This window comes from Nonomuraea sp. NPDC049624 (assembly GCF_040675255.1).
Classification (GTDB): Bacteria; Actinomycetota; Actinomycetes; order Streptosporangiales; family Streptosporangiaceae; genus Nonomuraea.
Window position 1 is genome coordinate 725187 of record NZ_JBFAOR010000005.1, and the last position, 56235, is coordinate 781421.

Genomic DNA, 56235 nt, shown 5'->3' on the forward strand with positions numbered 1-56235 from the left:
GCACGACCTCGACCAGCCCGTCGGACTGCAGCCTGCGCACGGCCTCGCGCAGCGGGATCGTGCTGACGCCGGTCTCCCGGGCGAGCTGGTCCATGACCAGCCGGTAGCCGGGGCCGTACGTGCCGTCGAGGATGCGGGCCCGCAGCAGGTCGTAGCTGATCTCGGCCTTGGAGCCCTTGGGCCGCTTGGCCTGGGCCGGTTTTCTCGTGCTGCTCACCATCACCTCTGCAGGACCTTCATGATGGCGTCGCGGAAGCCCGCGCCCGCCGGCGCTTCGACGCGACCGCCCGGAGCCCTCACCGGCTCCGCCCCCGGAGTCACCTCGACGATACGCTGGACGCCCGCTGTCATCCCCTCATCTTGCCCGACCACGAGCACGCGCGGCGCCTGGTCCCCCGCGCGGACGGCCCGTCCGCGCGGGGCGCCGGAGGAGCGGGGGACGGCCCACCGGGAGATCAGCCCCGCCATCCAGAACCTCCGTCTGTCCTATTTCACATATGATTTTAGATCTTATCGTACGCGGGCACGGGGAAGTCCACGACCACCTGTCCGGTTCCCGTCGAGCCGAAGTACGGGCACAACTGCTCCCCCCGCTCCTTGTACGACCGCCACCCCAGCAGCCCGAACAACATCGCCGTGTCCGCCATCGCGCCCTCCCCCGCGCAGCGCACGTTGTAGTCGGGCAACATGTCCAGGAACTCGCCGATGCGTCCTTCGGCCCACATGTCCAGCACGGCCATGTCGATCTTCCGGTTGAGCGGGCTGCTGACCTCGTTGAGCAGCGACTCGGCGGTCTCGTTGGAGGGGAAGGCGTGCGAGAGCGAGCCGCTGGCCAGGAAGGCGACCCGGCGGTCACTCTGCCGGATGCCGCGCAGCAGCGCCTCGCCGATGCGCCGGTTCTCGTCGATCGAGGAGTAGATGTTGCAGCCGATCGGCAGCACCCGCACGGCGGAGTCCTCGTTCATGAAGTGCATCGGCACCAGCGTCGCGTACTCCAGGCCCAGGTCGCGGTAGGTGTGCACGAGCGCCTTCTGCCCACCGGCGGCGATCTCGGCGCGGATCAGCTCGGCCAGCTCGGGGTCGCCCGGATAGTCGTACTCCAGGTCGTGGATGAAGTGCGGCAGCTCGTGGCTGGCGTAGGAGCCGCGGTGGCGCTCCTTGCCGTTGAGGTGGAAGCCGATGCTGTTCATCCAGTGGGTGTCGGCGATCAGGTACGTGTCCACCCCCAGCTCCCGCGCCCGCCTGCCCACCTCGGTGAGCGCCAGCTCGGCGGGCCGCCGGATGCCGAAGTGCCTGCCCGGCTGGATCGACAGCCAGATCGACGGCACATGCGTGATCTTGGCTGCCAGGACGAGCTCTCCCATCACACCCTCCCCAGGTGCGTCCAGACGCCCTTGACCTCGGTGTAGGCGTCGATGGCGTACGGGCCCATCTCCCTCCCCCACCCGCTGGCCTTGTAGCCGCCCCACGTGGTGGCGGCGTCGGGCACATGGATCATGTTGATGAACACGGCTCCCGCCCGGATCCGGGCGGCCAGGCGGTGGGCGGTCGACAGGTCGTTGGTCCAGATGGAGGCGGCCAGGCCGTACTCCAGTCCGTTGGCGCGGCCGGCGATCTCGTCGGGGTCGTCGTAGGCCAGCACCGGGATGACGGGCCCGAACACCTCCTCGCGCGCCACGGCCATGGCGTCGGTCACCTCGGCGAACACGGTCGGGCGGTAGAAGAAGCCGGGGCCCTCGGCGCGCCTGCCGCCGGTGACGAGTTGCGCGCCATCGTACAGCGCGCTGCGGACGTGGGCGTCCACGGCCATCAGGTGGTCCTCGCTGATCAGCGGGCCGAGGTCGGTGGCCGGGTCGAGGCCGGGTCCGACCTTGAGCGCGTCGGCCGCGGCGGCCATCTTCGAGGTGAACTCGTCGACGCGCTTGCGGTCGACGTAGAAGCGCGAGTACGCGGCGCAGACCTGGCCGCTGTTGAACAGCGCGCCCTGGACGTTGCCCGCCACCGCGGCGTCGATGTCGGCGTCGGCCGCGATGATGCTCGGGGTCTTGCCGCCGAGCTCCAGCGTCAGGCGCTTGAGGTTGTCCGCACTGGCGTGCACGAGCGAGCGGCCGACCGCCGTCGAGCCGGTGAAGGAGATCTTGTCCACGCCCGCGTGCCCGGCCAGCGCCGCGCCGGTCTCCGGGCCGCCGGTCAGCAGGTTGACCACGCCGGGCGGGAACCCGGCCAGCGCCATCAGCTCCACCAGCCGGACCGTGGTCAGCGGGGTCTGCTCGGCGGGCTTGACGATCACCGTGTTGCCGCAGGCGAGGGCGGGGGCGAGCTTCCAGGCGGCGATCATCAGCGGGAAGTTCCACGGAGTGATGAGCGCGCACACGCCGACCGGCTCGCGCCGGGTGTAGTGCAGGGTGTCGGGGTACGAGACGGGCAACACCGAGCCCTCGATTTTCGTACACCATCCCGCGAAATATCGGAAATGTTCGGCGGTGCCGGGGACGGTCACGTTCCGCGCCACCGCCAGCGGCTGGCCGTTGTCCCTGGTCTCCAGCTCGGCCAGCTCGTCGGCGTGCTCCTCCACCAGGTCGGCCACCTTCCACAGCAGCCTCGCGCGGGCGGCGGCGGGCATCTCGGCCCAGGCCGGGTCGTCCAGCGCGGCCCTGGCCGCCGCCACCGCGCGGTCCACGTCGGCGGGGCCGGCCTCGGCGCACTCGGTGATCACGGTGGCCTCGGCCGGGTCCAGCGTGGCGAACGTCGCGCCGTCCGCGGCCGGGCCCCAGGCGCCGCCGATGTACAGGCCGGTCATGAGCCGATCTCCTCTCGCACCATGTCCGCGCACCGCTCGCCGATCATGATGGCGGGCGCGTTCGTGTTCCCTGACGTGACGGCGGGCATCACCGAGGCGTCGGCGACGCGCAGCCCGTCGATGCCGTGGACTCTGAGCCGCTGGTCCACGACGGTTCCCATGGCGCAGGTCCCGACCTGATGGTGGTAGGTCACCAAGGTCCTCTCTATGTGCTCGGACAGTTCGCGGTCACCGGGATACAGCTCCGCGCCCGCCCATTCCCGCAGGGCGGCGGCGTGGGCCAGCTCCCGGCACAGCTCGACGGCCGCGCGCATGCACGCGCGGTCGGCGGCCGCCTCCAGGTAGGCGGGGTCGATGTGCAGCGGCGCGTCGGGGTCGGCCGAGGTCAGCGCCAGGTGCCCCCTGCTCTCCGGCCGGACGATCCCGGCCATGAGCGTGAAGGCGTCCGGCGGGCCGGTCATGCCCTCGTCGTACAGGGGGATGTGGAAGAACAGCGGCTGCACGTCGGGGCCGGGCAGCCCGGGGCGGCTGCGCCAGAAGAGCTGGCTGTGCATCGGCTGCAGGCCGGGCATCGCGGGCGGCACGGGCCGCCGGGCGGCCACGATCACCGGGACGAGCGCGTGGTCGTGCAGGTTGCGTCCGACGCCGGGCAGGTCCTCCACCGCCTTGATGCCGTGCCGGCGCAGCTCGGCCGCGTCGCCGAGGCCGCTCAGCAGGAGCAGGCGCGGCGACTCGACGGTCCCGGCGCTGACCACGACCTGGGCGGCGGCCCCGACCTGGTGCAGGCGGCCGTTCTGGCGGTACTCCACGCCCACGCAGCGCCGTCCGCGCAGGAGCAGCCGGCGGGCGCGCGCCCCGGTGCGGATCTCCAGGACGGGCCGGTCGCAGCGCGGGCGCAGGTAGGCGTCGGCCGTGCTGTGCCTGCGGCCGTGCCGGATGGTGAGCTGGCAGAACCCGGCGCCGTCGGGGCGCTCGCCGTTGCAGTCGGGGTTGAACGGCAGGCCCTGCTCCACGGCGGCCGCCACGATCGCCGCGTTGACCTGGTGCGGCGCGTAGTCGGCGATCACCCGTACCGGCCCGCCGACGCCGTGGTGGTCACTGGGCCCGCGGTCGAAGTCCTCCAGCCGCTTGAAGTACGGCAACACCTCGGGGTACGACCAGCCGGGCCCCCAGGCGTCGTAGTCGGCCGGCGCGCCCCTGACGAAGATCATGCCGTTGAGCGAGGACGAGCCGCCCAGCACCTTCCCGCGCGGCCAGTGCGGACGCCGCCCGCCCAGCCGCCGCTGCGGCGCCACCCGGTAGTCGTAGTCCTCGGGGCCGCCCCACAGCCGGAACACCCCGCCGGGGTCGTGGATGTCGGGGTTGACGTCGGGGCCGCCCGCCTCCAGCAGCAGCACGCGCAGCGCCGCGTCGTCGGCCAGCCGGCGGGCCACCGCGGCGCCGGCCGAGCCCGCGCCGACCACGACGACGTCAAAGGTCTCCATCGCCCGCTCCCAGATAGGCCGACCGCAGCCGGCCGCGCAGCTCGTCCGGCGTGCCGTGCAGGACGACCCGGCCCCGGTCCAGCACGTGCACGCGGGTGGCCAGCTCCAGGGCGAGCCGGGTGTACTGCTCGATGAGCAGCACCCCGGCGCCGGCCTCGGCGAGCGCGGCCAGGGCGGGGACGAGCCTGGACACCACGGCGGGGGCCAGGCCGAAGGACAGCTCGTCCACCAGCAGGTACCGCGGCCCGCCGGTGACGGCCTGGGCCAGGGCGAGCATCTGCTGCTGGCCGCCGGACAACGTGCCGGCCCGCCGGTCGCGCAGCCCGGCCAGCTCGGGGAAGGCGGCCAGGGCCGGTCCCGGGTCGGGGCCGGCCACCCGCAGGTTGTCGGCCACGCTCAGCGAGCGCAGCACCCGGTGCCCCTCGGGCACGGCGGCCACGCCCAGCGCCCGGACCCGTTCGGGGCGCAGCCCGGTCAGCTCGTCGCCGTCGGCGGTGACGGTGCCCGCCTCGACCGGCAGCAGCCCGGCCACGGCGAGCACGAGCGTGCTCTTGCCCGCGCCGTTCGCGCCGAGCAGCGCGGTGATCCGGCCGGGCGGCACGTCGAGCGTCACGTCGTGCAGCACCTCGCGCCCGCCTCTGCGCACGCGCAGGCCGCGCACCTCCAGGCTCACGGCGCCTCCCCCAGGTAGGCGGCGCGCACCCGCTCGTCGGCCAGCACCGCCGCGGTCGGGCCGGCCGCGACCAGCCGGCCGAAGTCCAGCACGGCCGTGGTGGCGCAGACCTCGCCGACCAGGGCCACGTCGTGCTCGATGAGCACCACGAGCGCCCCGAACCGGTCCGGCACGGCCGTCACGACCTCGGCCAGCGACCGCGACTCGGCCTCCGACAGCCCGGCGGCCGGCTCGTCGAGCAGCACGATCCTGGGCGTGCCGACCAGGGCGCGGGCCAGTTCGAGCCGCCGCCGTTCCGGCAGCGTCAGCTCGGCCGCCGGGCGTCCGGGGTCGCTCAGGCCGCAGAACGCGAGCAGGCCCTCGTCCGGGCCGCCCAGGTGGTCGGCGGCCAGGCGCAGGTTGCCGGCCACGCTCAGCTCGGCGACCACCTGCTCCTGCTGGAACGTGCGGCGCAGCCCCCACCGGGCCCGCCGGTGCGGCGCGAGCGCCAGCAGGTCGGCGCCGCCGGCCGTGACCCGCCCGGAGACCGGCCGGACGAAGCCGGACAACACGTTGAACAGGGTGGTCTTGCCCGCGCCGTTGGGCCCGATGAGCCCGCACAGGCCGGAGTCGAAGGTCAGGGTGACGCCGTCCAGCGGGCGCACGCCGCCGAAGCGCACCCGCAGGTCCTCGATCTCCAGCCTCATGCGCGCCGCCGCAGGTCCTCTAGCTGCCCGCCGATGCCGCGCGGCGCGGTGACCAGGGCGTGCACGGTGCCCGCGCCGAAGACGACGAGCATGAGGTTGCCGTCGAGCCCGGCGGCGTCGAGGGCGGCGGGCACGACCTGGCCGACCACGCCGGACAGCACCACGCCGGTCAGCCCGTACGCGCCGCCGACCAGGACGACGGCGAACAGCAGCACCGAGTCCGAGGCCCGGAACGAGATCGGGTCCAGCCGCCCGGTGTTGGCGGCCAGCAGCGCCCCCGCGGTCCCGGTGACGAACGCCGCCAGCGCGAACGCCCACACCTTGTACCTGGTCAGGGCCACGCCGACGGCCAGCGCGCCGGCCTCGCCGCTCCTGATCGACGCCCACGCCCGGCCCGGCCGCCCGCGCTGGTGCAGCACGACGAGGACGAGCGCGAGCACCGCGCACAGCACGGCGAACCGGAAGAACCCGGCGTCGGAGGCCGCCATCGAGGGCCGCGGCATGGCCTGCTGCGTCCCGCTGCCCGCCACCCGCCCGAGGAACCCGGGGCCGCCGTCGGGGAACCCGGTCGCCGAGAACGCCACCTGGAACGCCCCGCCGGCCATGAGCGTCACCAGGGCCAGGTCCACGCCGGACAGGCGCAGCGCGGGCAGCCCGTACACGATGCCGACCAGGCAGGTGACCGCCCCTGCCGCCAGCACGACCAGCGGGAACGGCCACCCGGTGGCGAAGGCCAGCCGCAGCGCCACCCAGCCGCCGACGCCGAGCAGCGCCACCTGGCCGAGCGAGACCAGTCCGAGCCGGGCGTACAGCAGGGCGATGCCCGCGGCGGGGATGACGAAGATGACCGCGGAGGTGAGCACCCGCACCCAGTAGCCGTCCACGGCCAGGGGCACGAGCACCGCCAGCGTCGCCGCCCCGGCGGCCAGCCCGAGCACCACGCGCAGCACCGAGCGCGCGTCGCCGGGCGGCAGTGGCCGGGTCCGCGCCGGCAGCGCGTCGGCGGGGCGCACCTCGACCGTGCCGCCGCGCCTGGCCCGCGCCCCGGTGCGCTGCAGCCACAGGATCGCCGCGACGGCCACCGCGAACGGCGCCACCGACCGGTACGGCGCGGTCTGGTCCCACGCCCCGCCCAGGGCCTCGGCCAGCCCGATCGCCAGCCCGGCCGCCAGCGTGACCGGCAGCGACCGGAAGCGGCCGACCACGCCCGCCGCCAGCGAGGCGATCACCAGGAAGGTCAGGGTGCCCGCCTCCAGCCGGGTCAGCGAGCCGAGCACCAGCCCGGTCAGCCCGGCCACCGCGCCGCCCGCGGCCCAGGTGACGGTCTCGACCCGCCGGATGGGCACGCCGAGCAGCGCGCTGATCTCGCGGTCGTCGGCCAGCGCGCGCATGGCGGTGCCGAAGCCGGTCCGGCGCAGCAGCACGGCGGTCCCGGCGGTCAGCGCCACGGCCAGGGCCAGCGCGAGCGTCTGGGTGAGCGTGACGCGCGCGCCGCCCACGTCGAACCCGGCCGTGTCGGTCGGCAGGGTGAGCGTGCGCGGGTCGTCGCTCCACGTCCAGTAGCACAGGCCGAGCAGCACGAGCGCGAGGCCGAGCGTGCACACCGCCTTGACCAGCGGGTCGCGGGCGGCGACGAGCGGGCCGACCAGGCCGCCGTACAGGCCGGACAGCAGCGCCGACAGCAGCGGCGCGGCCGCCAGCGCGGGCACGACCGGCCAGCCGTCCTGCAGGAGCTGCCAGGACAGCAGCGCACCGATCGCGCCGAGCGCGCCGTAGGCCAGGTTGAGCACGCCCGTGGCCCGGTAGAGCACGACGATGCCCACGCCCGACAGCGCGTAGACGGCGCCGAGCGCGAGCCCGCTGATGACGAACGGCAACATCAGCCGGTCAGCCCCGACTGCTTCTCCTCCCGCAGGAGCGGCGCAAGGTCGGGGTCCTGGGTCGGCGTGCAGTCCTTGATCTTCGACCAGCCGCCGCCCTTCATCGTGACGTAGCGGGTGTCGTGGTTGGCGTTGTGGCGGGCGGCGCGGCCGAAGTACCAGGGGGCGCAGAGCAGGTCGCTGCGGAAGCCCTTGACCTGCGACAGTGCCCGGCTCACCGAGGCGCGGTCGATCGTCCCGCCGGTCCTGGTCAGGGTGTCGACGAAGATCTTGGCGGCCAGGAAGCCGCCCTGGGAGAAGGAGTCGCGGGGGGCCTTGTCGTCGGCGTACTCGTCCATGACGCGGCGCCAGAGCTTGTTGTCGGGGGTGCCGGCGTCGAGCATGGTGAACTCGGAGTTGGACACGAAGCCCTCCCAGTAGCTGCCGACCTGGCCGGGGAAGGTGGTGTCGTAGCAGGGCGTCAGGCAGACGAAGGTGACCTTGTCCTTGAGGCCCTGCGCCTGGGCCGCCTTGAGGATGGCGGCGTCGTCGGGGGCGGGGTCCTGGAGGATGATCGCGTCCGGGCGGCCCCGCATGGCTTCGAGGAGCACGGCGGTGGCGTCCTTGACGCCGGGGTCGTGCAGCACGTCGCCGGCCGAGGTCAGGCCCTTGGTCCTGAGGTAGGCGCGCACGCCGTCCTGGGTCCAGTCGCCGACGCCCGGCACCCGGTTGCTGATCTGGGCGACCCTTCTGGCGCCCTTGACCTCGACCGCGTACTGGGCGGCGGCCACGGCGCTGACCCTAGGGCCCGCGTTGACCGGGGCGATGCGCGGCGACTCGAAGCACGCCCGCGGCACGCCGACCGCGAGCACGTCGAACAGCCCGTTCTGCTCCCAGATCGGGCCGGAGACGCCGCAGGCGACGAAGCTGGAGCCGCCGACCAGGGCGACCAGGTCCCGGTCGCCGGCCAGCTTGGTGGCCAGGGCCGAGGCCTTCTGCGGGTTGAGGCCGTCGTCCTCGACCAGGTACTCGACCGGACGGCCGCCGATGCCGCCGCCGGCGTTGACGCAGTCGAAGTACGCCTTGGCCGCCTTGGTGGCCGAGCTGAAGTCGATGCCGCCGCTCGCGGTGACGATCGCGCCGACGGTGATCGGGGTCCCGGTGGCGGGCTCGCCCGTGCCGCAGGCCGTCCTGGCGGCGCCGCCGTCCTGGCTCGTCCCGCAGGCGGAGACCACCAGAGCGATCGCGGCGAACCACACCAGGCGTCGTGGACATCGCATACGCACCCCTCCTCGAAGCGCCGTGCGTCCAGCCCCGATGGACAAATCATGTACGACATCAGATATTTCTGTCCATAGGTTCCCCATGTATCATCGACGATGTCCTATACGATTTCGCGGGGTTGCGAGGGGCCTACCGCTGGGCCTTCGACCTGGGAAACCATCGTGGCGGGGCGGAGGAGGAGTGCCATGAGGTGGCGGTCCGGCCGCACGTCCGACAGGGGATCGATCGCACCCGTGGCCGGGGGGCCGCCGTCCCAGTGCAAGGAGATCGCCCGTTGAACCTGGAGCACTACATCGACGGGGCCCACGTGCCCAGCGTGTCCGGCCAGACGTTCACCTCGCTGGAACCCGCGACCAACCGCCCCGCGCTGACCGTCGCCTCCGGGGACGCCGAGGACGTCGACCTGGCCGTGCGCGCCGCGCTCAGGGCGTTCACCGACGGTCCGTGGCCGCGGATGCCGGGCGAGGAGCGGGCGGCGGTGCTGCGCGGCGTCGCGGCGGCCATCGAGGCGCGCGACGAGCGCATCGCCGAGCTGGAGTGCGGCGACACCGGGCTGCCCATCACCCAGGCCAGGGGCCAGGCCCGGCGGGCGGCGCACAACTTCCGCTTCTTCGCCGACGTCATCAGCAGCCTGGGCGAGGACGTCTACCGCGTCGGCTCGGCCCAGCTCAACTACGTCGTGCGCAAGCCGGTCGGCGTGGCCGGGCTGATCACGCCGTGGAACACGCCGTTCATGCTGGAGACCTGGAAACTGGCCCCGGCGCTGGCGGCCGGCTGCCCGGTGGTGCTCAAGCCGGCCGAGTGGTCGCCGCTCTCGGCCAGCCTGCTGCCGGAGATCATGGAGGAGGCCGGGCTGCCCGAGGGCGTGTTCAACCTCGTCCACGGCATCGGCGAGCAGGCCGGGGCGGCGCTGGTGGCCCACCCCGACGTGCCGGTGATCTCCTTCACCGGCGAGACCGCCACCGGCCAGACGATCATGCGCGACGCCGCCACCGGCCTCAAGACGTTGTCGATGGAGCTGGGCGGCAAGTCCCCGCTGCTCGTCTTCGACGACGCCGACCTGGACCGGGCGCTCGACGCGGCCGTGTTCGGCGTCTTCTCGCTCAACGGCGAGCGCTGCACGGCCAGCTCGCGGATCCTCGTCCAGGACACCGTCTACGAGGAGTTCGTGGGCCGGCTCGCCGAGCGCGCCGCGCGGGTGCGGGTCGGGCCGCCGCACGACCTGGCGACCGAGCTGGGCGCGCTCATCCACCCCGAGCACTACGAGCGGGTCATGTCGTACGTGCGGGCCGGCGTCGAGGAGGGCGCCCGCCTGGTGGCCGGCGGCGGCCGTCCGGACGGCCTGCCCGAGGGCAACTTCCTGGCCGCCACGGTCTTCGCCGACGTGACGCCCGCGATGCGCATCTTCCAGGAGGAGATCTTCGGCCCGGTCGTCTGCGTCACCCCCTTCTCCACCGAGACGGAGGCCCTGGAGCTGGCCAACGCCACCCGGTACGGCCTGGCCGCCTACGTGTGGACCAGCGACCTGCGCCGCGCCCACCGCCTGGCCCAGTCCGTCGAGGCCGGCATGCTCTGGATCAACTCCCAGAACATCCGCGACCTGCGCACGCCCTTCGGCGGCGTGAAGGCCAGCGGCCTCGGCAGGGAGGGCGGCCGGTACAGCATCGACGTCTACACCGAGGCGCACATCGTGCACGTCGCCACCGAGGACCTGCCGATCCCCCGCTTCGGCCTCGGCTGAACCCGCCGGCCGCGTCCATCACTGTGCGCCCGGGCGTAACGTCCGGGCCACCTCGGCGGTCTACCGTGCCCGCATGACGACGCGCAGGTTGTTCGCGAGCGTGCTGGCCGCCGTCCTGGCCGGCGGTACGGTCGCTGTCGTGCTGACCCAGACGCCATCCGCCACGGCCGAGCGCCGCGGCCAGGCCCCCGTCGTGATCGGTCACCGGGGCGCCAGCGCCCACCGGCCCGAGCACACGCTGCTGTCCTACGAGGCGGCCATCGCCATGGGCGCCGACTACATCGAGCCCGACCTCGTCTCCACCAAGGACCACGTGCTGGTCGCCCGGCACGAGAACGAGATCTCCGGCACCACCGACGTGGCCGCCCACCCCGAGTTCGCCGACCGGCGCGCCACCAGGACCGTGGACGGCCGGCCGGTCACCGGCTGGTTCACCGAGGACTTCACGCTGGCCGAGCTGAAGACGCTGCGGGCCCGGGAACGCGTGCCCGACCTGCGGCCGGACAACACCGCCTTCGACGGGCTGGCCGAGATCCCGACGTTCGAGGAGGTCGTCCAGCTGGCGCAGCGGCACGGCGTCGGGGTCTATCCCGAGACCAAGCACCCGACGTACTTCGACTCGATCGGCCTGTCGCTGGAGGAGCCGCTGCTGGAGGTGCTGAACCGGTACCACGTGCGCAAGGCGTACATCCAGTCCTTCGAGACGGCGAACCTGCGCGAGCTGCGCGGACGGACGCGGCTGCCGCTCATCCAGCTCATCACCTCGGGCGGCGCGCCCTACGACTGGGTCGCCGCCGGCAGCACCCGCACCTACGACGACATGGTGACCCCCGACGGGCTGCGCGAGGTGGCCCGGTACGCCGCCGGGATCGGCGTGGACACCCGCCGGGTGGTCCCGGTGGACGCCTCGGGCGCGACGCTGCCCCCGACCACGCTGGTCCAGGACGCCCACCGCAGGCGGCTGGAGGTGCACGTGTGGACGATCCGCAACGAGAACTCCCAGCTTCCCGCCGACCACCGCAGGGGGAACCCGGCCAGCCCGGCCTACCCGCGAGCCACCGGCGACGTGGCCGGCTGGCTGGGCAGGCTCGTCGAGCTGGGCATCGACGGCGCGTTCTGCGACGACCCGGCGATGGGCCGAGCGGTGATCAGCGGGCGCCCCTCCTGACGCGGGCGCGCACACTGACCCGGCGCGCACACGAAGCGGCGGGCCCCCGTGCCGGGGACCCGCCGCGCGTGCGCCGCCCGGGACGCGTCAGGTACGGCGCCAGCGGGACTCGCCGAAGCAGTAGCCCGCGAACAGCAGCAGCCCGAGTGCCACCACCGCGAGCAGCCACGGCCCCACCGGCGTGTCGGCGAAGCGCCGCAGGGTGGCGTCGATGCCGCCCGCCTTGTCGGGGTCGAAGGTGACGGCCGCGTAGCCGACGAAGACGCCGGCGCCGCCGGTGATCACGCCGCGGGCGATGTAGCCGGCCTGGCCGAGCCGTTCCATCACCTTGCGGGCCTTGGGCGACATGCGGCCGAGGTCGAGCTCGCGCTCGAACTTCTTGGTGACGCCCTCGTGGATCCAGTAGATGCCGAGGGCGACGATGCCGAGCCCGATCAGGCCGACGATGACCTGGCCGCCGGGCAGGTCGAGCAGCTTGCTGGTCAGGTTCTGCGACTGCTTGTCGTCGGACTTGGCCTGACCGGCCAGCAGCACGCTCAGCAAAGTCACGCAGATCAGGACGTACACGCCGGTGCGGAAGGCCGACTGCGCGCGGTCACTCGCCTTGCGGTGACTGAACAGCGCCTCCGACGCCTGCCACAACGCCAGCCCGGCGAAGCCCACCGTCATGATCCACAGCAGCACCTGCCCGAAGGGCAGGCCGGCGATGGTGGTGATGGCTCCCGACTTGTCGGCCTGGCGCGAGCCGTCGCCGAAGGCGATCTGCAACGCCAGCACTCCGATCAGCGCGTACAGCACGCCGCGGCAGGCCAGCCCGATGCGGGCCAGCGTGTTCATCGCCGGGCTGTCCGCTGCTCTGCGGGCCGCGTTCTTGGCCTCACGGCCCGCGTCCATGGCGTCGCGGCCCGCGCTCTGTGCGGTGCTCACCGTTCCTCCTGGGGGTTTGCGAAGAACTCCCCTTTGCCCGGGAAACGGCCTTCTAGGCGTGGACGATCAGTCGAAGGCGAGGGTGGGCAGGTCGACGGCGGTGGCGCCGCCGTCGGCCACGACCACGCTGCCGGTCATGACGGCGCTGTCCGGCGAGGCGAGGAACAGGCAGATCGCGGCGATCTCGTCGGCCGTCGCCGGGCGGCGCAGCGGCACGTCCTTGGTGACCAGCTCGTACGCCGCGTCGCGGGTGATGCCGTCCCGGGCGACCAGCACGTCCATCTCCTCGTCGGCCATCGGCGTGCGCACCCAGCCGGGGCACAGGCAGTTGGCCCGGACGCCCTGGGGCCCGTAGTCGCGGGCGATCGAGCGGGTCAGGCCGATGAGCGCGTGTTTCGTCGTGACATATCCAGACACGGCGGGGCCGGCGGCCAGGCCCGCGATCGACGACACGACCACGATCGCCCCCTTCGACCGCACCAGCGCCGGCAGCGCCTCCCGGCAGGTCACGAAGCAGGTGTTGAGGTTGGCGTCGAGGCTGAGCCGCCAGGACGCGTCGTCGGTCTCGCCGACAGGCCCGCCCCCGTGGCCGCCCGCGTTGGCCACCACCACGTCGAGCCCGCCGAAGCGGCCCAGGCACGCCTCGACCGCCGCCCGCGCCTGGTCGGTGTCGGACATGTCCGCGCAGGCCACGGCCGCCGCGTCGCCGAGGTCCGCGGCCACCTCGGCCAGCGGCCCGGGACGGCGGCCGGTCAGCATGACCGAGGCGCCCTCGGCGGCGAACCTGCGGGCGGTCGCCGCGCCGATGCCGGTGCCCGCCCCGGTGATCAGCGCGACCTTTCCCTCGAGCCTCATCGCCTACTCCTTTACAACGGGAAGCTATATGATTTCATAGACGAATTCGTGGAGGAAGGAGCGGCCATGACCGATCGCCCTGCCGGTTGGAAGAACATGGACGATTTCGCGCCCGGGATCGCCACGAACCGCCTTCCGGCCACGTACGCGCTCGCGGGCACCGAGGTGGACCTCACCTTCGACGACGGCAGCAAGACGTCCCTGGCCTTCGCCGGTCGTTACAAGCTGCACGCCGACGGCGGCCCCGCCGAGCCGTACGAGGCCGTGGCCATGCGCGAGGACCTGTTCTACGTGGGCCGCGCGCACGCCGAGCGGCCCCGCGAGTACACGGTCACCGTCCTGCACACCAGCACGGGCCGGGCGCTGCGCGTGGTCTCGGTCATCGCGCCCGAGCCGGTCCCGGGGCAGCCGCGGGTGTCGCAGACGTTCACGCCCGGCGTGATCGAGGGCCGGGAGGTCACCGGCGAGCCGCCCGCGCCGACCCGCGAGCTGATCGGCCGGCGGGCCCTGTACCGCTACAGCCCCGAGCACCTCTACGAGCACGTCTACCTCAGCTCCGAGCGTTACGCCTGGCAGTGCCTGGCCGGCGCGCAGCGCGGCCACGGCGACGTCGACCTGGCCGCCACCTGGAAGATCGCCGACGGCCTGTACGTGTTCACCTTCCGCGAGTTCCGCATCCCGGTCGCGGCCACCTGGCTCTACGACTGGACGGCCCTGCGCACGGTCGGCACCTTCTTCGGCCTGTCGGGCGAGGGCGAGATCCACCACTCCCCCGGCGGCGCGCACATCGAGCCGCTGGGTCAGGTCACCTATCCGGCCGGTGAGGAACCGGTCTGAGGAGAAACACAGATGAGCGACAATCTCGACGCCGTACGCGCCTCCTACGCGGCCTCCGCGGCCGGCGACGTGAACGGCATCGTGTCCCTGCTAGGCCCGCAGGCCCGGTGGACGGAGATGGCCGGCTTCCCGTACGCGGGCACGTACGTGGGGCCGCAGCAGGTGCTGTCGGAGGTGTTCGCCAAGCTGGGCAGCGAGTGGGACGGCTACCAGGCCGAGCCGGAGGAGTTCGTGGACGGCGGCGACGTGGTCGTCGTGATCGGCCACTACAGCGGCACCTACCGCGCCACCGGCAAGTCGATGAGGGTGCGCTTCACCCACGTCTGGCACCTGGAGGACGGCGTGGCCACCCGGTTCGAGCAGTTCACCGACACGGCCCTGGTCCGGGAGGCGCTCGTCCCATGATCCCGTCGCGCGGCCGGATGAGGGCCGGCCGCGCGACGTCCTCAGCCGGTCAGCTCGCCCACGCGCCGCATGACCTCGCGGCAGAACGCGCCCACGCCGTCCGGGTCGTCGATGAACTGCGACGGCTTGATGCAGAACGTGGTGTACCCCTCGGCCATCCGGGCCGGGATGTGCTCCAGGGCGGGCCCGAGCGGCGCGCAGGAGACGGCGTCGGGGAAGACGGCCCGCGTGCCGCCGGCCAGCTCCAGCTCGCCGATGTCACGACCGGCCGCCTTCATGCCGTCGGCCAGGGCCTTGATGTCCTCGGCGGGCGGGTAGCCGAGCGGGTTGAACCCGCTGCCCCAGCGGGTCATCCGGCGCAGCAGCCGGTCGCTCATCCGCGCGCCGCCGAACCACAGCGCGGGCCCGCTCTCCCGGTAGGCCTTCGGCTCGAAGTACACCTCGTCGAACCGGTAGTGCCGGCCGTGGTAGGTGACCGGCGAGTCCCGCCAGAGCAGCTCCCAGATCTCCAGGTGCTCGTCGAGGAGCTCGCCGCGCCGTTCGAAGGGCACGCCGAGCGCGGCGTACTCGTCGCGGCTCCAGCTCACGGTGGGCAGCACGACGAGCCGGCCCTGCGACAGCAGGTCGAGCGTGCCGAGCTCGCGGGCCAGCGCCAGCGGGTGGCGCAGCGGGGCGAGCACCGCGGCGGCGGCCAGGCGCAGCCGGGTGGTGACCGAGGCGACGGCCGCCAGCAGGCCCAGCGAGTACGGCCACGGCGTGAACGGGTCCTGGTTGCCGGGCAGCGCGTACTCGCGGGGGTTGGCCATGCGGCCCCGGGCGCCGGCGTCGGGGCCGAGCACGAGGTGTTCGCTGATCATGACCGAGTCGAACCCGGCGTCCTCGGCCTCGCGTGCCCACCGGACCAGCACCGGCAGGTCGCGGGCCGAGGTCATCGTCCAGTTCTCGGACAGCACGAGTTGCATGCGCGGTTGCTTCATCTTGCATTCATACCCGAACGATCTTCATCAAGCTAGCTCTTGAACCCAATCGTTTGGCACCTTACGATCCCTCCAAAATCCGCAGAGAGGTCGCCCATGATCCCCATGAGGGCACTCGCCGTCCCGCTCGCCGTCCTGCTGCTGGCCGCCGGGTGCGGCCTGTCCGACGACCCGCCGGCCGCCTCGTCCGGCGGCGCCGGCGACGTCATCAAGGTGGGCGGCGTCAGCTCGCTGAGCGGCGCGGTCACCTTCCCCGACTCCTCGGCCGCCGCCAAGGCCGTCTTCGACCGGGTCAACGAGCAGGGCGGCGTCAACGGCCACAAGATCGAGTACGTCAGCGCCGACGACAAGGGCGACCCGGCCGCCGCCGCCCAGGCCGCCCGGGACGTCGTCACCAACCAGGGCGTGGTGGCGCTGGTCGGCTCGGCCAGCCTGCTCGACTGCGCCGTGAACGCCCCCTTCTACCAGCAGTCGCGGATCGTCTCCGTCCAGGGCACCGGCGTCGACCCGACCTGCTTCGACTCCCCGGCGATCTCCCCGGTGAACACCGGCCCGTACCTCAACATGGCGATCAACCTCTACTACGCCTCCGAGGTGCTCAAACGGGACAAGGTCTGCATGTTCCTGGCGATCCTCGGCAACACCAACGACGCCTACGGCGGGGCCGTGAAGAGCTGGACCGCGCTCACCGGCAAGAAGCTCGCCCTGGACGACCGCACGGTCAAGCCGGACTCCGACCCGACGCCGTTCGTGCTGCGGGCCCGGCGGGAGGGCTGCCAGGCGGTCCTGTACAACGGCACCGAGCCGATGGCGATCTCTTGGATGAAGGTCGTCAAGCAGCAGGGCGTCAGCGGGATCGACTGGCTGATGACCACCGCCCCCTACACCGAGGCCGTCGCCAAGGCCCTGGGCGCCGACGGCGACGGCATGTACGCCAACGCCGAGTTCGAGCCGTTCACCGAGGCCGACTCGCCCGCGCTGAAGGACTGGCGCACGCTCATGACCTCCAGGAACGTGCCGCTGACCTCCTTCGGGCAGGGCGGCTACCTGGCGGCCACCTACTTCGTGGACACGCTGAAGACGATCAAGGGCCCGATCACCCGGCAGTCGGTGACGGCGGCCTTCCAGGCGCTCAAGCCCGTCCAGACCCCGATGACCGGCACCCCGTACGAGTTCGGGCAGGCCCCCAGGCACTTCTCCAACCGGGCCGGCAAGATCGTCCAGCTCAGGGGCGGGGCGTGGCACGTGGTCACCCGCGAGTGGGTGCGCTACCCGGGGACGCTCGGCTGATGTTCCAGGGCCTGGTCTCGGGGCTGGCCGCGGGCGGCACGTTCGCCGCCCTCGGCCTCCTGCTCACCGCCATGTACCGGCTGACCGCGACGGTGAACCTGGCCGTCGCGGCGACCGGCGTGGCCGGGGTGTACGTGATGGCCGCGCTCGCCGGGACGGGGTGGCCGTACTGGGCGGCGGCCCTGGCCGGGGTGGCGGCGGGGGCGCTGGTGTCGGCCGGGTGCGGGTTCGTGATGACGCGGTGGTTCGCCGAGAGCGGGCCGCAGACCCGTACCGCGGTGTCGATCGCGCAGCTCATCGGGATCATCGCGCTGGCCTACATCGCCTTCGGCGACGAGCCCCGGGTGCTGCCGAACCCGGCCGCGGGCCGCGTCGCCACGCTGGCCGGCGTCGTGGTGACGCAGGGCGCGGTCGTGCTGCTCGCCCTGGCCGTGGTGATCGGCGCGGGCACCTGGCTGCTGCTCACCCGGACGCCGCTGGGCCTGCGCCTGCGCGCCATGGCCGAGCGTCCGGTGACCACGGAGCTGCTGGGCATCGGCACCAGGGCGCTCACCGTGACCGTGTGGGCCCTGGCCGGCGCGCTGTCGTCGCTGGTGCTGCTGGTGGTGGCGCCCGTGCGGTCGAGCGACATCCTGTCGCTGAGCATGCTCATCGTGCCCGCCTGCGCGGCGGCGCTGCTCGGCGGGCTGCGGCGGCTGGCCGGGGCGCTGGCCGGCGGCCTGGCGCTCGGGCTGCTCGAAGGGGTGCTCGCGGGGTCGGCGGTGGTGCAGCAGTACCGGGACGTGGTGCCGTTCGCGGCCATCCTGCTGATCCTCGTGTGGAGCCGGCGGCGGGAGGTGTGGGATGCGTCCCGCTGACCGGCCGGTGCTGCGGTGGGCGCTCGCCGGCGTCCTGATGGCGGCGGCGGCCTACGGGCTGGCCGCCGGGCTGCCGGCGTACTGGGTGTTCCTGGCGATGTCGGCGGTCATCTCCGGGGTGCTGCTGCAGAGCCTCGGCGTGGTGGCCGGGCAGGCCGGGATGGTGTCGCTGTGCCAGATGGCCTTCGCCGCCATCGGCGCCTGGACCACCGCCCAGCTCAACGTCTGGGGCGTCCCCGGCGGCCTGTACGTCTGGCTGCCCCTCGCGGGCCTGGCCGCCGTGCCGTTCGGGCTGCTCATCGGCCTGCCGGCGCTGCGGCTGCGCGGCGTGCACCTGGCGATCGTCACGCTGGGCTTCGCCGCGACCGTGGACGTCGTGATGGCCGCCAACTCCTTCCCCGGCGTGAGCCGGGGCGTGGTGGTGGGCCGTCCGGCGGGGCTGGCCTCCGACCGCCAGTTCTTCCTGTTCTGCTGCGGCGTCTTCGCGCTGGTGGCGGTGGCGCTGGCGGTGCTGCGGCGGACCCGGCTCGGCGCGTCGTGGCGGGCGCTGAAGGAGTCCGAACGGGCCACGGCGGCGGCCGGGACCAGCGTGCCGGGGGCCAAGCTGAGCGCCTTCGCGGTCAGCGCCTTCATCGCGGGCCTGTCGGGGGCGCTGCTGGCCGGGCAGCTCGCCATGGTGGTCTCGCGCAACTTCGACCCGGGCCAGTCGCTGGTCGCCTACGCGGTGGCCGTGATGGCGGGCGCCCACCACGCGGAGGGCGCGCTCATCGGCGGCGCGCTGGGCGTGCTGGTGAGCGAGCTGCTGCGGCGGTTCGGCGTGCCGCAGCAGTGGGCGAACGTCGTCTTCGCGGTGGGCGCGGTGCAGGCGATGACGCAGGGCTCGGGCATCAGCGACGGCCTGCGCGCCGCCCTGCGCGCCCGCCGTGCCCGCCGCGCCCGCGGGTCCGGCGCCGCGCCGGCCGTGCCCGCCGCGGCGGCTGACCCCGAGCTGCCCGCGCCCGGTCCGGACGGACGGCCGCCGGCGTTGCGGATCGAGGGCGTCAGCGTGCGGTACGGCCAGGTCGTGGCCGTGGACGGCGTCGCACTCACCGTGCTCGCCGGCGAGGTGCACGGGCTGGTCGGCCCGAACGGCGCGGGCAAGTCGTCCCTGGTCGACGCGATCAGCGGGTTCGTGCCCGCCGGCGGCGGCCTGGTCGAGGTCGGCGGCGTGGCCGTCGCCGGGGCCCGGGGCGGCACGGCGGTCCACCGGCGCGCCAGGGCCGGGTTGCGCCGCACGTTCCAGCAGGACCGGGTGCCGGTGGGCCTGTCGGTGCGCGAGTACCTGCGCTTCGCCGCGCGCCGCCCACTGAGCGACGCCGAGCTGGCGGAGTGCCTGGCCGGGCTGGTGGCGGCGGCGCCCGGCGACCCGATCGCCGCGCTCGACGTGGGCAGCAGGCGGCTGCTGGAGGTGGCAGGGACGCTGCTGGCCCGTCCCGCGGTCGCGGTGCTGGACGAGCCCGCCGCCGGCCTCGGCCACGCCGAGAGCGAACGGCTGGGCGCCTGGCTGCGCCGGGTCCCCGCCCGGTACGGCGCCGCCGTCCTGCTCATCGAGCACGACCTGGACCTGGTCAGGGCGGCGTGCACGGCCGTGACCGTGCTGGACTTCGGCCGCGTCATCGCCCAGGGCCCGCCCGCCGAGGTGTTCGCCGAGCCCGGCGTCCTGCGGGCCTACCTGGGCCAGGAGCCCGCCGCGTGAGCGGGCGGACGGGAGGCGACCCCATGGACCTCGTGCTGCGGGACGTGACCGTGGCCAGGGGCGGCCAGCCGGTCGTCAGGAATGTGACGCTGACCGCCGCGCGCGGGCAGGTCACCGTCCTGCTCGGCCCGAACGGCGCGGGCAAGACCACGCTGCTCGAAGCGGTCTCGGGCGTGCTGCCCGCCGCCGGGGGCGAGATCGTGCTCGGCCGGACCACGCTGACCGGCCGGCCGCGCACCCACCGGGCCCGGCACGGCCTGGCGCACGTGGAGCAGGGCCGGGCCGTGTTCGCCACGCTCACCGCGCGCGAGAACCTGGCCCTGGCCGGCGACCCCGGGCGGGCGCTGGAGCTGTTCCCCGAGCTGGAGCGGCGGCTGGACGTGCGGGCCGGGCTGCTGTCCGGCGGCGAGCAGCAGATGCTGGTCCTGGCCAGGGCCATCGGGACCGGCCCGGTGGCGCTGCTGCTCGACGAGATGTCGCTCGGCCTGGCCCCGGGCGTCGTGCGCCGGCTGCTGCCGGTGATCCGGCGGCTGGCCGACGAGGGCTGCGCGGTGCTGCTGGTCGAGCAGTTCGCGCACGCGGCCCTGGCCCTGGCCGACAGCGCGTACGTGCTGGTCCACGGCGCGATCACCTACGGCGGCGACCCGGCGCCGCTGCGCGAGTCGGATGCCGCGCTCAGGCGCGCCTATTTGGGAGCTGATTCATGACGAACGCCGATCTTCTGCTGGTCAACGGGCGGGTGCTCACCATGGACCCGGCGCGGCCGTACGCGACCGGCGTGGCGGTGCGCGACGGCGTGATCGTGCACGTCGGCGACGCCGCCGGGTGGAGCGCGGCCGAGGTGGTGGACCTGCGGGGCCGCGTCCTGCTGCCCGGGATCAACGACTCCCACCTGCACGCCTGCGGCTACGGCCTGACCCGCCCGCCGTTCTGCGTGGACGTGGCGGTGGGGTCGATCGCCGAGGTGCGGGAGCGGGTCGCCGCCGCGGTGCGCGCCGCCGGCCCCGGCGAGTGGGTGCGCGGGATCGGCTGGAACCCCGGCCGGCTGGCCGAGGGCCGGTCGCCGTCCAGGACGGACCTGGACGACGTCGCCCCCCACCATCCCGTCCTCCTCCAGGACTTCTCCGGCCACACCACGTGGGCGAACTCCGCCGCGCTGCGCTTGGCCGGGCTGCCCGACGACGGCGACGGCCTGCTGCACCACGGGGACCAGGGCCTGGTCCAGCGCCTGGTGCCGCCGCCGCCCGGCGGGCTGAGGCGGGTGCTGCGCGAGGTGGTGGCCGAGCTGAACCGGGCCGGGATCACCAGCTTCACCGAGCCGGGCCTCGGGCCGGGCGGCGGTGAGGCGTTCGCGGGCGGCATGGGGCCGGGGGTGCTGGGCGCGTACGCGGAGCTGGCGCGGGCCGGCGAGCTGACCGCGCGGGTGAGCGTGCTGGGCCTGCCGAGCCCGATGTCGGGCGCCTCGGTCGCCGACACCGCCGCCTACCTCGACCGCCTGCCGGACGACCTGGACGGCGTGGACGAGCGGCTGGTCCGGCTGCTGGGCGTGAAGGTGTTCGCCGACGGGATCCCGCCGTCGGAGACGGCCTGGATGCGGGAGGCGTACCCGTCGGGCGGGCACGGCTCGCTGTGCACGCACGGCGGCACGGACGCCGAGCGGGTCGCCGAGCTGGACGAGATCCTGCGCCTGGTGCACGTGGCCGGCCTGCAGGCGGGCGTGCACGTCGTGGGCAGCCGGGGCGTGGACGCCGTCGTGGACGCACTGGCCGCGATCTCCCGCGAGCACCCGAGGGCCGACCCCCGCCACTACGTGATCCACGGCCAGTTCGCCTCGAAGCAGGCGCTGGCCACGCTGGGCGAGCTGGGTTACGGGATCAACCTCCAGCCGGTGCTGCAACGCGTCGAGTCGGGCACCACGCGCGAGCTGTTCGGCGCGCGGGCGGCCGAGCAGGAGTGGCCGGCCCGCTCGGCGATCGACGCGGGCGTGCTGACCGCGTGCAGCTCCGACGCGCCGGTGACCGCGCCGGACTGGCGGGCGGGCGTGGCGGCGCTGGTCGCCCGCGACGGCGAGGGCATCTCGCTCGCCGAGGCCCTGGCCACCTATACGATCGCCGGAGCGCGGCAGGACTTCGCCGAGGGCTGGAAGGGCACGCTCACCCCGGGCAAGGTCGCCGACCTGTGCGTCAGCGCGGCGACGGCGGACGACGACGTCGTGGCCGCGCCGGTGGACCTGACGGTGTTCGGCGGCCGGGTCGTTTGGTCCCGTTCGTGAGCGGCGGACGTGAAGATTGTTAGGTACCGAATATACTTTCGTGCCATGACGGGACACCACACGCTGCGCCAGACCGAGGAGGCCATCGGCCAGCGGCTGGGCGACCTCAACATCGACTTCGAGGCCATGTGGGCGGTGTCGAACGTCTACCGCGCGTCCTCGGCCATCCGCAACCACCTGGAGCAGACCGTCCTGCGCGACACCGGCCTGACCTGGACGGGGTTCGTGGTGATGTGGGTGGTGTGGATCTGGGGCGAGAGCGAGACCCGCCACGTCGCCGCCGAGGCGGGCATCTCCAAGGGCACGCTCACGGGCGTGGTCAAGACCCTGGAGTCCTACCGGCACCTGCGGCGCTTCCCGCACCCCACGGACGGCCGCCGGGTCATGCTGGCGCTCACCGCGACCGGCGAGCGGCTGATGCGCGAGCTGTTCCCGGAGTTCAACCGGCAGGAGGCGTTCGTGGTCAAGGAGCTGGACAGCGATCAGCGGCGCGAGCTGGCCGGCTCCCTGCGGCGCGTCATGGAGCACCTGGAGAGCATCTGACCGGCAGCTCCTTGATGCCGTTGACGAAGTTCGAGCGGATCCTGCGCACCTCGCCGGCGAGCTCGATCGACGACAGGCGCGGCAGCAGCTCCTCGAACAGCACCCGGATCTCCAGCCTGGCCAGCGCGCCGCCGAGGCAGTAGTGCGGGCCGCCCCTGCCGAACGTCAGGTGCTCGTCGGCGTCCCTGCCCACGTCGAACCGGTAGGGTTCGGGGAAGACGCGCTCGTCCCTGTTGCCCGAGGCGTACCACATGACGACCTTGTCGCCGGCGGCGACGCGGCGGCCGTGCAGGGTGACGTCGCGGGTGGCGGTACGGCGGAAGTGGTAGACGGGCGAGGCCCAGCGCAGGAACTCGTCCACGGCCCGCGGCATCAGCGCCGGGTCGGCGCGCAGCCGGTCGAGCTGGGCGGGGTGCTCCATGAGGGCGAGCATGGCGTGCGAGACGGCGTGCCTGGTCGTCTCGTTCCCGGCCACGACCAGCAGCAGGAAGTAGTTGTCGAAGTCGCGGTCCGACAGCGGCCGGCCGTCCACGGGCTCCTGGTTGACGAGCCGGCTGACCAGGTCCGTGCCCTGGCCGCCGCGGCGGCGGGCGGCCAGCTCGCGGCCGTACTCGAAGACCTCCAGGGAGGCCGGGCTGCGGAAGGGCAGGTCCTTGAACTCCTCGCTGTCGCGCAGGCGTTCCGGGTCGGTGTTCTCGATGATCTGGTTGCCCCAGTCGATGAGCCGCTGGGTGTCGGGCACGTCGAGCATGCGGGCCAGCACGTTGATCGGGAAGTCGGCGGCGACCTCCTTGACGAAGTCGAACTCGCCCTTGGGCAGGGCGGCGTCCAGGGTCGTGGCGGTCAGGCCGCGCAGGAACACCTCGTAGCCTGCCACCGCCCTGGCCGAGAAGTCGCGCAGCAGCAGCCGGCGCAGCGCGTGGTGGCGCGGGCCGTCGGTCTCCAGCAGGGAACGGCGGATCGCGGCCTGCCGCTCGTCCACCTCCTCCAGGTTGGTGAAGCCTTCGGAGGTGAACGTCTCCGGGTCGCGGCCGACGGCCACGATGTCGGCGTGCCTGGTGACCGCCCAGAAGCCCCTGCCGTGCCCGTGCTCGTCCTGCCAGTGGACGGGCGACTGCTCGCGCAGCACGTCGAACATGCGCCACGGGGTCACTCCGTCGGTGAACCGGCCGGGGTCGGCGAGGTCGACGTCTGCCAGGCGCATGACTCTCCTTCACCTTGTTCGGCCACAAACATTACGGCTGGCGACTTATCCGGACAAGGGTTGTCGTGGGGTCGTGCGGAAGCGAATGAGCTGTGCGGCCGGCGGGCCGTCGCCCTGAGCCGCCGGCGGTCGCGCGGTTACAGTGGCCGGGTGACCACCGACCAGCACGGCCTGGCCATGACCGGCGCGAGCGCCGCCGCCGCGCGCCACTACGACCGGGCGATCGACGAGCTGCTGCACTTCCGGGCCGAGGTCGCCGCCGAGGCGGCCGCCGCGCTGGCCGACTCCCCCGGCTTCCCGATGGGCAACGTGCTGTCCGCCTACCTCGACCTGCTGACCACCGAGGCGGCCGGCGCCCGTGCCGCGCGGGCCCGGTTCGCGTCCTTCCGCCGCCAGGCCGACGAGTCGTCGCTGCTGCCGCGCGAGCGTGCCCACGTGGCGGCCGTCCAGGCGCTGCTCGACGGCGACCTGACCACCTGCGGCGCGCTGCTCGCCGAGGTCACCGTCGCCCACCCACGCGACGCGCTGGCCCTGGCCGCCGGGCACCAGCTCGACTTCTTCACCGGCGACGCCCGCTCGCTGCGCGACCGGATCGGCGGCGCGCTCACCGCCTGGCACGAGGACGACCGGCACTTCGGCCAGGTGCTCGGCATGTACGCCTTCGGCCTGGAGGAGGCCGGCCACTACGACCGCTCGGAGCAGGTCGGCCTGCGCGCCGTCGAGCTCGACCCGCGCGACGTGTGGGGCATCCACGCGGTCGTGCACACCTACGAGATGCAGGGCCGCTTCGGCGAGGGCGTGCGCTACCTCGACGCCCGCCTGGGCGACTGGTCCACCGGCACGTTCTTCAACGTCCACACCTGGTGGCACTACGCCCTCTACGCCCTGGAGGCCGGCGACGAGCGGCGGGCGCTGGAGGTGCACGACGCGGCGCTGGCCGGCGGGCGCACGTCCATGGAGCTGCTGGACGCCGCCGCGCTGCTCTGGCGGCTCCTGCTGGAGGGCTCCGACCAGCACGAACGCTGGCAGGCCCTGGCCGACGCGTGGCCGCCGCTGGTGGCCGAGCCGTTCTACGCCTTCAACGACGTGCACGCGGTCATGTCGTACGTGGGGGCCGGGCGGATCGGGGAGGCGGAGAAGCTGATCGCCTCGCGGGAGGCGTACACGCTGGAGGGCCGTCCGGGGGTCACCAACGTCGCGATGACGATGCGGGTGGGGTTGCCGGTGTGCCGGGCCCTGGTGGCGTACGGGCGGGGCGACTTCGCGGCGGTGGTCGACCTGCTGCACCCGATCAGGCACCGGGTCGGCGAGTTCGGCGGCAGCCACGCCCAGCGGGACGCCGTGCAGAAGACGCTGCTGGAGGCGGCGCTGCGGGGCGGGCGGCACGAGCTGGCGCGGGCGCTGGTGAGCGAGCGCATCGGCGTACGGCCGGGCAGCCCGTTCAACTGGCTCAAGCAGGCGGCGGTGGCCGAGGGGCTGGGCGACCGCGCGGCCGCCGCCGTCGCCCGCCGCAGGGCCGCGACGCTGATCGCCGAGGCCTGACCCGCTGCTCGTCCCGCCCGTCTCTCCCTGACGGTCGCCGCGAACGCGCGGCCGGAAGTGTCGCACGCGCCGAGTAGGGTTCCCTTCATGGATCGGGAACTCACCTTGATGGTCGTCCACGCCCACCCCGACGACGAGTGCCTGAGCACCGGCGGCGTCCTCGCCCGCTACACCGACGAGGGCATCCGCACCGTGCTGGTCACCTGCACCAACGGCGAGCAGGGTGACGACACGGGCGGCGTCAAACCAGGCGAGGAGGGTCACGACGCCGCCAGGGTGGCCGAGCGGCGGCTGGCCGAGCTGCGCGAGTCCGTCGCCCACCTCGGCATCGACCACCTGGAGCTGCTCGGCTACCGCGACTCCGGCATGGACGGCTGGGACACCAACCACCATCCCGACGCGTTCGCCAACGTGCCGGTCGAGGTGGCCGCCGCCAGGCTGGGCGAGCTGATGGAGCGCTACCGCCCGCAGGTGGTGATCACCTACGACGAGACCGGCGGCGGCGGTTACGGCCACCCCGACCACGTGCAGGCCCACCGCATCACGGTGGCCGCCGTCGAGGCGACCGGCGTCCCCGACAAGTTCTACTACACGGCGATCCCCCGGGCGGCGATCAAGCGCATGTTCGAGCTGATGCGCGACAGCGGCGTCGACCTGGGCGGCTTCGAGCCGTCCGACGACTTCGGCACCCCCGACGAGCGGGTCAACGCCGTCGTCGACGTCACCCCCTACGTCGAGCGCAAGCTCAAGGCCCTCAAGGCCCACGAGAGCCAGGGCGAGAACATCTTCCTCCTCCGCATGCCCGACGAGGCCCAGCAGCAGGCGTTCTCCCACGAGGCCTTCGAACGGAAGCTGAACAAGGTCAACGCCCCCGACCACGAGGAAGACCTCTTCACCGGCCTCCGCCCCTGACCCTCCCCCGCTGGACTGTCCCGCGGTGATTTCGTGTGCCTGCCCATGTGCACTCACCCGTGGAACGGCGTTCGCCCTCGACGTGGTCTGCTGCGTGCGGTGTCTCACGGGTGGTCGCTTGTGAAACGCTCCCCGGCGCGCGACCGTGTCACCTCCTCTGCCGAAGGATGGGCAGTTCGTGAAATGCCTTGAGGCGGTGCGGGCCGTCGTCATGTCCGGCGGCCCGCGACGGTGACGAGCGGCGGCACCAGAACGGCCAGGGCGCCGCCGATCCACAGCACACTCACCGGGCCGGCGGTGTCGACCGCCAGGCCGCCGGCGAAGGCGCCGAGGGCGATGGACAGGTTGAACGTCGAGACGTACAGGGAGGACGCGGCCTCGGTGGCGGTAGGGGCGGCGTTGAGCATCCAGGTCTGGAAGGTGACCGGGACGGCGCCGTACGCCAGTCCCCAGACAACCAGGACCGCGGCCGCGGACAGGACGTCGTGGCTGCCGATCGCGACGGCGGCCATGGCGGCGGTGAGCAGCAGGCCGATGCCGCACACGGTCTGCCGCAGGCGCGTGGCGACCAGGGCGCCGGCGAGGAAGTTGCCGCAGATGCCGGCGATGCCGAAGACGAGCAGCAGCACGCTGATCATGTCGTCGGCGACGCCGTCGTCGTGGAGGATGGGCCGCAGGAAGGTGTAGGCGGTGAAATGCCCGGTGATGGCCAGGAAGGTCATGGCGATGCCGGTGCGTACGGCGCGGTGGGTGCGCAGCACGCGCGGCAGGTCCGCGAACGTCAGGGTGCGCTGCGGCGCCACCTTCGGCATCACGATGACCATGCAGGCCAGCGAGATCAGGCCGAGCACGCCGACGGCGGCGAACGCGGTGCGCCAGCCGGCGAGGTCACCGGTCAGGGTGCCGGCGGGCACGCCGAGCACCGAGGCGGTTTCGACGCCGCCGAAGACGACCGCGGTGGCGCGGGCCACGTGGCGTTCGGGCACCAGGCGCAGGGCGATGCCGCCGGCCAGGGACCAGAAGCCGCCGACACTGATGCCGATCAGGAAGCGGGCCAGCAGGACGACGGCGAAGCTGGTGGCGAAGGCGGAAGCGAGGTTGGCCGCGCCCACGATGCCGATCAGCACGACCAGCACCAGGCGGCGGTCGATCCGGGCGGTGGCCACGGTGACCAGCGGCGCCGCGACGGCGGCGACCAGCCCGGGCACGGTGACCATGAGCGCGGTGGTGCCCTCGGACAGGTCGAGGGCGGTGCCGATGGGGGTGAGCAGTCCGACGGGCAGCAGTTCGGACGTCATCAGGGCGAAGATGCCCAGCGTGACGGCGAGGATCGCGGACCAGCCCCGGACCGGTGAAGGGCCGGGACCCTGGGCCGCGTCCGGCGAGCTCGCGTCGATGGTGGTCATGGGTGGGGGACCTTTCCGGGTGTGGTCAAGGCGCGGGCGGTGGCCGCGACGAGGCGGCCACCGCCCGGAAACAGGGACACGGGGGGCTTACTCGGTGCCGGGGGTCCTGCGCGTGGTCACGTTCATGCGGTTCCAGGCGTTGACCGTGAAGATCAGCGCGATGAGCTGGGCCAGTTCCTTGTCGTCGAAGTGCCGCGCGGCCTCGTCGTACACCTCGTCCTCGACTCCTCGCGGCAGCAGGGTCACCGCCTCCGTGAGCGCCAGTGCGGCGCGCTCCTTCGCGGTGTAGAGGCCGGCCTCCTGCCAGGCGCTGAGCTGGTAGATCCGCGCCTCGCTCTCACCGGCCCGGCGGGCGTCGCCGGTGTGGTAGTCGATGCAGTACGCGCACCGGTTGATCTGCGAGGCGCGGATCTGCACCAGCTCGATCAGCACCGGGTCCAGCCCTTCGCGAGCCGCGGCGTCCAGGGCCAGCACGGCCTTGAAGACCTTGGGGGCGACACGCGAGAGGTTCATCCGTTCGGCAAGGGCAATGTTCGTCATGGCCACCACGCTAGGAGCGTGATCGGCCCACAATATGGTGCATTCTCATGACTCTTTCCTGGGCCAATTCGTGAACGGCAGCGACCTGCATCTGGAGCTGACCGGCAGCGGCGGCGCCCGGGTACGGCTGATGCGGGCCCTGCGCGAGGCCATACGGTCGGGACGGCTGGCGCCCGGCACCCGGCTGCCGCCCTACCGCGCCCTCGCCGTGGACCTGGGCATCGCCCGCAACACGGTGGCCGCCGCCTACGCCGAGCTCGTCGAGGAGGGCTGGCTCACCGCGCGTCAGGGGTCGGGCACCCAGGTCGCGCACCGCGCCGCGCCGGTGGAGCCGGACCTGCGGCGAGCTCCCGCGCGTCCGTCCCGCCCGCGGATCGTCCATGATCTGATGCCCAGTTCCCCCGACGCCGCCGCCTTCCCCCGCTCGGCCTGGGCCACGTCGGCCCGGCGGGCGCTGACCGCCGCGCCCAGCGACGCCTTCGGCGTCGGCGACCCCCGCGGCCGGCCCGAGGTGCGTCAGGCGCTGGTGGACTACCTGGCGCGCACCAGAGGCGTACGCACCACGGCGGAGCACATCGTGATCTGCTCGGGGTACGCGCACGGGTTGCGGCTGCTGTGCCAGGTACTGCGCGGCCCGGTCGCCGTCGAGGCCTACGGGCTCGCCTTCCACCGGTCTCTGCTGACCGAAGCAGCGCTGAGGACCGTCCCGCTCACCGTGGACGCCCACGGCGCCCGGATCGAGGACCTTCCCGCGACAGACGTGCGAGCGGTCCTGCTGACGCCGGCGCACCAGTACCCCACCGGAGGCGCCCTGCACCCCCGGCGGCGGGCCGCGGTCATCGACTGGGCCCGCGCCACGGGCGGCCTGGTGCTGGAGGACGACTACGACGGCGAGTTCCGTTACGACCGCGAACCGGTCGGCGCCGTGCAGGGCCTCGACCCCGACCGCGTCGTCTACTTCGGCTCGACCAGCAAGAGCCTGTCCCCGTCGCTGCGGCTCGGCTGGATGGCGCTGCCCACCCGGCTGGTGGACGACGTGCTCGCCGCCAAAGGTTCGCGCGAGTTCTGGTCGAGCGTCACCGACCAGCTCGCCCTGGCCGACTTCATCGCCTGCGGCGCCTACGACCGCCAGCTGCGCCGGATGCGCGCGATCTACCGGCGCCGCCGGAGCCTGCTCACGGCCACGCTCGCCGAGCGCGCCCCGCACATCACCGTCAGCGGCATCGCCGCCGGCCTGCACGCCGTGCTCGACCTTCCTCCCGGCACGGAGGAGGCCACCCTGCGCGCCGCCCGCCGCCTCGGCCTCGCCCTGGACGGCCTGGGCCCCTACCGGCATCCGGACAGCGCCATGCCGGCACGCGACGGCCTGGTCGTCGGGTACGGCACACCGGCTGAGCACGCGTTCGCCGCCGCGCTGGACGCCCTCTGCCTGGCCCTGCCGGCCCCGGTGACACCGGGTTGATGAGGCCGGCCCGACGAGATCCGCACCACACGGCTGTCGAGCGCGGCATCCACCGCCTCACCGGGACCGGGCCCTCGATGAGAGGCTGTGCACCAGCGCCCGGCGTTCAGGGGTTGACGGGGTGTTCGGTGTAGTGGCCGCAGGGGCGGAAGCCCAGGCGGCGGTAGACGGGCTCGCCGTCGGCTGACGCCTGCAGGACCGCGATGCGATGATCCCGGTCGTGGGCCGTGCGGAGTGCCGCGAGCGTGATGGCGCCGCCGTAGCCCCGTCGGCGGTGGGTGGCCAGGGTGGAGATGTTGTAGATGCCGGCGACCCCCGCGTGATGGAACACTTCGGCGGAGCAGACCGGACGGCCGTCCACGTAGCCGACCAGATACCGGGCCGGACAGTGCGCGGCCAGTGCCTGCGGGGCGGCGCGGGCGAAGAAGCGGCGGACGGTGTCGGCAGGCGGGTCCCAGTTCGCGGCGAGAACCGCGGCGTAGTCGGCGAGCTGTCCCGGCGTGGCGACCCTCTGGATGTCCAGCCCCCGGACGGCGGGCGGTGGCAGGGCGCCGTCCAGCTCGGCCCACATCGCCGTCTCGCGTTCGGACGCCGGCAGACCGGCCGCCGTCAGGCGAGCACCGAGGTCCGGCGGTGTCGAGGCGGGCCCCACCCACCAGGAGAAACGGCGGCCGGTGCGCGCCAACGTCCGGGCGGTCTCGCTGATGCGCGCCTCGGCGTCGGCGGCGGTGAAGCGGGCCGTGGCGACGATGTTGAAGGTGTCGTCGTCCAGGCCGCTGTCGGCGATCAGGAGGTCATCGGTCTGCGTGACGGTCGCGCCGGTCATGCTTCGGTGGAGGTGACAGGCGTGTTCCGCCAGGTTCCGTTCCATCCTGTCCAGCAAGTCGGCGTCATCGAGTGAATGATCATTCATAGGGGTCGATCCCAGCATGATCCGGGTGGAGATCGCATGGAGTTTTGGGTCGTCCGCCGGGGGTGTCGCGCCGCGATTCACGGATTCGATACAAGATCCTTGAGTGCCGCATGGTGCCGCCGCTCGGCCACGGCAGCCGCGTACGCCTTCGCGGCCCTGCACGTCATCGGCATGGTCGTCGCGATGGCGGGGATTCCCGAGGTGAGGTGTCACCGCGGGTCGGCGGCGTCCGAGCGGTTCTTCCGGGACGCCTTGAGGGCCTCGGGGAAGCCGGGGCCGTGGACGACGTGGATCTGCGCGAGGTCGGTGACCTCTCCGCAGGTGCCGCAGGTGGTCTGCTCGGTGATGGCCCCGCCGCAACCGGTGTGCCGATACAGGATGGGCGGACCGTCGGGCGCCGCCCATCGGTCACCCCACTCCGTCAGCGCGATGATCACGGGTGCCAGGTCGAGTCCCTTCCGGGTCGCGGCATAGCCGCCCCGGTCGGGCTGCTCCTTGCTCGGCCGCCGTTCGAGGACGCCCGCGTCGACCAGGCTGTCCAGGCGTTTGGCCAGGATGTTGGTCGCGATGCCGAGGCGCTGGAAGTCGGCGAACCGGGTCGCCCCGGCGAACAGCACGTCGCGCACGATCAGCAGGCTCCATCGCTCGCCGATGACCTCCAGCGCCCTGGCGGCCGAGCACACCTGCGTGTCGTACGTCTTGCCCAGCATGGCGACCCCGCCTCCCAGAGCAGCACTTGCGTGATGCAAGACTACCCCTCTACTGTCGCTTGCATCACGCAAGTGTGCTCGTGAACGGCGGACGGCTCCCTGGCGGCGCCCACGGTGCGATCAGCGAACCCGCCTGTCCGTCCGCCCGGAAGACCGGAAGAACAATCATGTGGAGGTCACCGATGAGCGGATTGCTGCTCAAGGACAAGAACGCTGTGATCTACGGAGGCGGCGGCGCCATCGGCGGCGCCATCGCGCGGGTCTTCGCCCGGGAAGGCGCGAACGTCTTCATCGCCGGGCGGACGCAGGCGAAGCTCGACGTCGTGGCGCGCGACATCGCCGCCGCCGGCGGAACGGTCGAGACCGCGCAGGTCGACGTGCTCGACCAGGAGGCGGTCGACAAGCACGCCGACGCGGTCGCGGCGACGGCCGGCGGCATCGACATCGCCGTGAACGCCGTGAGCGTCCCGCACGACCAGGGCACGTTGCTGGCGGATCTGTCGCTGGAGGAGTTCATGCGGCCGATCGACGGCTTCTTGCGCACGCTGTTCATCACCAGCAAGGCCGTGGCGCGGCACATGGGAGGCGAGCGTCCCGGTGTGATCCTGACGCTGTCGGAGCCGGGCGCCAAGCTGGCCGTGGGCGGCATTTTGGGGCACGCCGTGAGCGCGGCCGGCAAGGAGGCGTTCTCCCGGGTGCTGGCCGCGGAGCTGGCGCCCGGCAACGTCCGGGTGATCGGCATCCGTCCGCACGCCGTCGTCGACGCGCCGGCAGCGGGTTCCTACACCAAGGAGCTCTTCGAGCAGGCGGCGGCAGCGGCCGGACAGTCGGTCGAGGAGATGCTCGACGGCGGCGCGATGGCACAGGGGACGCTGCTCAAGAGGCTGCCGACGCTCTCCGAGATCGCGGAGACGGCCGCGTTCCTGGCGTCGGACCGAGCGGGGGCCATGACCGGGACGATCGCCAACCTGACCAGCGGCGCGATCGTCGACTGAGTTCAGAACGTTCGCCGGGCGGCGCGCGCGATGAGAGGGCGGAGGGGGGCTCGGCCACAGGACCGGCGAGGCGAACTCGGCGTGATCGCCGCCCCCGGGCCGGAGGCCGTCTCCGCAGCGCCGAGCGGAAGGCCGCCTGCGGCCGTCGGATCAGACGTCCGGTGCGGGGTTGCTACAGGCCCGCGATGTCGATCGCCCGGTCAAGGTACATCTCGGTGCCTCCGGGCCAGAAGCGCTCGTAGAGGAGATATTCCAGCGGGTCCCGCCGCTCGTCCGTCAGGAATTCGCGGGCGGCCCTGGGATGGTTGGACAGGGCGGCCATGACGGCCGCCATGGGGTCCCGTTCGTCCAGGGGAATGGCGCACATCGGCCGTGAGTCCGGGCGCAGGTTCCGCCAGTACGGAGACGCGGGAGGCTGGCTGCGTTCGTAGTCGTAGACCTTGAAGGCGAGGTCGCGCAGGAACACGTCGGCGAAACGGCCGTATCGCAACAATTGCCCGAGCGCGAAGCCGGTTTCCGGGTCGTCGAGGTTTTCGAGCAGACGGTGGACGTAAGGGGTCGAGATCCTGGCCGCGCCGGGTGCCCGCGAAGCGGTGCCGAGAAGCGTGCTCAGCGCCCTGGCCAGCCTGTCGAGGCTGGTGGACTGGATGGCATGCGCGCGGCGCAGCCCAGCCAGAAGGCTCTTGAGCTGGCGCGGCGGCATCACGGCGGCGAACGCCACGGCGAAGTCGGGGTCGTTTCGGCGCTTTTCGAGTTCGGCCAAATCGTGGGAATCGATGGCGCCCTTCTTCCCCTCCGCTCCGCAGAACGACTGGACGAAGGAATCGTAACCATAAGAATGATCGGACAGCGCTGACCAAATTTTCACGATAAAAACGAAAAGTCGGGCGGCCAATCTTCGCTATACATCACCTCTCAGGGCAAATCGTTCGCCAGCATCGCACATCACGAAGAGATAACATTAGCGAGCCCTCGGACGGACACGAAAAAACCACATGCCCGACCGGAATCCCGGCCCCCGCAACCCCCGGCCCCCGCAACCCCCGGGGCAGCGAGACGACGGAAGGCCGCTGGACCCTCGTCTTCGTCCGTGACCTGCGGCATCCGCCGGAGAAGGTGTGGCGGGCGCTGACCGAGCCCGGACAGCTCGCCGCGTGGGCCCCGTACACCGCTGACCGGGATCTTTCCGAGGCCGGTGGCGCGACCCTCACGATGATCGACGACGAGAAGCCCCAGGACCTGGCGGCCGAGGTCGTCCGCGTCCAGCCGCAGACGCTGCTGGAGTACACGTTCGGCACCGACCTGCTGCGCTGGGAGCTGGCGGCGACCGGCGGCGGCGCCCGTCTGACGCTGCGGCACACCGTCCTGGATCGCGACCTGCTGCCGAAGGTGGCGGCCGGGTGGCACATCTGCCTCGACGTGGCCGACCGGCTGCTCGAAGGGCGGCCGATCCCGCCGATCCGGGGTGCGGCGGCGGTCGACTTCGGCTGGTCGGAGCTGAACGACCGGTACGCCCAGCAGCTCGACGTCCCGAACACCGGCCTTCCCGGCCACCTGAAGGACGGCGACCAGAGCTCCTGACGAGCCACGCACCCGACCCCGCAGCCGATGTGGGCGGGGAAGGCGGCCGGGCTGCGATGATGAGCTCCCATCCGGAGACGTCGATGCCGCCCCAGGCGTACGGCATCGGCGGCGCGCGCCTCAGAAAGGCAGGCTCGATGATCGCTGTTCTGGGCGAGTGCGTCGCCGACGGCTTCACCACCGCGGCAGGTGGCGCGGGGCAGGGCGAGCTCGGGTTGCGGGTGCTGCCGGGCGGCGGCCCGGCCAACACGGCGGTGGCGCTGGCCAGGCTCGGCACGCCGGCCCGTTTCCTCGGACGCATCTCCGGCGACGTGTTCGGCGCGCTGTTCCGTGAGCGTCTGGCGTCCTCGGGCGTGGACCTGTCGGCGGCCGTCGAGGCCGCGGAGCCGAGCACGCTCTCCGTCGCCGCGCTCGACGGCGGCGGCCAGGCCGCCTACACCTTCTACGCGGGCGGCACCGCCGACTGGCAGTGGAGCCCGGACGAGCTGGCCCCGGCCCGGCTCGGCCCGGCCGCCTGCCTGCACACCGGGTCGCTGGCGCTGGTCAGGGAGCCGGGCCGGGCGGCGGTCGAGGAGTTCGCGCGCGCGGCCGCCGCGCGGGCCACGGTCTCGGTCGATCCCAACGTGCGGCCCACTCTGGCCGCCCGCGAGGACTACCGGGTCGAGCGCTGGTGCCGGTGGGCCGACCTGCTCAAGCTCAGCGAGGACGACCTGCGCTTCCTGATGCCCGGCGTGCCGGTGGAACGGGCCTGCGACACCTGGCACGCCGCCGGGGCCCGGCTCGTCGTGGTGACCCGCGGGGCGGCGGGGGCCCTGGTGTCCCTCGACGGCGAACGGGCGGAGGTGCGGGCGCCGGAGGTCGACGTCGTGGACACGGTCGGCGCCGGCGACTCCTTCACCGCCGGGCTCCTGCACGACCTGGGCGCCCGCGGCCTGCTCGGCGGCCGGCTCGACGGCCTCGACCTGGACACCGCCGTGGCCGCCGCGTCGTTCGCGGCCCGGGTGTCGGCGCTGACGTGCTCGGTGGCGGGCGCGAACCCGCCCTGGGCCGACGCACTGGCCACCCCCTGACCGGCGGCCCCCTCGTTGACGACGGGGGCCGGTCAGGTGACGGGGGCGGTCAGGTGAGGGGGACGGTCGTGGTGGGGACGTTGTAGCCGCGTACGCGGAGCGCCGGCTGGTGGCCGCCGAGGTCGCTCGTACGGTACGTGGCCGTGATGGTCGTGCTCTCCCCCGGCCACAGCGTGACGTAGTTGTCGGTGTAGGTCACCGGTACGACCTCGCGCCCGTCCGCGATCACCTCCGGGCGCAGGAGGAAGGCCAGGCCGGACGGGTTGCGCAGGGTGATCGTGACGGTCTCGGTCCCGGCGGAGACGGCGCGGACGCCGGTGGCGGCGACGTCGGCGGCGGGCAGGGCGTTCAGGCCGGTGAGGTCGGCGTAGGTCTTCGGCGTGGTGCGGTACCAGTTGCTCTTGTTGCCGAGCGTGTCGGGCGCGGTGGAGTACCAGTAGACGTTGTCGCTGACCTTGGCGCCGGCGGCGTCCTTGAGCTGGAGCCTGATGAGGTACGTCCGCGACAGCCCGGTCAGCGCCGGGATCGTCAGCACCTGGACGCCCGTGTTGGCCGTGGCGGTGACGGGGGCCGTGGCGGTGTACTTCTGCGCCAGGTCCGGCAGGTTGTGCACGGACACCGTGGCGGTCAGCCCGGACCGCGTGGTGAGGGTCGAGTTGACCACGTGCACGGCCCGGGTGAGGTAGTCGTAGGCGATGTGCACGGGTTCGGTGGCCTTCTTGGCGCCGAAGTAGCCGCCGCCGGGCTTGAGGTAGTAGTCGTAGAGGTTCCAGTGGACCGACGGCCAGGCGTTGTTCAGCATCCAGAAGATCGAGCCGAACGAGCGCACGTGCTGCCTGGCGCTCCACGCCTCGAAGAAGGCGCGGGCGTTCTCGTAGTTCTGCGCCTCGGACTTGCGGGACTGGTCGGCGGCGGAGGCGGGCGTGCCGTAGCGCCTGGCCAGGCCGGTGCTGTAGGGCGCGATGGTGTCGAACACGCTGCCCGGCTTGCCGGCGTGGTAGTTGTAGGCCGTGCCGATGGGCCAGACGTCGGCGGGCGCGAGGAAGCGTTGCAGCGTCTCCAGGGGCGGCGGCGACTCGGTGCCCTCCTCCCCCGTGCTGCCGTACGCGCCGCCGCTGCGGCTCTCGTCCCACCACAACACCGGGGGCTCCCACACGTACGGGCCGTCCATCTTCATGCCGGCGTCGGCGTTGGACCAGGTGGCGACGTTGTCCAGGGTGGGGTTCTGCCAGTGCAGGGCGGCGGCCACGCTCTTGTACGCGGCCAGGTGCGCGGCCGTCGGCGGCTGGTCGCTGCCGTAGGTCCACAGGAACACCGAGGCGTGGTGGCGCAGCGAGCGGAGCTGGCTGTCCAGCGAGGCGCGGGCGACCTGTTCCTGCTCGGCGGTCCAGGCGCTGTCGTCCTCCCAGGCGCTGCAGCAGACGAAGCCCGGCATGACCAGGATGCCCGCCTTGTCGGCCATGTCGTACAGTTCCTCGTTGCCGAGGGTGCCCTCCAGCCTGATGGTGTTCAGGCCCATGTCCTTGACGTAGGCGATGTGGGCGGCGTTCGTCCTGGTGTCCCAGCGCTGCATCAGGTCCCACACGTACCCGCCGCCGCGCAGCAGGATCGGCCGGCCGTTGATCTTGTATCCGGCGAACGAGGTGCCGTTGACGGTGGTGCGGTAGTCGGTGACCTCGCGGATGCCGAAGTCGATGGTCTTGCTGTCGGAGGCGCCCGCGCCGACCGTCAGGCGGTACAGCTCGGGGCTGCCGAACTGGTACGGCCACCACAACACCGGATCGCTCACGTGCAGCGGCGCGAAGGCGACCTCCTTGCGCTCGCGCGCGGCCAGCGTGACGGCCTGGGAGAAGGTGAGGTCCGGCCGGCCCGCCTTGCTGATCGTGCCGCTGACCGTGGTGGTGACAGGGGCGTTCGTCGCGTTGACGGCGTCCACGTAGACGGTCAGGTCGGCGGCGCCGCCCGACAGGGTGGTCCGCACGTACGGGTCGCGCAGGGCCACCGGGCCCGTGGTGTCCAGCAGGGTCGTGTTCCAGATGCCCGCGTTCATGTCGGGGGCCTCGGGGTTCCAGTCGACCGTGCAGGTGGACAGGTCCTTGCAGTCGTGGCGCGGCGGGGTGACCCGGACGGCCAGCGCGTTGACCGCGCCGGGCCGGATCGCGGCGGTGGCGTCGTACTCGTGGCCGACGAACGTGCCCACGGCCGCGGCGTCGAGCCGCACGCCGTTCAGCCAGATCTCGGCGCGGTAGCTGAGACCCTTGAAACGCAGCCAGTACACCTGGCCGGGGGCCGTTGCCGGGGCTGCGAACTCGCCGCGGAACCACCAGTCCTGGGTGGTCAGGTCGGGCACGTTCTTGAGGTTCTGGCCGAAGTAGACGTCCTGGTAGACGCCGTTGGCGACCAGCCCGGCCAGGACGGTCGAGGGCAGGGTGACCGGGTGCCAGCCGGTGGTGGCGTACCCGGGCGTGGAGATCACCGCGCCGGTGTCGGCGAGGCCGGTGGCCGGGCGCAGCGCCCAGCCTGAGGCCAGCTCGGTCGAACCGGCCGCCGCGACGGCGCTGCCGGCGCTCACCACCCCCGAGGCGAGCAGCAGGACGAGCACGGCCAGGACGCATCTGATCGATCGGGACATGCGCAGCTCCTGAGGGGGCTCCTACGAACCGGAGGGCCAGGCGATCTGGGTGGAGCGGTAGTAGGCGATCCCCATGACGCGCCAGCGCGGGCCCTGCGCGCCCAGCCGCTGCCGGAACGCGGTCCAGTCGTGCGTGGCGGAGGGGGACCAGCCCAGTTCGGCGAGCGCGGGCAGGCGGGGGAAGGCCATGTACTCGAGGTCGGCCGACGTCCTGAGCGTCTCGGTCCACAGCGGCGCCTCGACGCCGAGCACCTGCTCGGGCGGGAGCCTTCTGAGATAGGCGCCGGGATCCCAGCCGTAGGCGTCCTTGACCTCGATCGTGCCCGCCCAGGTCTGGCCGAGCGGGGTGCGCCGGTTGTACTTCATGTCCAGGTACGCACGGCTGGCCGGGGACATGACGACCTTCCGGCCCGCCGTCGAGACCGCCGTCTCCGTGGGGTCGCTGCCCCAGTACTGGACGACCGTGGTGGGCAGCGGGGTGGCGTTGACGACGTCGTGCCAGCCGATCACGGTCTTGCCGTGGGCGGCCACGATGCCCTGCGCCCGGTCGACGAACGCCCGGTAGTCGGCCGGCGTGGTGGAGGACGCCTCGTCCCCGCCGATGTGCAGGTACGGGCCGGGGGTGAGCGCGGCCAGCTCGCCGATCACCTGGTCCACGAAGGTGTAGGTGAGCTCCTTGGACGTGCACAGCGAGCTGAACCCGACGTCCGTGCCGGTGTAGCGCGGCGGGGCGACGCCGTCGCAGGTGAGCTCGCCGTAGGAGGCGAGGGCGGCGTTGGTGTGCCCCGGCATGTCGATCTCCGGGATCACGGTGACGTTGCGCGCGGCGGCGTAGGCGACGATCTCCTGGTACTGGGCCTTGGTGTAGGAGCCGCCGGGATCGCCGCCGACCGCCGTGCCGCCGCCGTAGGAGGCCAGCCGGGGCCAGGAGTCGATCGCGATGCGCCAGCCCTGGTCGTCGGACAGGTGCAGGTGCAGGCGGTTGATCTTGTAGAGCGCGATCTGGTCGAGGTACCGCTCGACCGCGTCCACCGGGAAGAAGTGCCTGGCCACGTCGAGCATCGCGCCCCGCCAGGGGTAGCGCGGCCGGTCCACGACCCGGCCGCCCGGCACCGGCCAGGGGCCGGGCTGCACCGTCTCGGCCTCGGCGGCGTACGGGAGCAGCTGCCGGAGCGTCTGCACGCCGTCGAACAGCCCGGCGGGCCCGTTGGCCAGCACGACGATCTCGGTGGCGGTCACGTCGAGCTGGTACGCCTCCTCCCCGCCGGCGACCGTGCCCAGGCGCAGCGCGATCCCGTCCGCCGGCGGGGCCGTCACGATCGGGACCGGGTAGCCGGTCGAGCGGCGCAACCGCCGCGCGAGCTGCTCGCCCACCTCGGCCACGTCGGAGTACAGGGCCGTGGCGGCGGTGATCCGGTACGTCACCCCCGCCGCCGGGACCGCGCTCACCGGAGCGGGCACGATCGCGCCGAAGGCGACGGCGGCCGCCGCCGTGGCACTGGGCGAGACGGTCACCGAGGCAGGGATCGACAGGGCGAGCAGGGTCGTCAGCACGACCGCAGCGGTGCGGATCTTCATGACCGCCTCCCGAGGGTTGCCCCCACCATACGGACACGATCGCTGGTGGTAAAGAACCTTTCTAATCAAGGGTCTCGGTGGCGACGGTCCGGTAGCCGTTCCACACGAAGCGGGCCGTGGTCACCGCGTCGTCGCCGTCGCCGGTGATGAGCTGGTGGATGGCGATGCCGTCGAGCTCGCGGTATTCGCACCACTCGTGGTCGGAGGTGAGCACGAGGTCGAGCCCGAGGTTCACCAGCAGGTCGAAGACCTGGCCGCGGTTGGCCCGGTCGACTCCCACGAACACCTCGTCCAGCAGGATGAACCGGGGGCAGCCGGGGTCGGTGCGGTAGTGGGCGGCCACGGCGGCGAACAGCGGCAGGTGCAGGGCGATGGCCTTCTCGCCGCCGGACAGGGCGCCGTGCAGCTTCCTGGTCAGGTCCTGCCAGCCCTGGCCGTCGCCGCGGTCGAGGCGGACCACGAACCGGTGCCAGGACGTGTAGTCCAGCACCTTCATGAGCTGGTCCTCCCAGCCGGCCGAGGAGTTGTCGGCGCGCGCCTCCTCGACGCGGTCACGGAAGAAGGCGTACAGGGCCTCGCGGTCGGCCTCGCTCAGCCCGGCCGGGTCGCGCAGCAGCAGCTCGCGGGCCGCGCGGGTGGCCGGTGACTGGGTGGGATCGACCTGCCACACCAGGCGCACCGCGACCCCCGAGGCCGTGCGGACGCGTTCGAGCCGCTGGTTCATGCCCTCGACCAGCGCGGCGGCCTGGCGGATGCGGTCGGCCAGGTGCCGTCGCGTGTCGCCGGCGAGCGTGCGGTCGAACAGGTCGCGCTCGGCCTCGGTGATGTCGCCGCGCCGCTCGTCGCGCTCGCCGCGCAGCGCCCTGCCCAGCGCCGCCGCGCCCGCCCGCACGCCGCCTGCGGTGGCGGTCAGCACCTGGACGTCCTCGTCGGGTGCCAGCTCCAGCTCGGCGCGGCCGGCCAGGATCTCCCTGGCGTGGTGGAAGGCGTCCCGCAGGCGGGCCTCGGCCTCCCTGACGGTTCGTCGCTCGTACGGCACCTCCGCGAGCCGTCCGGCCACGTCCCCCGCCGCCTCCAGCACCGCGCGCACCCCGGCGTCGGGGGCGAGGCCGGCCGGCACGCCGGCGTCGGCGGCCAGATGGCCGGCCAGCAGGCGGCGCAGGCGTTCGCAGGCCGCCTCGCGGACGCGCCCGGCCTCGGCGTGCTTCTCCTCGGTCTGAGCCAGCTCGCCCCTGAGCCGGCCCAGGCGCGCGTTGAGCCGGGCCGTGTCGTCGTGGATGGTCCGGATCAGGCGGCGGCAGCTCTGGTGGGCGGTCTGGGCGTCCTGGAGCCGGCCGAGCAGGTCGAGGTCCTCGCCACCGGCCGCGGGCTCGACGGCGGCCAGCTTCTCGGCCAGCACGACGGCCGCGTCGGCCGCCTCCTCGGCCCGTTCCATCGCGCGTACGGCCAGGTCCTGGTACTCGCGGGCGGTCTCGGCCGCCTGGCCGGCGCGTTCCCTGGCCGCGCGGGCGTCGCCGCGTCGGTCGTGCCAGACGGCGCCGGTGGTCTCGGCGGCGCGCAGGGCGGCCTCCAGCCGGTCGAGCGCGGGCCGGGCGGCGGGCAGGGCGTGCCGGGCGGCCAGCTCGGTGAGCCGGCGCAGCGACCTGCCCACCTCCTTCTCGCGCTCGTGCAGGCGCTGCTCGTGGGCGCGGAGCTGGTCCTGCAGCAGGGCGACCTTGCCCACGGCCGCGTCCAGCGCCCGCGCGGCGCCGTCGTACGGCCTCCTGTCGGGCCGCCGCCGCAGCTCGGCCGCGAGCGTGTCGCGGTCGCCGGCCAGCACCCTGAACAGGTGGTCGCACTCGGCGATCGTGCCGGCCAGGTCGGAGAGCCGGTCGTCCAGCTCGGCGACGCGGCGGCGCAGGGCGCGCTCGCGGGCGGCGTCGCCGATGTAGGAGGGCTCCGGCTTGACCCAGCGCCCGGCGGCCGGGCCGAGCCGCCAGGTGCCGTCGGCGCCGACGGCCGCCGGGTGGTCGAGGCCGAGCGCCGTGGGGGCGAAGGCGACGCCCGCGAGCACCCGCTCGGCCGAGACGGGCGCGCCCGGCTGGGCGGACAGCACGGCGGACAGGCTCTGGCCGGGCGCGGGCCGGGCCAGCGCGGAGGCGGCGAAGGCGTCGTGCTCGCCGGGGTCCATGCCGCCGTCGGGCAGCAGCCACAGGTCGAGCAGGCCGGAGGCTTCGAGCGCCGCCTCGACGCCCGCCTGGGTGACCGGGTCGACGCCGGAGCGGAAGGCGAGCGCCCGCCACAGCGGCATGCCGGGCCGTCCGGAGCGGGAGGCGGGGCGGGCGTGCGAGGGGGGCGGCTCCAGGGCGGTCCGGTCGGCCAGGCGTTCGCGTTCGCGGGCCAGTTCGGCGCGTTCGGCGTGCAGCCGGTCGCGCAGGCCGGTCAGGTGGTGCTCGCGGGCGGCCAGCCGGACCGCGGCCGCCGTGCGCGCCGCGCCGACCAGCTCGTCGGCCTGGTCGCAGCGGTCGGCGAGGCCCGCCAGCTCCTCTGGGTCGAGCCGGAGGTGCACGCAGCCGCGGGCCCACTCCTCCAGGGCGGCGGCCAGGTCGCGGGCGCGCTCCTCGCGGGTCGCGGCCGCCTGGTCGTGGGCGGCGGTCGCGGCCGCCAGGTCGTCGCGGACGCGGTCGCGGTCGTGCTCGGCCGTGGTGCGGCGGCCGATCGCCTCCTCGTGCTCGACGGCCGCCGCCGCGACCTCGCGGATCTGGCCGGCGCGGCTGGTGACGGCGGCGCGCAGCAGCTCGCGGGCGCGGCGCACGGACTCCTCGCCGTCGTCGCCCCGCTCCCCCTCGCCGCCCGGCTGAGCGCCCGAGTGATCAGGAACCGGGCGTTCGCACTCCAGGTGGACCGAGAGCAGCCCGGCGCGCTCGGCGGCCCGGCGGGCCTCGGCGCGGGCGCGGTCGGCCAGCCCGGTGGCGGCGCGGGCGACGGCCGCCGCGCGCAGCGACAGCTCCTGCCTGGCCGACGCGCTGCGGGCGGCCGCCCCGGCCTGGTCGCGCAGCCCGGCCGCCGACTCGTGCGCCTCGCGCGCCTGCGTGCGCAGCCGGTGCAGGTCGTGCCCGGACCGGTACGCCTCGCTCTCCTTCAGCCCGTCGATCTGCGCGGCCAGGGCCAGCTCCTGCGCCTCCTCCTCCGACAGCCGGACGGCCGCGGCGGCCAGCTCGTCGCCGGCCTGCTTGAGGGCCTCCCGTCCGGCCTTGACCTCGGCGGCGAGGGCGTCGACGGCCTGCCCGGCGTCCAGGGCCGCGGCGGCGGCCGCGCGCAGCACCTTCTGGGCGTAGCCGCGCTGGACGTCGGCCAGCCGGTCGGCCTCCCGCACGTCGCGGTCGAGCAGGCGCAGCTCCTCGCGCTGCCGGTCGAGCCGCTCGAACCCGTCGGCGATCTCGTGGATCTCGCCCTCGCCGAGCGGCGGCAGGGCGCTGGACAGCAGGTCGGACAGCAGGCCGGGGTCGAGGCGTTCGGACAGTTTGGGGGTGCGCAGCTGGCGCAGCGCGGTGAGCAGGCAGTCGTAGCGCTGTTCGTTGAGCGCGCTGTAGAGGGTGCCGCGCACGACGGCGCGGTAGGCGTCGGCGGACTCGTGGACCGTCCCGGCCTCGCCCAGTTCGTCGGCGAGCTGGGCCCTGGTGAGCGGCTGGCCGCCGTCGCCGGTGAGCCGGACGCCGCCGGGCAGGCCGACGCGGGAGCCGGTGGTGAAGTAGGCGGCGGTGACGTTCTTGGTGTGGGCGGTGGCCTGGAGACGGGCGCCGCAGGTGAACCAGCGGCCGTCGGCGTGCTGGAACTCCAGCCACACGTAGCCGACGCGGGTGACGCCGCTCGCGCCCTCGCCCATGAGGTTCCAGTGCATGGTCCGCTCGGTGCCGCCGAACGTGGACAGCCTGCTGGGCTTGAGGCTGGCGTCCAGCACGTACGGCAGGAGCAGTTCCAGCACCTTGGACTTGCCGCTGCCGTTGGGCCCGCGCAGCAGCAGCCTGCCCCGGTGGAACTCGAACACCTCGTCGTGGTAGCGCCACACGTTGAGGATCCCGGCGCGTACGGGGATCCAGCGCCGGTCCGTGCCCTGGGCGGTGCGGGCGGGCGTGAGCTCGGTGACGGTCATGCGTCCTCCGTGTCGGCCGGGCCGCGATCGACCCGGTAGCGGGCTCCGGCGGGCAGCGCGGCCACCCGGTCGCCGGTACGGCGGGCCAGCCCGAACATGCCGAGCACCTCCAGCGCGTCGGCCGCCAGGCGGGGCGCGCCGCCGTCCGACTGGTAGGACCTGGCCCACTGGGGGAAGCGCCGCAGCAGCCCGGCGGCCTCCTCGTCGAGGCGTCCGGCGGGCAGCGGACCGGCGGTGACCAGCAGGTCGAGCAGGAGCAGGGCGGCGACCTTGGCAGGGCCGCCGTCGTCGGGGAACCTCGTGTCGGTGGCGGTGGCCTCGGTGTCGACGAGCAACAGCCCCTCGGCGCGTTCCTCCAGGACGAACCCGGCCTCCTCGGCGGCCCTGCGGATCATCCGGCGGCCGGTGAGCGAGGCGGCGTAGGCGGCCTGGGCGGGGGTCAGCTCGTCGCGGTAGACGACGGGCTCGTCGAGCAGGCGGCGGATGACGGAGTGGCGGGCCCACAGGGCGCGCTGGGTCTCCGTCGGCTCGTCGCCGCCGTAGCGGGCCTCGACGGTGAGCGCCGCGGCGGGGGTTGCGGGGGTGCCGGGCAGGCTGGAGGGCGGGACGGGGGCGGCCAGCAGCCTGATCACGCGGGTGGTGTCCACGCGGTAGAGCACCTTGGCGTCCTCGTCGCCGAGGTAGGCGTCGGTCGTGCCGTCGGTGGGGGTGATCGCGCCGTGCCGTTCGAGCAGCTTGAGCGCGTCGACGAAGGCGGCCCGCTCGTCCGCGCTGACCGGGTCGAACGGGGGCACGCCGGGCTCGACCGCCGCCGCCCGGGCCACCCGTCCGGCCAGCATGCCGATCGTGGTGACCGGCGCGGCGAGCAGTTCGGCCGCGCACAGGCACAGCAGCGTGTAGCGGCGGCGGTCGAACGGCGGGCCGCCGGGACGGCGGCGGGCCGGGCGGGTGGCCGTCGGCCGCGACCCGACCTTCACCAGGCGGGCGTAGCCCTCGCGGGGCTCCACGACCAGCCGCCAGCCGCAGAAGTAGTCGAACCACCGGGTCAGCGGCTCCCGCCGTTTCCTGATCACCGTGAAGGCGGCGGGCTCGTCGTCCGCCGTGAGGAAGGGCCGGGCGAGGAGGGTCCTGATCGCGCGGGCGATCTCCTCCTTCTCCGCCCTGACGAGCTGGTTGGCCAGGCTGCTCATGCCCCTTCGGCCCTCCCGTGGTCGCGGGCGCCCGGGGAGCACACGTCGAGCAGGTAGTCGGGGCCGCGGAACCAGCCCTCGGACGTGCGCAGCACCGCGACCGCGCCGTCGCCGGGGGCCCGCAGCACGACCTCGACCCGGCCGTCGGAGGTGACGGCCCGGCGCAGGCCGGTGGCGTCGGGACGGGCGGCCAGGGCCCGGCCCAGCAGGTCGAGCAGCCGGCCGAGGGTGTCGTGGTCGAGCACGCCGAGCTGGGACAGCCGGACCGAGCCGGTGGTGGCCAGCGCCTGCCAGGCGGCCTCCAGCCCGGCGTGCTCCTTCTCGGCGCGGGCACGGCGCTCGGCGCGCAGGGCGGCCACGTCGCGCACCCGTCCGGTACGGCCCATGCGCTCGGTCCTGCCCCGCGAGCGCAGCAGCGCCGAGACCGCCACCGGCCCGGCCTCGGCCCAGGGCGTCCCGGCGGGGACGAGCTCGGCGTCGGCGTGCCCGAGGTGGGCGTGCCGGGCGGGGCCGAGGCCGAAGGCGGCGTCCCAGAGCCGGTGGGCGTCGTCCTCGCCCGGCGCGGTGGCGAACCAGCGGGCCAGCGCGCGAAAGTCGGCGGCGGCGCCGGAGGCGGGGCGGCGGGCGGCGGTGACGCGGTCGAGCAGCCCGAGCAGGGTGACGATGGCCTCGCCGGCGACCTCCTGCAGCCGCCGCAACCGCGGCCCGCCCCCGCTCCCGGCCCCGCCGCTCTCGGCGCCACCCCTCTCGACGCCACCGCTCCCGGTGCCGCTGGCGAGGTCGGGGGCGGGGGCGAGGCCGGGGTCGAACCACTGGCGCAGCTCGGCCCAGGCGGCGGCGCGGGCCGCCAGCCACGGCGTGGCCAGGTCGGTTCCGGGGATCCGGGGCAGGTCGGCGCCGGCCAGGGCGCGGGTGTGCAGGACGCCGACGCCCCGGGCGGCCACGCCGCGCAGCGCCCGCGCCACCGTCTCGCCGCGCTGCTCCAGCCCGGTCACGAACTCCTGGAGGTAGGCCACGGTGGCCGCCTCCGCCTCGTGGAACGTGCCAAACCCGGCGCCGTCGGCGCGCAGCAGCCGCCGCAGCTCGCCGTTGAGCCGCACGGTGTCGCGGCGCAGCCCGTCGAGGTGGCACTCCAGCTCCCGCAGGCAGGTGAACACCCTTCGGTCGCGGCCGGGGTCGGGGTCGGCCAGCAGCGCCTCCAGCTCCTCCAGCCGGTCGGCGACCGCGTCGAGCACGGCGGGGTGCGCACTCCCCGAGACCGGTGTCGCGGTGGCCAGTGTCGCCGACGCCTCCCGCAGCCCGGCGTGGGCGGCCTCGCCCTGGGCGGTCAGGGCGTAGCGCAGGTTCCTGCGTTCGTACTCCTCGGCGGTCGCGAAGCCGGCGGCGTGGTCGAAGACGACCTCCACCAGCCTCCAGCCGGCCAGCTGGCGCAGCGCGCCGGTGAGGTCGTGGTCGCCGACGGGGGCGTACCAGCCGCCGGCGCGCAGCCGGTCGCGGACCTCGCCGGCGGTCAGCGCGGGCTCCAGGCGCTCGGCGGCGGCGCCGAGGACGTCGAGGAGGGCCGTGTGCAGATCCGCCCGCTCGGTGGTGGCGAACCGGAACATCTCCGGCGGCACTCGTGGCAGCTCCGCCATCGCGCCGTTCTCCCCTCTCGCCGCGGTTTCACCGGAGCCACCGTAGTGGCAGAGACGGCCACCGCGGGGGCCGGTTTGCGAGCAGATGCCACGGGTATGGTCGCCGCGTTCGGCTGCCGGTGGCAGGCGGCGCGGTCCGCGCCCGGTACGGCGGCATTCGAGAGAGACGGGGGCCCGGGATGGCGGAGATCGAGGCGACGCGCGGGATGCCGGCCGACAGCATGATCGTGTTCGGGGTGGCGTCCGACGTCGAGCTGATGGACCGGTGGCTGCCGCAGGGGTTGTGGGTCGGCGACGGTGGGGCGGGCACCGTCGAGGCGGGCGGCGAGCTGGTGCCCGGCAGCGGGCGGCACGAGGGGCTGTTCCGCGCCCAGGAGGACCAGCTCCGGGTGGAGTGGGGCGGCCGCGACCACCCCGACTACGCGGGCTGGCTGCAGGTGTCCGACTCGGCGGCCGGCACGAGCGAGGTCACCGTGCACCTGTCGCTGCTCGACGAGCCCGCCTCCAGCGCCAGGGTCGGCGAGGTGCGCGAGCTGCTCGACCGCTCACTCGACCGGCTGGCCGACGAGGTCACCCGCCGGGTCTCCGAGGGCGGCTGAACACCGGTGGGCGGGCGGGGGCGGGCCCGCCCCTCCGGGGGTCAGGCGTCCTCGCGGTCCGGGTTCTCCAGCCGGAAGAAGTTGCTCTGCTTGCCGTCCTTCTTGTGCTCCTGGTAGATGAAGTTCAGTCTCCGCTGGTCGAAGGTCTCGAACCACTCCTCCCAGGTGATCTCCGCCAGGTCGTCGCCGCCGTAGCCGGGGAAGTCGAAGCGGAGCACGCCCGCCCTGCCCTGGTGCTCGGTGCCGGGCACGGTCGCGGGCTTGGCGCCGCGTTCCTGCGCCCACTGCTGGATCACGTCGTGGTCGGTGGTGACGAGACTGCGGCCGGGCCGCTCCTCGTGCTCGTCGGTCGAGGTGACGTGCTGCTCGTACTTGTGCTCGCCCTCGACGGGACGGTTCTGCTGCGACATGGCGGCCTGTTCCCCCTGGTAGTCGTGCGGATGACCTGCTCGATACCCAGCCCGGCGCGCTTCTTGCAGACGATCTGTGCCACCACGCTTAAAGGGGCTCGCAAGGTATCCCCTTCAACTTTTGATTATGCGACGTTTAATCACGATTCTTTCCCCCGTACTCGCCGCTCTGATCGCCGCGGCCGGCCTGTCCGGCGCCGCGGAGGCGGCCGCGAACGGCGGGCTCAACGCCTATTACGGTCAGCGTCTGGCCTGGTCGGGGTGCGGCAGCGGGTTCCAGTGCGCGAAATTGACGGTCCCGCTCGACTACGCGAAGCCCGGCGGCCGGCGGATCAGCATCTCCATGGTCCGGCTGCCCGCGACCGGCCGGCGGATCGGCTCGATCGTGCTGAACTTCGGCGGTCCGGGCGGCGCCGGCACGACCCTCCTGAAGGCCGACAGGACCGTCATGTCGGCCGCCGTCCGGCAGCACTTCGACGTGGTCAGCTTCGACCCGCGCGGCGTGGGCGCCTCCGCCCCCGTACGCTGCCTGTCCCCCCTCGGCCTGGACGCCTACTTCGCCGCCGACCCCACCCCCGACAACGCGGCCGAGGTCAAGCGGGCCAAGGCGTGGATGAAGATCTTCGCCCAGGGCTGCGCGGCCAACTCCGGCAAGCAGCTGCTCGCGCACGTCGGCACCGGCGAGGTCGCCCGCGACCTGGACGTGATGCGGGCCGCCCTGGGCGAGGCCCGCCTGACCTACTTCGGCTTCTCCTACGGCACCTACCTGGGCGCCCGCTACGCCGACCTGTTCCCCACCCGGATCCGGGCCATGGTGCTCGACGGCGCCGAGGACCCCGGCCAGACGCTCGCCGAGTTCGGCGCGGCGCAGGAGCGGGGGTTCCGGCTGGCGCGCGAGTCGTTCCTGCGCGACTGCTTCCGGGCCAGGAACTGCCCGTTCCCCCGGCACACCGTCGCCGCCGCGACCAGGCGGCTGGAGGCGCTCTACCAGCGGGCCGACCGGGCGCCGCTGCGCAACGACGGCGACAGCAGGCAGGTCAACGAGGCCATCCTGCGGGCGGGCGTCAACCAGGCCATGTACGCCAAGGACAGCTGGCCCTACCTGCGCCAGGCGCTCACCCTCGCCTTCAAGGGCGACGGCACGGCCATGCTCGCCCTGGCCGACGTCAACCACGGACGCCGTCCCGACGGCAGCTACGACAACAGCGGCGAGGCGCTGGCGGCCGTCAACTGCCTGGACCATCCCGAGCAGCGCTGCGCGTACTGGCCGGTCAAGGGCAAGGGGTTCACCAGGAAGGTGCGCGCCCACGGGTCGCCGCCGATCGTGGTGGTGGGCACGACGCGTGACCCGGCAACGCCGTACGAGCTGGCCAGGCGGCTGGCCGGGCAGCTGGAGCACGGCGTGCTGCTGACCCACGACGGCGACGGGCACACGGCGTACAAGGGCGGCTCGTCCTGCCTGGACCGGCAGATCGACCAGTACGTGATCACGGCTCGCGCGCCGCGCCCGGGAGCCTGCGCGAAGCTCTGACGGCGCAGGCCCGGTCCCTCACCCGCTCATGGGCGGGTGAGGGACTGGTGACGTTCGGGTCAACCCTGGCCGCGCCTGCGCGGCGGGCACGACCGGGCGGGAGAGATTGGGCGGACGTAGCCGGAAATTCCCGCCCGAGGAGCCCATGGAGTCGCTGCTGGTCCTGCACGCGCTCGCGGCGGTCTGCGCTCCCTGGCTGGCCCGGCGCATGGGACGGGCCTCCTTCCTGCTGCTGGCCGTGGCGCCCGGCGCGGGTTTCGCGTACACGGTGTGGCTGGGGGTGCGGGGGCTGCCGGCGCGGGAGGACACCCGCTGGGCGCCCGCGCTCGGGCTGGAGCTGTCCTTCCGGGCCGACACGCTGACCCTGCTGATGATGGCGCTGGTCACCGGCGTGGGCGTGCTGGTCCTGGTCTACAGCGTGCGCTACTTCCCGGCCGGCGACGACGGCCTGGGCCGCTACGGCGGCGCGATGACCGCCTTCGCCGGGTCGATGCTCGGGCTGGTCACCGCCGACAACCTGCTCCTGCTGTACGTCTTCTGGGAGCTGACCACCGTCTTCTCCTACCTGCTGATCGGCTACCACCCGGAGAGCCGGGCGAGCCGGCGGGCCGCGATGAAGGCGCTGACGGTGACCACGCTGGGCGGGCTGGCGATGCTGGCCGGGTTCGTGGTGGTCGGCCAGGCGGCGGGCACGTACACGCTGTCGGGGGTCGTCGCCCGGCCGCCGCAGGCCGGCCCGCTGGCCGCCGGGCTGGTGCTGGTGCTGGCCGGGGCGTTGTCGAAGTCGGCGATCTTCCCGTTCAGCACGTGGCTGCCGGCCGCGATGGCGGCGCCCACGCCGGTGTCGGCGTACCTGCACGCGGCGGCCATGGTCAAGGCCGGGGTGTACCTGGTGGCCAGGCTCGGGCCGGCGTTCGGGGACGTGCCGCTGTGGCGGGCGGTCGCGGTGCCGCTCGGCGTGCTGACGATGCTGCTGGGCGGCTGGCGGGCGCTGCGCGAGACGGACCTGAAACGGCTGCTGGCCTACGGCACGGTCAGCCAGCTCGGTTTCCTGATCACGCTGTTCGGTTCGGGCACCCGGGGCGCGGCGCTGGCCGGGGTGGGCATGCTGGCCGCGCACGCGCTGTTCAAGGCCGCGCTGTTCCTGGTCGTGGGCGTCGTCGACCACGCGACCGGCACCCGTGAGCTGCGCGAGCTGAGCGGGGTCGGCCGGTCGATGCCGTGGGTGTGCGCGGCCGCGGTGCTGGCGGGGGCGTCGATGGCGGGGCTGCCGCCGTTCGCGGGGTTCGCCGGCAAGGAGGCGGCGCTGGAGGCGCTGCTGGACCGGCCGCTCGTGCTGGCGGGGGTGGTGGCGGGGTCGGCGCTGACGGCGGCGTACACGCTGCGGTTCCTGTGGGGGGCCTTCGCCGCCAAGCCGGGCGTGCCGGCCACGCCGGCGCACCGGACGGCGGCGGCCATGTTCGCGCCCACCGCGCTGCTGGCGGTGCTCGGCCTGGCGCTGGCGCCCTTCGCCTCCTGGTACGGCGGCGCGATGTCGGGCTACACCGGCACCTTCCGCGACCCCGGCCACGCCACGCACCTGGCGATGTGGGCCGGCCCGTCCCCCGCGCTGCTGCTGTCGGCGGTGGCGCTGGCGGCCGGGGTGCTGCTGTTCCTGGCCAGGGAGCCGGTGGCCAGGGCGGGCGCGGCGCTGCACGTGCTGGACTCGACGCAGATCTTCTGGTCGCTCGTCCGCCGGCTGGACCGGTTCGCCGTCCAGGCCACCGGCTTCGTCCAGCGCGGTTCGCTGCCCGACTACCTGCTGCTCACGCTGGCCGCCACGACCGGCGTCGGCGTGTTCGCCGTCGCCTACGGCGGCGTGCCGCACCTGGACGTGCCGGTCGTCGCCTGGGAGCGCGTGGAGCAGCCGGTGCTGGCGGTCCTGATCACCGCGGCGGCGGCGCTGGCGCTGTTCGCACGCGCCTACATCCTGCTGGCCGTGGTCGTCGGCGTCATCGGGTACGGCACCGCGCTGCTGTTCCTCGCGCACGGCTCGCCCGACCTGGCGCTGACCCAGTTCCTGGCCGAGACGCTGGCCCTGGTGGTGTTCGCCCTGGTGCTGCGGCGGCTGCCGGTGACCCCGGTCAGGGCCCGGCTGCCGCGGCCGTTCCGGTTCGGGCTCGGGCTGGCCGTGGGGGTGGTGGTGACGGGGGCGGGCATGCTGGCCACCGGCGCGCGGAGCACCTGGGCCGTCGGGTCGCTGATGCCCGCCGCGGCGCGCGAGGCGGGGGCGCGCAACATCGTCAGCGCGATCATCCTGGACATCCGGGCCTGGGACACGCTGGGCGAGAGCACGGTGCTGGTCGTGCTGACGCTGGGCGTGACGAGCCTGGTGTTCCTGCGGCGCAGGACGTACGAGATCGAGCGGGACGACCGCGGCCGGGTGCCCGCCGAGCGCACGCACTGGCTGTCCTCGACGCTGCCGCGCGGCCAGCGGGCCGTGGCCTTCGAGGTGGCGGCCCGGCTGACCTTCCACACGGTGCTCGTGCTCTCGGTGTTCCTGCTGTTCGTCGGGCACAGCGGCGTCGGCGGCGGGTTCGCCGGCGGCATCGTGGCCGGGCTGGCGATCACCGTGCGCTACCTGGCCGGCGGCCGGTACGAGCTGGCCGCGGCGGTCCCGGTGCACGCGGGCGTGCTGATGGGCGCCGGGCTGACCCTGTCGACCGGCACGGCGCTGGCCGGGCTGCTGTTCGGGCGGGCGGCGCTGGACATGCTGGCGGCCGACGTGCACCTGCCGCTGGTCGGCGGCCTGCACGTGTCCACGGGCCTGCTGTTCGACCTCGGCGTGTACGTCTCGGTCACCGGCATGGTCCAGGACGTGCTGCGCGGCCTCGGCGCCGAGCTGGACCGGCAGATCGAGGCGGAGGAGAGCTCGTGACGATCTCCCTGGCGCCGTTCCTGTGCTGCTGCGTGATGATCACGACCGGCGTGACGCTGCTGCTGGAGCGGAGCCTGGTGCGGGTGCTGGCCGGGGTCGTCGTGCTGGGCAACGGCGTGAACCTGCTGATCGTCACCGCGGGCGGGAACGCCGGCGGGCCGCCCATCCTGGGCAGCACGCCGGTGGCGGACATGGCCGATCCGCTGCCGCAGGCGATGGTGCTCACCGCCATCGTGATCACCCTGGGCGTGACGGCGTTCGTGCTGGCCATGGTGCACCGGTCGTGGCAGCTCACCGGCAGCGACGAGGTCCAGGACGACACCGAGGACCGGCGCGTACGGCTGCGGGCCAGGCGCGGCGAGCTGAGCCACGCCCTGCGCACCCGGCAGGACGCCTACCGGCGGCTGGTCGTGGAGCAGCGGGCGGAGCTGGCCCGGCTGGAGGCCGAGCAGGCCGAGCGGGAGCGGCTGCAGGAGGCCGACCTGGAACGCCGGATCGCCCGCGTGCACACCGAGCTGGAGGAGTGGATGCGCACCCGGATGGCCGAAGGGCTGTCGGAGGAGGAGCTGCAACGCGGCTTCGAGGAGGCCGGGCAGCGGGACCTGCCGGGCGAGGAGGCCACGTCCGGCGACAACGCCGAGCGCATCGACGAGCTGCGCCGCGAGCACACCCGGCGGCGGGCCGAGCAGGCGGCCGGCGAGCGGGAGCTGCGCCAGCGGATCAAGGCCAGGCAGCGCGACGCCCGCAGGCAGATGCGCTCGGCCATCCGCGCGGAGCGGGCCCGCCAGGCGCTGGCCAACGACCCCGAACTGGAGGGCGACGACTAGTGGCAGGCAGGGGCGGACCCCGTGGGTGACCTGGTCGAGCTGCGCGGGCTGGTGTGCGTGCCGGTGCTGCTGCCGCTGCTGGCGGCCGGGATCAAGCTGGCGATCGGCGGGCGGCTGCGGCACCTGCAGTCGGCCATCAGCCTCACCACGCTGGGCATCTCGCTGGCGGTGTCGGTGCTGCTGCTCGCGCACGCCGACACGAACGGCCCGCTGGTGACCGAGCTGGGCGGCTGGGCCTCGCCGGTCGGGATCTGCCTGGTGGCCGACCGGCTCTCGACGCTGGTGCTGGTGGTGTCGTCGGCGGTGACGCTCTGCGTGATGGTGTACTCGATCGCCAACGCCTACGACGAGGCCGAGCACGACGCGCCGATGGCGATCTTCCATCCGGCGTTCCTGGTCATGGTGGCGGGCGTGGCGGACGCGTTCCTGTCCGGTGACCTGTTCAACCTGTTCGTCGCGTTCGAGATGCTGCTGAGCGGCTCGTACGTGCTGCTGACCTTCGGCGGGACCGAGTCCAGGATGCGGGCGGGGGCCACGTACACGCTGATGGCGCTGGCGTCGTCGATGTTGTTCCTGATCGCGCTGGCGGTGACCTACGGCGCGACGGGCACATTGTCGATGGCGCAGCTCGCCGAGCGCTTCGGCACGCTGCCCCCGCAGGTCAAGCTGCTGGTCGAGCTGACGCTGCTGCTGGCGTTCGCGATCAAGGCGGCGATCTTCCCGGTGTCGGCGTGGCTGCCGGACTCCTACCCGACCGCGCCCGCGCCGGCCACGGCCGTGTTCGCCGGCCTGCTCACGAAGGTGGGCGTGTACGCGATCATCCGGCTGGAGGCGCTGCTGTTCCCCGGCGGGCCGGTCTCCACGCTGCTGATGGCGGTGGCGCTGGCCACGATGCTGGCCGGCGTGCTGGGCGCGGTGGCGCAGACCGACATCAAGCGCATGTTGTCCTTCACGCTGGTCAGCCACATCGGCTACATGGTGTTCGGGGTGGCGCTGTCGACGGTGGCGGGCCTGGCGGGCGCGGTGTTCTACATCGTCCACCACATCACCGTGCAGACGAGCCTGTTCCTGGTGACGGGGCTGATCGAGCGGCGCACCGGCACCACGTCGGTCAACCGGCTGGGCGGGCTGATGAGGACCGCGCCGGTGCTGGGCGTGCTGTTCTTCGTGCCCGCGATGAACCTGTCGGGCATCCCGCCGATGTCGGGGTTCCTGGGCAAGCTGCTGCTGGTGCAGGCGGGCCTGGACAAGGGCGGCCCGGCGGCGCTCGTGCTGGTGGCGGGCGGGCTGCTCACCAGCCTGCTGACGCTGTACGCGATCGCGAAGACGTGGGGCAAGGCGTTCTGGCGGGCGCCGCGCGAGGAGCGGCTGGGCCAGGTGATGGAGAGCGAGGAGGCGACGGGTGAGGAGCCGGTGGTGACGACGACGGCGCTGCCGCCCGTGCTGCTGGGCGCGACGGCGGCGCTGGTGGCGCTGGGGCTGTCGTTCACGGTGCTGGCCGGGCCGCTGGCGGCGCTGACGCAGCGGGTGGCCACGGAGCTGAGCGAGCGGCAGACGTACATCACCGCGGTGCTGGGGACCCAGCGGTGAGCGCCGGGCTGCTCGCGCCGCGGCTGTTCGGCCGGCGGGTGCCGCTGCCGCTGGTGGCGTGGCTGACGCTGGTGTGGGTGACGCTGTGGGGCGAGTTGTCGGCGGGGAACGTGCTGGGCGGGCTGGCGACCGCGCTGGTGGTGACGTGGCTGCTGCCGCTGCCCGTCCTGGACCCGGGGATCAGGGTGCGGCCGCTGCCGCTGGCGCGGTTCCTGCTGTGGTTCGGGTGGGACATGCTGCTCTCGACCGTGCGGGTGGTGGCGTGGGTGGTGCGGCCCGGCGATCCGCCCACGCAGCTGGTCCTGGTGCGGCTGCGCACGTCGTCGGAGTCGATGACCGTGATGATCATGGTGGCGTTGTCCACGATGCCGGGGAGCCTGGTGGTGGAGGCGTACATGGACAGGAGAGAGCTGATGCTGCACGTGCTGGGGCTGGCCGGCGAGGGCGTCCCGGACGCGGTCCGCAGGGACCTGGCCGCGCTGGAGTCGCGCATCGTGGCCGCGTTCGGCACCCGCGCCGACCGGGAGGAGCTGCGGTGAGCGCGGTGTACCTGGTGACGATCGCGCTGCTCGGCGGCGGGGCGGCGGCCACGTTGTGGCGGGTCGGGCGCGGGCCGTCGATGCTGGACCGCGCGGTCGCCCTCGACGTTCTGACGTCGCTGGCGATGTGCGCGGTGGGGCTGTTCGCGGTGGTCAGGGACGACTACTCCGACCTGCCGGTGCTCCAGGTGCTGTCGTTGCTGGGGTTCGTGGGGTCGGTGTCGCTGGCCCGGTTCTTCCCGGGGCGGTCGGGGTGAGCGTCCTGGACGGCGTGATGGAGGCCGGGGCGGCGGTCTGCCTGGTGCTCGGTGCCGTGCTGGCGTTGTCGGCGGGCGCCGGGCTGGTGCGCTTCCGCACGACGCTCGACCGCATGCACGCCGGCACCAAGCCGCAGGTGCTCGGCGTGCTGCTGGTGCTGGCCGCGATGTGGCTGCACCGGCCCACCTGGTGGAACGCCGGGCCGCTGCTGATCGTGGGGGCCTCGCAGGTGATCACCGTGTCGGTGGCGGCGTACATGGTGGGGCGGGCGGCCTACTCGCGTCAGTCGTCGCGGGACGAGACCGAGATGCCGCCCTCGGAGGAGGACTGATCACCCCTGCGGTCGAGGGCGGGCTGGCCGAACCAGGTCCAGGCGGCCAGCCCGGCCAGGATGCCGGCGGTGACCCAGGCCAGGGTGGAGTGGAACAGGTAGTCGATCACCAGCATGGTGGCCGTGGTCATCGACACCACCAGGGCGAGCGCTCCTAACAGGCCGTAGGTGTTGGACCGGCGTACCAGCCTCTCCTTGTGGCCCTGCCGGAACAGCACGCGGTGCTGGGCGGTCGGCGCGATGTAGCAGATCGACGCGACGGCGGCGCTGACCAGCGCGGCGAAGTAGAGCCAGCGGTCGGTCTGGTCCAGCTTGACGAAGCCGGGCGAGAAGGGGACGGTCAGCAGGAACGCGAACAGCACCTGCACGCCGGTCACCGCGACGCGGGCGCCCTGCAGCAGTTCGACGAAGTTGCGGTCGGCGCGTTCCTCGTGCGACTCGTTCTTCACTCGGCCTCCTTGTCGGGTGTTCTCCTCTTCCTTGGCGGAGGCCGGTCGAAACATGGATCGTCGAGTTCAGGTGAGGATCTTGGCGGGGGTGATGGGCAGGTCGCGCACCCGCCGGCCGGTGGCGTGGTGAACGGCGTTGCCGATCGCGGCGGCGGTGCCCACGATGCCGATCTCGCCGATGCCCTTGGAGCCCATCGGGTTGAGCAGGCCGTCCTGCTCGTCGATCCAGACGGCCTCGATCGCCGGCACGTCGGCGCAGGCCGGCACGTGGTACTGGGCCAGGTCGCGGCGCAGGAAGCCGCCGAACTCGTCGTCGGTCAGCGTCTCCTCCATCAGCGCCATGCCCACGCCCATGGTCATGCCGCCGACGAACTGCGACCTGGCCAGCCTGGCGTCCAGGATGCGGCCGGCGGCGAACACGCCGAGCAGGCGCGACAGGCGGATCTCGCCCGTCACGGAGCTGACCCTGACCTCGGCGAACTGGGCGCCGAAGGCGTGCCTGGCCAGCTCCTCGTCGGCCTTGACCTCCTCGGTGGTGTCGGCGGACCCCTCGCCGCCGTCGGCCCGCAGCGCCTCGCAGGCCCGTACGACGGCCGAGCCCCACGACGCCGTGCCCATCGAGCCGCCCGCGACGGGGGCGGCGGGCAGGTCGCTGTCGCCGAGCTCGACGTGCACCCGGCCGGGGGCGACGCCGAGGCAGTCGGCCGCGATCCTGGTGAGCACGGTCCGGGCGCCGGTGCCGATGTCGGCGGCGGCCACCCGGATGACGAAGTCGCCGTCGCGCACGGTCGCGGTGGCCTGCGACGGGCCGCGCCTGGCCGGGTAGGTGGAGGCGGCCACGCCGGTGCCGACCAGCCACTCCCCCTCGCGCCGGACGCCGGGCTGCGGGT

General features: G+C 73.6%; 49 protein-coding genes (2 of these 49 running past the window's edge). 24 read left to right on the forward strand and 25 right to left on the reverse strand.

Annotated features, from left to right (window positions below; translation table 11 throughout):
• From AB0J76_RS24295 to AB0J76_RS24330, 8 genes are all read right to left on the reverse strand, one after another.
• Window positions 1-220: the 5' end (the start) of a GntR family transcriptional regulator gene (locus AB0J76_RS24295; RefSeq protein ID WP_364390575.1), read on the reverse strand. The gene continues 473 nt to the left of window position 1, outside the view; 220 of the gene's 693 nt are visible here — the first part of the coding sequence; its start codon is at window positions 218-220; its stop codon lies beyond the left edge, outside the window.
• 283 nt (window positions 221-503) lie between these two features.
• On the reverse strand, window positions 504-1364 hold the full coding sequence (gene hpaD / locus AB0J76_RS24300; RefSeq protein WP_352330956.1) for a 3,4-dihydroxyphenylacetate 2,3-dioxygenase: 861 nt from the start codon (window positions 1362-1364) through the stop codon (window positions 504-506).
• Complete coding sequence (locus tag AB0J76_RS24305) at window positions 1364-2800, reverse strand: aldehyde dehydrogenase family protein (protein ID WP_352330958.1); 1437 nt, start codon at window positions 2798-2800, stop codon at window positions 1364-1366. The genes hpaD and AB0J76_RS24305 overlap by 1 nt, the downstream gene beginning before the upstream one ends.
• Complete coding sequence (locus AB0J76_RS24310; RefSeq protein ID WP_364390530.1) at window positions 2797-4284, reverse strand: GMC family oxidoreductase N-terminal domain-containing protein; 1488 nt, start codon at window positions 4282-4284, stop codon at window positions 2797-2799. Before AB0J76_RS24310 ends, AB0J76_RS24305 begins: the two co-directional genes overlap by 4 nt.
• Window positions 4271-4957: an ATP-binding cassette domain-containing protein gene (locus AB0J76_RS24315; RefSeq protein WP_352328226.1), complete on the reverse strand. Its 687-nt coding sequence runs from the start codon at window positions 4955-4957 to the stop codon at window positions 4271-4273. Before AB0J76_RS24315 ends, AB0J76_RS24310 begins: the two co-directional genes overlap by 14 nt.
• Entirely contained in the window at window positions 4954-5643 is a 690-nt protein-coding gene (locus AB0J76_RS24320) for an ATP-binding cassette domain-containing protein (RefSeq protein ID WP_352328227.1), read from the reverse strand. The genes AB0J76_RS24315 and AB0J76_RS24320 overlap by 4 nt, the downstream gene beginning before the upstream one ends.
• A complete protein-coding gene (locus tag AB0J76_RS24325) occupies window positions 5640-7523 on the reverse strand; it encodes an ABC transporter permease (RefSeq protein WP_352328228.1) in 1884 nt (627 codons plus the stop codon). Before AB0J76_RS24325 ends, AB0J76_RS24320 begins: the two co-directional genes overlap by 4 nt.
• Window positions 7523-8782, reverse strand: coding sequence for an ABC transporter substrate-binding protein (locus AB0J76_RS24330; RefSeq protein WP_352328229.1), 1260 nt, complete (start codon window positions 8780-8782; stop codon window positions 7523-7525). Before AB0J76_RS24330 ends, AB0J76_RS24325 begins: the two co-directional genes overlap by 1 nt.
• Before the next feature lie 278 nt (window positions 8783-9060).
• Between AB0J76_RS24330 and hpaE the strand changes: the two genes are divergently transcribed.
• Together hpaE and AB0J76_RS24340 are read left to right on the forward strand one after the other, a co-directional pair.
• Complete coding sequence (gene hpaE / locus AB0J76_RS24335; protein ID WP_364390533.1) at window positions 9061-10527, forward strand: 5-carboxymethyl-2-hydroxymuconate semialdehyde dehydrogenase; 1467 nt, start codon at window positions 9061-9063, stop codon at window positions 10525-10527.
• Between the two features lie 73 nt (window positions 10528-10600).
• Window positions 10601-11695: a glycerophosphodiester phosphodiesterase gene (locus AB0J76_RS24340; RefSeq protein ID WP_352330074.1), complete on the forward strand. Its 1095-nt coding sequence runs from the start codon at window positions 10601-10603 to the stop codon at window positions 11693-11695.
• 87 nt (window positions 11696-11782) lie between these two features.
• Here AB0J76_RS24340 and AB0J76_RS24345 read toward each other — a convergent pair whose 3' ends face one another.
• Both AB0J76_RS24345 and AB0J76_RS24350 read right to left on the reverse strand, forming a co-directional pair.
• On the reverse strand, window positions 11783-12622 hold the full coding sequence (locus tag AB0J76_RS24345) for a DUF1206 domain-containing protein (protein ID WP_352330076.1): 840 nt from the start codon (window positions 12620-12622) through the stop codon (window positions 11783-11785).
• Window positions 12623-12688: 66 nt separating this feature from the next.
• On the reverse strand, window positions 12689-13477 hold the full coding sequence (locus tag AB0J76_RS24350; protein ID WP_352330077.1) for an SDR family NAD(P)-dependent oxidoreductase: 789 nt from the start codon (window positions 13475-13477) through the stop codon (window positions 12689-12691).
• Window positions 13478-13543: 66 nt separating this feature from the next.
• Between AB0J76_RS24350 and AB0J76_RS24355 the strand changes: the two genes are divergently transcribed.
• Both AB0J76_RS24355 and AB0J76_RS24360 read left to right on the forward strand, forming a co-directional pair.
• Entirely contained in the window at window positions 13544-14314 is a 771-nt protein-coding gene (locus tag AB0J76_RS24355; protein ID WP_352330079.1) for a MoaF C-terminal domain-containing protein, read from the forward strand.
• Window positions 14315-14326: 12 nt separating this feature from the next.
• Window positions 14327-14719, forward strand: coding sequence for a nuclear transport factor 2 family protein (locus tag AB0J76_RS24360; RefSeq protein ID WP_352330080.1), 393 nt, complete (start codon window positions 14327-14329; stop codon window positions 14717-14719).
• A 41-nt stretch (window positions 14720-14760) separates the two neighbouring features.
• Here AB0J76_RS24360 and AB0J76_RS24365 read toward each other — a convergent pair whose 3' ends face one another.
• Window positions 14761-15696 (reverse strand): TIGR03619 family F420-dependent LLM class oxidoreductase, encoded by a 936-nt coding sequence (locus AB0J76_RS24365; protein WP_352327192.1) that lies wholly within the window; start codon window positions 15694-15696, stop codon window positions 14761-14763.
• A 96-nt stretch (window positions 15697-15792) separates the two neighbouring features.
• On the opposite strand from AB0J76_RS24365, the gene AB0J76_RS24370 reads away from it, so the two are divergent.
• Genes AB0J76_RS24370 through AB0J76_RS24395 form a run of 6 tightly spaced genes read left to right on the forward strand, consistent with a single transcriptional unit; the run spans window position 15793 to window position 22393 of the window.
• Window positions 15793-16986, forward strand: coding sequence for an ABC transporter substrate-binding protein (locus AB0J76_RS24370; protein WP_352327193.1), 1194 nt, complete (start codon window positions 15793-15795; stop codon window positions 16984-16986).
• Complete coding sequence (locus tag AB0J76_RS24375) at window positions 16986-17843, forward strand: branched-chain amino acid ABC transporter permease (RefSeq protein WP_352327194.1); 858 nt, start codon at window positions 16986-16988, stop codon at window positions 17841-17843. Before AB0J76_RS24370 ends, AB0J76_RS24375 begins: the two co-directional genes overlap by 1 nt.
• Window positions 17830-19578 (forward strand): ATP-binding cassette domain-containing protein, encoded by a 1749-nt coding sequence (locus tag AB0J76_RS24380; protein WP_352327195.1) that lies wholly within the window; start codon window positions 17830-17832, stop codon window positions 19576-19578. The genes AB0J76_RS24375 and AB0J76_RS24380 overlap by 14 nt, the downstream gene beginning before the upstream one ends.
• Window positions 19575-20285 carry an ABC transporter ATP-binding protein gene (locus tag AB0J76_RS24385; protein ID WP_352327196.1) on the forward strand — a complete coding sequence of 237 codons (711 nt, stop codon included), beginning with the start codon at window positions 19575-19577 and terminating at the stop codon, window positions 20283-20285. The genes AB0J76_RS24380 and AB0J76_RS24385 overlap by 4 nt, the downstream gene beginning before the upstream one ends.
• Complete coding sequence (locus AB0J76_RS24390; RefSeq protein WP_352327197.1) at window positions 20282-21850, forward strand: amidohydrolase; 1569 nt, start codon at window positions 20282-20284, stop codon at window positions 21848-21850. The genes AB0J76_RS24385 and AB0J76_RS24390 overlap by 4 nt, the downstream gene beginning before the upstream one ends.
• Before the next feature lie 45 nt (window positions 21851-21895).
• A complete protein-coding gene (locus AB0J76_RS24395) occupies window positions 21896-22393 on the forward strand; it encodes a MarR family winged helix-turn-helix transcriptional regulator (protein WP_352327198.1) in 498 nt (165 codons plus the stop codon).
• Here AB0J76_RS24395 and AB0J76_RS24400 read toward each other — a convergent pair.
• A complete protein-coding gene (locus AB0J76_RS24400; RefSeq protein ID WP_352327199.1) occupies window positions 22368-23597 on the reverse strand; it encodes a cytochrome P450 in 1230 nt (409 codons plus the stop codon). The genes AB0J76_RS24395 and AB0J76_RS24400 overlap by 26 nt on opposite strands.
• 150 nt (window positions 23598-23747) lie before the next feature.
• Between AB0J76_RS24400 and AB0J76_RS24405 the strand changes: the two genes are divergently transcribed.
• The gene (locus AB0J76_RS24405) at window positions 23748-25139 is read left to right on the forward strand and encodes a tetratricopeptide repeat protein (RefSeq protein WP_352327200.1); all 1392 of its coding nucleotides are present in this window, start codon (window positions 23748-23750) and stop codon (window positions 25137-25139) included.
• 87 nt (window positions 25140-25226) lie between these two features.
• A complete protein-coding gene (locus AB0J76_RS24410; RefSeq protein ID WP_352327201.1) occupies window positions 25227-26051 on the forward strand; it encodes a PIG-L family deacetylase in 825 nt (274 codons plus the stop codon).
• A 209-nt stretch (window positions 26052-26260) separates the two neighbouring features.
• Here the strand turns inward: AB0J76_RS24410 and AB0J76_RS24415 are convergent, their stop codons facing one another.
• Window positions 26261-27457, reverse strand: a complete 1197-nt coding sequence (locus AB0J76_RS24415) for an MFS transporter (protein WP_364390539.1) — start codon at window positions 27455-27457, stop codon at window positions 26261-26263.
• 87 nt (window positions 27458-27544) lie between these two features.
• Window positions 27545-27997: a carboxymuconolactone decarboxylase family protein gene (locus AB0J76_RS24420; protein ID WP_352327087.1), complete on the reverse strand. Its 453-nt coding sequence runs from the start codon at window positions 27995-27997 to the stop codon at window positions 27545-27547.
• Between the two features lie 70 nt (window positions 27998-28067).
• Between AB0J76_RS24420 and AB0J76_RS24425 the strand changes: the two genes are divergently transcribed.
• Complete coding sequence (locus AB0J76_RS24425; RefSeq protein ID WP_352327086.1) at window positions 28068-29459, forward strand: PLP-dependent aminotransferase family protein; 1392 nt, start codon at window positions 28068-28070, stop codon at window positions 29457-29459.
• A gap of 106 nt (window positions 29460-29565) precedes the next feature.
• Here AB0J76_RS24425 and AB0J76_RS24430 read toward each other — a convergent pair whose 3' ends face one another.
• Window positions 29566-30285: a GNAT family N-acetyltransferase gene (locus tag AB0J76_RS24430; protein ID WP_352327085.1), complete on the reverse strand. Its 720-nt coding sequence runs from the start codon at window positions 30283-30285 to the stop codon at window positions 29566-29568.
• Between the two features lie 296 nt (window positions 30286-30581).
• The gene (locus AB0J76_RS24435; RefSeq protein WP_352327084.1) at window positions 30582-31082 is read right to left on the reverse strand and encodes a helix-turn-helix domain-containing protein; all 501 of its coding nucleotides are present in this window, start codon (window positions 31080-31082) and stop codon (window positions 30582-30584) included.
• 182 nt (window positions 31083-31264) lie between these two features.
• On the opposite strand from AB0J76_RS24435, the gene AB0J76_RS24440 reads away from it, so the two are divergent.
• Window positions 31265-32077, forward strand: coding sequence for an SDR family oxidoreductase (locus AB0J76_RS24440; protein WP_352327083.1), 813 nt, complete (start codon window positions 31265-31267; stop codon window positions 32075-32077).
• A 172-nt stretch (window positions 32078-32249) separates the two neighbouring features.
• On the opposite strand, the gene AB0J76_RS24445 is transcribed toward AB0J76_RS24440, so the two are convergent.
• On the reverse strand, window positions 32250-32945 hold the full coding sequence (locus AB0J76_RS24445; protein ID WP_352327082.1) for a hypothetical protein: 696 nt from the start codon (window positions 32943-32945) through the stop codon (window positions 32250-32252).
• Between the two features lie 227 nt (window positions 32946-33172).
• Between AB0J76_RS24445 and AB0J76_RS24450 the strand changes: the two genes are divergently transcribed.
• Both AB0J76_RS24450 and AB0J76_RS24455 read left to right on the forward strand, forming a co-directional pair.
• The gene (locus AB0J76_RS24450; RefSeq protein ID WP_364390577.1) at window positions 33173-33658 is read left to right on the forward strand and encodes an SRPBCC family protein; all 486 of its coding nucleotides are present in this window, start codon (window positions 33173-33175) and stop codon (window positions 33656-33658) included.
• A 137-nt stretch (window positions 33659-33795) separates the two neighbouring features.
• Entirely contained in the window at window positions 33796-34728 is a 933-nt protein-coding gene (locus AB0J76_RS24455) for a carbohydrate kinase (protein ID WP_352327081.1), read from the forward strand.
• Window positions 34729-34777: 49 nt separating this feature from the next.
• Here the strand turns inward: AB0J76_RS24455 and AB0J76_RS24460 are convergent, their stop codons facing one another.
• The 5 genes from AB0J76_RS24460 to AB0J76_RS24480 form a co-directional block, all read right to left on the reverse strand.
• A complete protein-coding gene (locus tag AB0J76_RS24460; RefSeq protein ID WP_352327080.1) occupies window positions 34778-37360 on the reverse strand; it encodes a hypothetical protein in 2583 nt (860 codons plus the stop codon).
• Between the two features lie 21 nt (window positions 37361-37381).
• Window positions 37382-38938 carry a beta-N-acetylhexosaminidase gene (locus AB0J76_RS24465; RefSeq protein WP_352327079.1) on the reverse strand — a complete coding sequence of 519 codons (1557 nt, stop codon included), beginning with the start codon at window positions 38936-38938 and terminating at the stop codon, window positions 37382-37384.
• Between the two features lie 61 nt (window positions 38939-38999).
• Window positions 39000-43070 carry a TIGR02680 family protein gene (locus tag AB0J76_RS24470; RefSeq protein WP_364390544.1) on the reverse strand — a complete coding sequence of 1357 codons (4071 nt, stop codon included), beginning with the start codon at window positions 43068-43070 and terminating at the stop codon, window positions 39000-39002.
• Window positions 43067-44260 (reverse strand): TIGR02678 family protein, encoded by a 1194-nt coding sequence (locus tag AB0J76_RS24475; RefSeq protein ID WP_364390546.1) that lies wholly within the window; start codon window positions 44258-44260, stop codon window positions 43067-43069. Before AB0J76_RS24475 ends, AB0J76_RS24470 begins: the two co-directional genes overlap by 4 nt.
• Window positions 44257-45894 carry a TIGR02677 family protein gene (locus tag AB0J76_RS24480; RefSeq protein ID WP_364390548.1) on the reverse strand — a complete coding sequence of 546 codons (1638 nt, stop codon included), beginning with the start codon at window positions 45892-45894 and terminating at the stop codon, window positions 44257-44259. The genes AB0J76_RS24475 and AB0J76_RS24480 overlap by 4 nt, the downstream gene beginning before the upstream one ends.
• A 179-nt stretch (window positions 45895-46073) precedes the next feature.
• Between AB0J76_RS24480 and AB0J76_RS24485 the strand changes: the two genes are divergently transcribed.
• Window positions 46074-46493: an SRPBCC family protein gene (locus tag AB0J76_RS24485; protein WP_352330618.1), complete on the forward strand. Its 420-nt coding sequence runs from the start codon at window positions 46074-46076 to the stop codon at window positions 46491-46493.
• Between the two features lie 41 nt (window positions 46494-46534).
• Here the strand turns inward: AB0J76_RS24485 and AB0J76_RS24490 are convergent, their stop codons facing one another.
• Window positions 46535-46903, reverse strand: a complete 369-nt coding sequence (locus AB0J76_RS24490) for a hypothetical protein (protein ID WP_352330620.1) — start codon at window positions 46901-46903, stop codon at window positions 46535-46537.
• A 127-nt stretch (window positions 46904-47030) separates the two neighbouring features.
• On the opposite strand from AB0J76_RS24490, the gene AB0J76_RS24495 reads away from it, so the two are divergent.
• The 7 genes from AB0J76_RS24495 (at window position 47031) to AB0J76_RS24525 (ending at window position 54896) form a co-directional block, all read left to right on the forward strand.
• On the forward strand, window positions 47031-48434 hold the full coding sequence (locus tag AB0J76_RS24495; protein ID WP_364390551.1) for an alpha/beta hydrolase: 1404 nt from the start codon (window positions 47031-47033) through the stop codon (window positions 48432-48434).
• A 145-nt stretch (window positions 48435-48579) separates the two neighbouring features.
• The gene (locus AB0J76_RS24500; protein WP_352327541.1) at window positions 48580-51351 is read left to right on the forward strand and encodes a Na+/H+ antiporter subunit A; all 2772 of its coding nucleotides are present in this window, start codon (window positions 48580-48582) and stop codon (window positions 51349-51351) included.
• Entirely contained in the window at window positions 51348-52178 is an 831-nt protein-coding gene (locus AB0J76_RS24505; protein ID WP_352327542.1) for a Na(+)/H(+) antiporter subunit C, read from the forward strand. Before AB0J76_RS24500 ends, AB0J76_RS24505 begins: the two co-directional genes overlap by 4 nt.
• A 21-nt stretch (window positions 52179-52199) precedes the next feature.
• The gene (locus AB0J76_RS24510; protein ID WP_352327543.1) at window positions 52200-53768 is read left to right on the forward strand and encodes a Na+/H+ antiporter subunit D; all 1569 of its coding nucleotides are present in this window, start codon (window positions 52200-52202) and stop codon (window positions 53766-53768) included.
• A complete protein-coding gene (locus AB0J76_RS24515) occupies window positions 53765-54307 on the forward strand; it encodes a Na+/H+ antiporter subunit E (protein WP_352327544.1) in 543 nt (180 codons plus the stop codon). Before AB0J76_RS24510 ends, AB0J76_RS24515 begins: the two co-directional genes overlap by 4 nt.
• Window positions 54304-54564 carry a monovalent cation/H+ antiporter complex subunit F gene (locus AB0J76_RS24520; protein WP_352327545.1) on the forward strand — a complete coding sequence of 87 codons (261 nt, stop codon included), beginning with the start codon at window positions 54304-54306 and terminating at the stop codon, window positions 54562-54564. Before AB0J76_RS24515 ends, AB0J76_RS24520 begins: the two co-directional genes overlap by 4 nt.
• Window positions 54561-54896 (forward strand): monovalent cation/H(+) antiporter subunit G, encoded by a 336-nt coding sequence (locus AB0J76_RS24525; protein ID WP_352327546.1) that lies wholly within the window; start codon window positions 54561-54563, stop codon window positions 54894-54896. Before AB0J76_RS24520 ends, AB0J76_RS24525 begins: the two co-directional genes overlap by 4 nt.
• Here the strand turns inward: AB0J76_RS24525 and AB0J76_RS24530 are convergent.
• Together AB0J76_RS24530 and AB0J76_RS24535 are read right to left on the reverse strand one after the other, a co-directional pair.
• Complete coding sequence (locus AB0J76_RS24530) at window positions 54848-55345, reverse strand: DUF6328 family protein (protein WP_352327547.1); 498 nt, start codon at window positions 55343-55345, stop codon at window positions 54848-54850. The genes AB0J76_RS24525 and AB0J76_RS24530 overlap by 49 nt on opposite strands.
• Before the next feature lie 66 nt (window positions 55346-55411).
• Window positions 55412-56235, reverse strand: the 3' portion of a protein-coding gene (locus AB0J76_RS24535; RefSeq protein WP_352327548.1) for a xanthine dehydrogenase family protein molybdopterin-binding subunit. The gene runs 1198 nt beyond the window's last position; 824 of the gene's 2022 nt are visible here — the last part of the coding sequence; its start codon lies beyond the right edge, outside the window; it ends in the stop codon at window positions 55412-55414.

What these genes read in the sequence shown, in the direction of transcription:
- hpaD (WP_352330956.1), bottom strand. Translation starts at nt 1,364, where the DNA reads ATGGGAGAGCTCGTCCTGGCAGCCAAGATCACGCATGTGCCGTCGATC.
- AB0J76_RS24305 (WP_352330958.1), bottom strand. Translation starts at nt 2,800, where the DNA reads ATGACCGGCCTGTACATCGGCGGCGCCTGGGGCCCGGCCGCGGACGGC.
- AB0J76_RS24310 (WP_364390530.1), bottom strand. Translation starts at nt 4,284, where the DNA reads ATGGAGACCTTTGACGTCGTCGTGGTCGGCGCGGGCTCGGCCGGCGCC.
- AB0J76_RS24320 (WP_352328227.1), bottom strand. Translation starts at nt 5,643, where the DNA reads ATGAGGCTGGAGATCGAGGACCTGCGGGTGCGCTTCGGCGGCGTGCGC.
- AB0J76_RS24325 (WP_352328228.1), bottom strand. Translation starts at nt 7,523, where the DNA reads ATGTTGCCGTTCGTCATCAGCGGGCTCGCGCTCGGCGCCGTCTACGCG.
- AB0J76_RS24330 (WP_352328229.1), bottom strand. Translation starts at nt 8,782, where the DNA reads ATGCGATGTCCACGACGCCTGGTGTGGTTCGCCGCGATCGCTCTGGTG.
- AB0J76_RS24340 (WP_352330074.1), top strand. Translation starts at nt 10,601, where the DNA reads ATGACGACGCGCAGGTTGTTCGCGAGCGTGCTGGCCGCCGTCCTGGCC.
- AB0J76_RS24350 (WP_352330077.1), bottom strand. Translation starts at nt 13,477, where the DNA reads ATGAGGCTCGAGGGAAAGGTCGCGCTGATCACCGGGGCGGGCACCGGC.
- AB0J76_RS24355 (WP_352330079.1), top strand. Translation starts at nt 13,544, where the DNA reads ATGACCGATCGCCCTGCCGGTTGGAAGAACATGGACGATTTCGCGCCC.
- AB0J76_RS24360 (WP_352330080.1), top strand. Translation starts at nt 14,327, where the DNA reads ATGAGCGACAATCTCGACGCCGTACGCGCCTCCTACGCGGCCTCCGCG.
- AB0J76_RS24365 (WP_352327192.1), bottom strand. Translation starts at nt 15,696, where the DNA reads ATGAAGCAACCGCGCATGCAACTCGTGCTGTCCGAGAACTGGACGATG.
- AB0J76_RS24370 (WP_352327193.1), top strand. Translation starts at nt 15,793, where the DNA reads ATGATCCCCATGAGGGCACTCGCCGTCCCGCTCGCCGTCCTGCTGCTG.
- AB0J76_RS24375 (WP_352327194.1), top strand. Translation starts at nt 16,986, where the DNA reads ATGTTCCAGGGCCTGGTCTCGGGGCTGGCCGCGGGCGGCACGTTCGCC.
- AB0J76_RS24380 (WP_352327195.1), top strand. Translation starts at nt 17,830, where the DNA reads ATGCGTCCCGCTGACCGGCCGGTGCTGCGGTGGGCGCTCGCCGGCGTC.
- AB0J76_RS24390 (WP_352327197.1), top strand. Translation starts at nt 20,282, where the DNA reads ATGACGAACGCCGATCTTCTGCTGGTCAACGGGCGGGTGCTCACCATG.
- AB0J76_RS24395 (WP_352327198.1), top strand. Translation starts at nt 21,896, where the DNA reads ATGACGGGACACCACACGCTGCGCCAGACCGAGGAGGCCATCGGCCAG.
- AB0J76_RS24400 (WP_352327199.1), bottom strand. Translation starts at nt 23,597, where the DNA reads ATGCGCCTGGCAGACGTCGACCTCGCCGACCCCGGCCGGTTCACCGAC.
- AB0J76_RS24410 (WP_352327201.1), top strand. Translation starts at nt 25,227, where the DNA reads ATGGATCGGGAACTCACCTTGATGGTCGTCCACGCCCACCCCGACGAC.
- AB0J76_RS24415 (WP_364390539.1), bottom strand. Translation starts at nt 27,457, where the DNA reads ATGACCACCATCGACGCGAGCTCGCCGGACGCGGCCCAGGGTCCCGGC.
- AB0J76_RS24420 (WP_352327087.1), bottom strand. Translation starts at nt 27,997, where the DNA reads ATGACGAACATTGCCCTTGCCGAACGGATGAACCTCTCGCGTGTCGCC.
- AB0J76_RS24430 (WP_352327085.1), bottom strand. Translation starts at nt 30,285, where the DNA reads ATGACCGGCGCGACCGTCACGCAGACCGATGACCTCCTGATCGCCGAC.
- AB0J76_RS24435 (WP_352327084.1), bottom strand. Translation starts at nt 31,082, where the DNA reads ATGCTGGGCAAGACGTACGACACGCAGGTGTGCTCGGCCGCCAGGGCG.
- AB0J76_RS24440 (WP_352327083.1), top strand. Translation starts at nt 31,265, where the DNA reads ATGAGCGGATTGCTGCTCAAGGACAAGAACGCTGTGATCTACGGAGGC.
- AB0J76_RS24455 (WP_352327081.1), top strand. Translation starts at nt 33,796, where the DNA reads ATGATCGCTGTTCTGGGCGAGTGCGTCGCCGACGGCTTCACCACCGCG.
- AB0J76_RS24460 (WP_352327080.1), bottom strand. Translation starts at nt 37,360, where the DNA reads ATGTCCCGATCGATCAGATGCGTCCTGGCCGTGCTCGTCCTGCTGCTC.
- AB0J76_RS24465 (WP_352327079.1), bottom strand. Translation starts at nt 38,938, where the DNA reads ATGAAGATCCGCACCGCTGCGGTCGTGCTGACGACCCTGCTCGCCCTG.
- AB0J76_RS24470 (WP_364390544.1), bottom strand. Translation starts at nt 43,070, where the DNA reads ATGACCGTCACCGAGCTCACGCCCGCCCGCACCGCCCAGGGCACGGAC.
- AB0J76_RS24475 (WP_364390546.1), bottom strand. Translation starts at nt 44,260, where the DNA reads ATGAGCAGCCTGGCCAACCAGCTCGTCAGGGCGGAGAAGGAGGAGATC.
- AB0J76_RS24480 (WP_364390548.1), bottom strand. Translation starts at nt 45,894, where the DNA reads ATGGCGGAGCTGCCACGAGTGCCGCCGGAGATGTTCCGGTTCGCCACC.
- AB0J76_RS24485 (WP_352330618.1), top strand. Translation starts at nt 46,074, where the DNA reads ATGGCGGAGATCGAGGCGACGCGCGGGATGCCGGCCGACAGCATGATC.
- AB0J76_RS24490 (WP_352330620.1), bottom strand. Translation starts at nt 46,903, where the DNA reads ATGTCGCAGCAGAACCGTCCCGTCGAGGGCGAGCACAAGTACGAGCAG.
- AB0J76_RS24495 (WP_364390551.1), top strand. Translation starts at nt 47,031, where the DNA reads ATGCGACGTTTAATCACGATTCTTTCCCCCGTACTCGCCGCTCTGATC.
- AB0J76_RS24500 (WP_352327541.1), top strand. Translation starts at nt 48,580, where the DNA reads ATGGAGTCGCTGCTGGTCCTGCACGCGCTCGCGGCGGTCTGCGCTCCC.